Here is a 42,271-nt window from a genome sequence, read left to right as displayed (position 1 = left end):
CCGGGCTTGAACGTTGTGCCGAGGTCGTACTGCGCGATGCCGAACGGCTGGAAATCGGCATCGGCAAGGACGCGGTGGGCCCGTCGGTGAACAACTGGCGCGGTTTTCGCCAGACCACCGCAGGCCAGGGACATACCAGCGCGCCACTTGAATCCCGACGGGCCCGGTAAAGGAACTCAGAGGTGGACATGTCGTACCAGTGCCATGGGCCGCCGTCATGGGACCGCGCAAGGACGGGGTAATCGCCCGGCCGCTCGGCATCGATCAGCCAGCAGTACTCGTCAGCCCATTCGGTGGAGCCCCACGCAACCACCCCCTTGCCGCCCGGCGCGTAGATCGCATAGGGATCGACGGCGGAGACGTCTCCGAGTGTGCTGTCCTGATCAACCGACAGGGCGACCCGCCACTGTGTCAGGAAATCGAACGAGACGCCCTCGTCGCGCCCCAGAAAGTAGACGGAATCACTGAAGACGCCGCCGCCGAACGCCTCGTAGAGCTCCTTGTAGTCCGCCGGCAGCGGAACCCCCAGCTCGCCCTCGATCGCCGCCCAGTCGACGGAGATCCCGAGCGGCTCCCACCCGGTCAGTTCGATCACTCGCTGAACCCACATACAACGATCTTTTAGCACCGGTCTTCGTTCCGATGTCCCTCAACCCCTCGAGGCCCGCAAGTTCGCGAAAACTGAGGGCACTTCGACGAGAACTCAAGGGTCTGTCGCCCTGATGTCAGGGGGTGAGCCCGTGGGTTCGCGGGGAAGTCGCGGGGCCGGGCTCGGTGAATGCCTGCCGGCTGTGCACGAGCAGCTCACGCAGCCCCGGGCTGTGCGTGCTCTTCCAGATCAGGGCGAGCAATGCGGGTGTATCGACATCATCGATGGTGCAGGCGGTGAGCCGGTCACGGTAGTGCACGGCCATGGAGTCGCTGAGGATGGCGACGGCGAGCCCGCGGGCGGCGAGGTCGGCAATGGCATCCGCGGCGCTGGCCTGCAGAGTGATGGCGGGTTGGAGGCTCTGTGCGGCGCAGGCCTGGTCGAATACCGTGCGCAGGCCGGTGCCGGGCGGCATGCACACGATCGGGTGGGCGATCAGGTCGCGCAAGGTGACCCGCCGCTGTTTCGCCAAGGAGTGCCCGGCCGGGACCGCCGCGACGAGCCGCTCGCTGATGATGGTCAGCGCGTCCAGCCCCTCGGGGGTGGCGGTTGCGGCCCCGATGAGTGCCAGGTCGACGGCGCCGGTGCGCACCCCCTCGACGAGCCGGTCGGAGCTGTCCTCCAGCAGCGAGATCTCCACACCTGGATGCGCCTGGTGGAACGCGGCGAGGGCGTCGAACAGCGGGGTGAGGGTGCAGCCGATGACCATCCCGACGGTGAGCCGACCCCGGATCAGATCGGTCACCTCGCCCACCGCCTGGCCGACTGCCCCAGCAGCGGCGAGCGCGGCGCGGGCGTGTCCGAGTGCCGCCTTTCCCGCGACGGTGAGGGTGACGGTGCGGGCCGACCGGTCGAACAACTCGGCACCGAGTTCCCGTTCCAGCTGACGGATCTGGGCGCTGACGCCGGACTGGCTGATGCGCACCCGCTCGGCCGCCCGGGTGAAGTTCTGCTCCTCGGCGACCGCGACGAAGTATTCCAGCTGCCTCAGTTCCATGAATGTAGATTCTAGCTTCTATAAAACTCATCTGTTGGACTTCTGACTAGTGGGCGGCCACGCTGGAAAGCGCCGAAGCCCGACGTCAGGAGGAACCCGTGCCGGAGTACGAAAAGGCCATGCGGCCCGAGGACATCACCCGCTTGTTCGTCGAACGATCCAACGCCGGTGACGCGGCCGGGGTCGCCGCACTCTACGAAGAGGGTGCGGTGATGGCCTACCCGCCCGGCGACCAGACAGTGGGCCGGGAGGCGATTCGCGCGCTGTGGGAGAAGGTGCTGGCCAACCGCCCCCGTTTCGAGCCGGAACAACCGCTGCCGACGCTGATCAGCGACGACATCGCCCTCACCTCGACCCCGCCGAAGGACGGGGCCGGTGCCCGGGCGCAGGTCGTCCGGCGCCAGCCTGATAGAAGCTGGCTGCGCCTGCTCGACCAGCCCGAGTTCGTCCCACCCACCCACTGACCTCCTTGCCTTCGTGAGTTCGCGAAACTGGAGGCTGTTGGGCGTGGACCCGAGGGTCCGGTGCCTCAATGTCAAGGAGTTGATCCGTGGGTTCGTGGTGAAGTCGCGGGGTCGGTTTCCGGGGACCGTTCCAGGAGAGCGCGAGCGGAGTTCGCGTAGCGGATCGCGGTCTTCTCGTCGAGTCCGAAGACCTCGGCGAGATGCAGCGGATCGGGGCCCCGGACCAGTGCTTCTTCGAGCTGCCGGTCGACGCGGAGCCGCTCCAGCGTCGCATCCTGCCCGCGCATCGCGGCGCTGATCCAGTGGTTGCTGGCCCGGCCGGTCGTGTTGGCGGTCTGGTTGTTGATCAGCAGGTGGAGGTTCGCGGTGTTCGGCCACCGGTGGCGCCGGTGCTCCAGCCAGTCCAGCAGCAGTTTCAGGGTGAGGTCGTCGAGCGGGCGGGCGCGTCCGGCGATGGTCAGCCGGCGGTTGCCGAGGTCGACGTCGTCGAGCATGAGGGTGGCGATCTGGGCGACCCGGGCGGCGTGGACCGCCGCGAGGGCGAGGATGAGCCGCGTCGCCGGGGTGGTGGCCGCCGCGACGGAGCGGTCGACCTGCTCGTTCTCCGCCTGGGTCATCTTCCTGTCACTGAAGGCGATCGCCACCGACCCAGGACTGTGGAGCCGACTTCACGAGCCGAGTGGTGAGTTCCTGCTGCTTACCGAGAAGGACTTCAAGAGCCCGGACGGCTCCAGCAGGCTGCAGACGCTGCTCGCCCATTCCGACCGGACGGTCAGCGGTCTCGCCGACCAGGTGCGGTCCATGGCCTTCCAGCCACTGGATCTGCTGCCCCCGCTCGCCCAAGCCGTCCCCAGGCAACGGACCGCCGGGATGACCAGGCCAGCGGCATCGTCCGGCGCCACGACTGCCCCTTCAGGCGCGAGCGGATTGCCCGGGTGGATGGATGGACACATCGCTGCACAGACCGTGTCCTCACCGGCCGTGGCACCCTCGGTCATCTCACCGGACGGCTTCCACACCCGGACCTGGCTGGACATCGCCACAGCCGTGGTCTGGCCGCTCCTGTTGGCCGTTACCGTCTGGATGGTCGTCGCGGGGTTCTCGGTGCCGCCGATCGGGCCGGGCGTGCCGGTGATTGCCGCCCTTGTGCTCACGGCGTTCACTCGCCGTCGGCGGGTGGAGCTGGCACAGTCGCGGGCCGCTCTAGCCAAACTGACGAAGGAGTTGGCCCAGCTCGACGACCCGGTCAAGGCAGCCGAGAAGCTGCGGAAGGACCGGGCGAAGCTCGACGCGGCGGAGACGAAACGGACCGCTGCCTACCCGCAGGAACAGGACAAGCTCACTGCCCAGTACCACGCCGAGCTGAAAGAGGCTGAGAAGAGCAAGGCGCGGAAGCGGCACGATATCGACAAGAAGATCGGCGGACTCTCCGAGGAACTGCGGAAGTCCCTGAGTAAAGCGCTTGCCGACAAGCAGGCAACGTATGTCCGTGATCAGCTCAGCCGACGGCCGATCGCCCAGAACCCACCGCACGGCATCGGGCCGACACTCGCCGGTCGTCTTGCGGCGGTGGGCATCCGGACGGCGGCCGACTTCAGGGGCTATCGGTCCGTGCAGAGCACCTCGTACAACAGCACTGGCGCCGTCCTCGTGCTGCACAAGGGCCGTCACGTGGCCGTGCACGGCATCGGCGAGGCCAAGGCAGCCGCCTTGGATACATGGCGCCGATCCCTTGTCGCCTCGGTCGAGAAACGGCAGCCGACCGTCCTGACCGCGTCGGAGCGGCAGTCGGTCGAAAGAAGCATCACCCTCCGGCGGGCCCAGCTCACCGACCAACGCAAGGCTGTGGAAGCGGAGACCGACGCCCTGCGTGAGAAGGCGCGCAAGAAGCTCGAACAGGGACAGGAGCAGCTCACCCGTGAGAACAAGCTCGCAGGAGACCAGGCCCGGCGGCAGCGGCAGGAGTTCAGCCGGCGGACCGTCGAACTGCAGCAGAACAGCGCGCGGCACGGGACACTGAGTGCCTCCGTCGCAGCCGCCAGGCTCCGGCAGCGCCGGTTGTCCTACGCCCGCTCTGTGTGCTTCCTCTACGTCGGCCGGTGAGTACGCGTCTCGACCGGGCGCCACCTCCGGGAACGCTGGGTCTCGGGCCGCGGGCCGGGCGTTCGGCCGGTTGGCAGGGCACGGCCCGCTGACGCATGGCTCGTATCAGGCCGATCGTGCTCACAGTCGGCGGCAGCCGGTGTAGCGCTGCGCAAGAGGTCGCTGCGCCTGTCCTCCCGTTTTTCGCTGTGACGCTCATTGACGCTCTGCGCGCGTGACGACTCGCGAAGGGATCTGGAGAACCGCCTCTGAGCTGCGGTTTTCCGCGCTCTCGCCCTGGGGACATGTTCCCGATGACGCATCACGTGGAGTGCGTGGCGATTCTGGAGCCTGCTGACAAGGGCTCCTGACCTGCGGTTTGGCAGTAGCGCCGGTGGGTCTCGATCTGTTTCGCGATATCCAGCAGGTCGAGCTCTTCGGACCCTTCTCACCTGCGGCTTTGTGCTGGAGTGACGGGTAGGAGCGGCTGCGCGATGCCTGACCGTCGGGGCTCTTGACGCTCATATGACGCTCGACTCCCGTCGGCGAGGCCGACTGGAACAGTGTGGTGCGATGCCCCGTGACCGCCTTGTCGGGGAGCCGCTGACAGGGCTCTGCGGCGATCACGGTTGGTGATCTCTGTTGCCAGCCATCAGCAAAGTCAAGCTAGACGAATCTTGTCTAAGTAGACTTAGACATGTTGCAGTCGATCTAGCTGGTGGAGAGTGCCGGTGCACGAGAGCATGCTTGCCAAGCCCGAGGACGTGGTCGACCGTGATCGTGAGTGGGGGCTGCTCACCGAATTCGTCACGGACCCGGATCCAGCGATGCGCCTGGGGATTGTCTCGGGGCGCAGGCGGCACGGGAAGTCGTATCTCCTGCAGGCGCTCTCCGAGAAGGTCGGGGGTCTGTACGTCACCGCGGTGCGGGAAGAAGGGCGGCTGCCGGCGATCCAGCGGTTCAGCGACGCCATCGCGGCCCACGCCGGTCTGCAACCCGGCACGCTGCGGTTGACCGACTGGCGTGATGTCCTGTCCAACGCCCTTGACGTCACCGCGCGATCACAGACCCCGCTGCTGGTGATCGACGAGTTGCCGTACCTCCTCCAGCACTCTCCCGAGATCCCCGGCCTGCTCCAGCAGCTCTACGACGAGCGCCAGCGGGGCACCGGGGCCGGACCCGGAGTGCGGGTGATCCTGTGTGGGTCCGCGATGAGCGTCATGCACGAACTGCTGTCGGGGACGAAACCGTTGCGCGGCCGTGCGGTGATCGATCTGCGGCTGGGGGCTTTCGACTACCGGGCCAGCCGTGTGTTCTGGCAGATCGAGGACCCGCTGACCGCCCTGCAGGTGCACGCCGTCCTCGGTGGCGCTCCCGGTTACCGGCCGGTGGCGGCCCGCCCGCACCCGAGCGACGGCTTCGCCTCCTGGCTGACGCGGACGCTGCTGGACCCGGGGCGGGCGGTGTACTCGCGCACGGAGACGGAGTACCTGCTGCGCGAGGATCCGCGGATCACCCAGCACACTCTCTACTACGACATCCTCACCGCGATCGCCCGGGGCGCCACCACCCCCACCAAGATCGGCGCGGCCCTGGAACGCCAGCGCAACGCCGTCACCCACCCGCTCGACGTCCTGGAGTCCACCGGCTACATCCAGCGCGAGCAGGACATCCTGCGCCCCCGCCACCCCGTCATCACCCTGACCGACCCCGTCATCCGCTTCAATCAGCTGATCACCCTGCCGCAGGCGGCCACCGTCGAGCAGGGCTTCGCCGAAGAGGCATGGCAGGCCGCCTCGCCGACCTTCAACTCCAAGATCCTCGGCCCCCACTTCGAGGACCTCGCCCGCGCCTTCACCCGCCGCTACGCCCACACCCTGCTTCCCGGCGGCCTGCCCGGCCCGGTCGGCACCACCGAGGTGGCCGACCCGGCGGCCCGCACCAGGCACGAGGTGGACGTTATCGCCCTGGCCCTGGGTGAGCGCCCGCAGGCCCCCCGCGCCCGGATCGCCCTCCTCGGCGAGGCGAAGGCCACTGCCGCCCGCCGCGGCACCGGCGACCTGCAGCGTCTGGAGCACATCCGCACCCTGCTCACCGGCCAGGGCTACGACACCACGGGCACCACCCTGGCCCTGTTCTCCCTGCACGGGTTCTATCCGGACCTGATCGAGGCCGCGGCCGGCCGCGACGATCTGCTCCTGGTCGACCTGGCGGCTCTTTACGGGATCGAGTGGCCACCGAGTTCCTCGGCGTGACGGTGCAGGTCGGAAGAGGTCGAGCCGGGCTGAGGGCAACCCGGCACCCTGGTGCGCGAGGTCGTGGACGACGCCCGGGACCGCTTGGTCGACAACGTCGTCGGACACCTCCTCAACGGTGTCACCGAACCCGCCCTCGAGTACTGGGCCGACAGCGGCGAGAACATCGGCAAGGGCATCGCCGACGGTGTTCGCGCCAAGGCCAAGGAGAAGGATCCCCAGGCTGCCGAACAAGGCAATCCCGCCCGGCGCACCATGCAGCACAAGGCATGAGACCCGTGTTGATCCCGCCGGGGCGACGCGCGGTCGGGGCGTGAGCCGGGCGGGGGCCGGGCGGGGGCCACCTCGCCCGGGGCCGGAGAGAACTCTCGCCATGGCCCGGGCAAGGTGACTCCCTGGGTACGTCGGCTTCACCGCCGACCGGGCACGATCTCGGCGAGTGGGTCCTCAAGGGAGCGTACGGCCGTGGCGGCCCGTTCGCCGACCCGGTGGGGCAACCCCCCGCTGACGCAGACCCTCAGGCGGTCAGCGGGGGGGAGTAGGGAGTAGTCGTACCCGCGGCGTTCTGCCCCCAGGGCGCCGTTACGAGCTGCTGGACGTTTCCTGAAGGGCCGGCAGAGCCGCAGTGCTTGCCGGAGAAACCGACGACCACGGTCGACGTGTGACGGCAAGCTGCCGTGGACCCGCGTCCCGCCTGTGTCAAGGTGCCGGCCCATGCCTGATCGAGTCGGGGCCCGCGCCGGGTTCGATCAGGCGGTCCATCCGAGGCGACGCCACCGGTCGGGCGGGCACGGGCAGCCGGGCGAACACGAGAGAGTACCCGCGGGTTGAGGAAGCAGATCCCCGTTGTGGCGCTGACTCGGCAGCAGGAGCGCCGGTCTGCGCATCGTGGCACCAGCACCGGCGTGCACCGCTTCCACGAGCTGCTCGGTCATGGGCTACGCCCGTCAAGACCGGCGCAGGCCCTCGTCCCACGCCCGTCACCGGCCGGTCTGTCGGTAGATACGGCCGAAAGCATGAATGCCCAGCGGTGGCCGGCACCTGCCGACGGTAGCCGTGGCGCAGTCGGCGGCACCCCGGGAAGCCCGACGGCCCGCGCGGCTGTGGGTCACTCCGAGCGCCGGACCTGGGCTTCGGGGCTGCTCCTACCATCAAGAGACCGGCCGAGGCGGCTTACCTCATGTTCGAACGCGCAGAAACCTATGTCGGCTGGAGTAGACATTGGGTGGCGGTGTGGTTATGGTTTCTCTCGTAGCCGAGATCAACAAGGCCCGGCAGAGACGAACTGCCGGGCAGCAGTACCCGCAGGTGCAGGACGGTGCGGTGGTGGAGTTCCGAAGCCAGAGCGGTTGCAGGACGGGCGACGGGACTGACGGTCGCACCGGGTGGCCCGCAGTGATCAGGGGCCGCCGGGAGCAGGACCCAGCAGCGAAGTCAGTGAGCAGCACCTCGGTGAAGGCGTCGGCTGCGGGCGCGCGCACCGGGCAGTTCGGCAGTGGGGTTCCCAGCCGGAGCAGACGCAGGACGGGCGACGGGGCCGGCTGTCGAAGAGTGGCGCTGTCACAGGCCACCAGCAGTTCGCAGTATCAGCAGTGCAGTTCGCAATACCAGCAGTGCAAGCAGTACGCAGTACCAGCAGTAGGTAAGTGAGTGATCCCAGAGGGAAGAAACGGAGGAGCCAGGCGCCATCAGGATCGCCCGGGCGGAGGTCTGAGCCCGGGTACCGCAGGACATCGATAGTGAGGTGGTCTCCGGTCGAGCAACCGCGATCCCCGCATCCCCGACGGTGTCTCGGTCGGGTCTGCGGACACAGAAGGCCGGCGCAGTACTGGGGCTGGCAGATGGTGTAGCAGTTCCTTCGGGGCCCCGGCGCCAATGGCGCCGGGGCCCCTCGAGGCGTTCCGCGGGGGAAGGCCCCGGCGGCAGACGACTCGTACGGCCGTCTCGACGACGACGGCTGTCCCGCCTGCACCATGGGCCGGGCCGCCCACATGCTGGGCACCACCCCGGGCTTCTTGCGCGCCATCGGCGAAGCACGCCTGATCACCCCGCTGCGCTCCAAGGGCGGCCACTGCCGCTACTCCCGCTACCAGCTGCGCATCGCGGCCCGCGCCCGGGAACTCGTCGACCACGGCACCCCTATCGAGGCCGCCTGCCGCATCGTCATCCTCGAAGACCGACTCGAAGAAGCCCGGCGCGCCAACGCCGAACACCGCCGCGCCGCCGGATCACCCAACCCCCGGCTGCGGCATGAGACGAGCGTGCCCGCCGGTATCGGGGGACACCGCCCGCACGGTCCCGGTCTGCGGCGTGATCGTTCCAGTAGTGACGCGGTGTGCGGCCGTGTAGCGTCTGCGTCAGCTGTCGTGGTTCGGAGTTCCCCTTTGCCCACGCTTCGGTGTGGGCTTTTTGCTGTGCTGTGCCGCAGGAACCAGGGCGATCACCTCTGCCTTCCACAAGGAGTGGGAGGCGTTCATCGACTGGAAGGCATGATTATGGCTACGGGAACCGTGAAGTGGTTCAACGCGGAGAAGGGCTTCGGCTTCATCGCCCAGGACGGGGGCGGCCCGGATGTCTTCGCGCACTACTCCGCGATCAACTCCTCGGGCTTTCGTGAGCTCCAGGAGGGCCAGGCCGTGACGTTCGACGTCACCCAGGGCCAAAAGGGCCCGCAGGCCGAGAACATCAATCCGGCCTGACCTCGCGGCCTTGCCCGAGGGACCGGGCACTTCGCGGCCGGTGACTGCCGCGGCCCGTGCGGGCCGTGTTTTCAGCCGGACAAGGGGACCCGCTCTCGTGCCGGGCGCCGACAGGACCTGTCGTGCACAGGATCGGGGCCGCGCAGCCATGGCTGCGCGGCCCCGATCCGTTGAGGTGCATCCGGGGCGACGCGACCTCGGCCGGAAAATTCCTGAACTCGGTCGCTCCGAGCGTTGTCCCGGATTCGGCCGCCTCACCGTCGAGTTGCCGTTGAGCCGAGGGCCACGACGCTACGTCCAGGTCGCCGGCGCGCAGTTCGTCGGCGACCAGGGGTGCTCGCAAGGTGCAGCAGCACCGAGCCGGATGAGTACGGATACGGGGCCGGGTCTGCGCGCCACGTGCCGGCTCGGATGCCGCGTGCCCTGCGCGGCTGCCTGGAGGAGCGGACGTTCAGACGCTGGTCCAGGCGCTGAGGAAGGCTTTCCGTCCAGCCGGATCGTCCGACCTGCGGTCTGCATGCAGGACGCGCCAGGCGGTGAGTTCGAGATCCCGGAGCCATAGTTCTCCGAGGAGCTGTGTCTTGAAGTCGGGAAGACGGTCGGATTCGGCGAGGGCTTGACCGATCACCTCCCCGGCCGCGACGCGCTGGGGTGGGGTCACCTCATGGACGGCCGAGAGGATCTGTCGGGCCGGGGCGGTTCCTTCTCCTGCCAGGGAACGCAGCACCTGAGCCTTGATGTTGACGGGGAGCAGGTACGGGGTGCCCGACGACCTCCACAGGTCCGACCGGAAGCGTTCTCCTGCCTTGGTGGGGGCAGGCAGCGCGGCCAGCAGACTGAGGAGACGACCGGTGGCCGCATAGCCATCGGAGTGGGCAGCTGCGACGACTGCAATGCCGGCGACGCCCTCCACATCGAGATGGCCGGCTTCGAGGTGCGAAGCCAGACCCAATTGATGTTCCAGCTGGTGTGCCAGGGGAGCGGATACATGGGGGCGGACCTCAGGAAGCATCGGCGATTCTTGCGCGTAGGCGAGCGGAGATGCCCGTTCTGGAACCCTGATCGTTCCCATGACCAGCCGATCTGCTCGGCTTCGGCAGGCCCTGTCGGCGGTAGCGTCAACGGGGCTGGGGTTCACCCTCGCGAACCAGCCCACGCCCGGCGACGTGGCCCTGGGGTTCTGGACCGACCTCCCGTCATGCTGTCGGAGTGAGGTCTGTTTAGCATGACCGCATGGCTGCCAGTCACGCCCAGGTGCCCGAGAGAGGACGAGAAGCCGTGTCCCGCGACGCCGCTGAAGTCGAATACGGTCACGTCGCCTCAGCGCGTGGAGAGCGCCGTGAGGACGGGTTACCCGGCGGATCACAAGGCGACCATGCAGGGGAGAAGGCTCACTCGGTTGCTGCTCTGGTGGAGCGGGCGGCCGACCTGGCCGAACCGATCAAGCCGAGGTTGCGTGGCTGGCTCCATGCCGGAATGGTCCCCGCCGCACTGATCGCAGGCGCCGTACTCATCTGCCTGGCCCGTACTCCGCAGGCAGTCCTGGCCTGCGCCGTGTATTCGGTCACCGCCTGGCTGCTGTTCGCAACGAGCGCCCTCTACCACCGCGGTACCTGGGGACCGCTGGGCGAGGCTCTTCTACGACGTCTCGACCACGCCAACATCTTCTTGATCATCGCCGGCACCTGCACGCCCCTGGCCGTGCTCCTCCTCCCGCCGGAACAGCGGTCCATGCTGCTGTGGATCGTGTGGGCGGGCGCGTTGGCCGGCATCGCGTTCCGGGTCCTGTGGGTCGGAGCTCCGCGCTGGCTGTACACCCCGTGTTACCTGGCCTTGGGGTGGGCGCCGGTGCGCTACCTGCCCGACTTCCTGCACACCGGCGGAGCGGCCGTACTCGCCCTGATCGTGGCGGGCGGTCTCCTCTACAGCGCGGGCGCGGTCGTCTACGCCCTCCAGCGACCCGATCCCTCGCCCCGCTGGTTCGGCTTCCACGAGGTGTTCCACGCCCTGACCGTGGCAGCCTTCACCGCGCACTATGTCGCCATCTCCCTCACCGCCTACTGACCCCGCGACAGCGTTCCGGCCGTGCCGCTCATCGCCCACGTTGCCGCGCGCCGGACCGCGACGGGCCGGGCGGTCGCCGAGGCATCGCCCCGCGCGTGAAAGCCGTCCGCCGTCTGGCCTACAAGTGGGCTGCTCTCCAGGGTGTGACGCTCCGTAGACAGGTAAGGAGGGAGGAGCGAGAGAAAGACGAGACAGCGGTCTTCAGCTGACCTGCGACGGAGGAGGCCCCCCGTGTTCGAGGCGGAAGACATCAGGGAATGGCGAGGCCACGACGTGGTCGACCATGAGCGGCACAAGATCGGCGTCCTGGAAGCGGTCTACGTCGACACGGCCACGGACCAGCCCGCGTTCGCGACGGTCACGGTAGGCCTGCCGACCCGGCACCGGCTGGTGTTCGTCCCCCTGGCCGACGCGACGGTCGGTCCGGATTATCTGAAGGTCGCCTACGACAAGAAGCAGGTCAAAGAAGCGCCCTCGATCGGAACGGACGGCGAACTGCTCGCGGAGGACGAGAAGACGGTCTTCGCGCACTACGAGCTCGCCTACCGGACGGGTGCGGGCGGCGAACGTCGCCTCGCCCGCCGCTGATGCCCCACCGGCTTCCCCTCCCATGAGGTGACACGCATGGTGCTCTTCCTCCTGCTGGTCATCGGTGTGGTGGTCCTGGTCGCCGACTTCGTCCTCCTCAGCCTGCGCCTGGGCCGCCGCCGCAGGCGCCTGCCCCGGTGACGCGGTCACCCGGGCAGAGCACCCCGCTTTGCCTGCCCAAGGGCCGGCCGAAGCGGGCTGCTGGAGCAGTCCTTGAGTCATCGCCGAGTGGTCCGCCCGGTCCGTGATGGTGAGGAGGCGTCGGTGAGGTCGGCGCCGGCTCCTTGCTGCTCGCTGACGCTCAGGACTCCGTCCCGGGTGGGCGAGGGGCCGGCACCGAGTCCGGTGCGGCAGATGTCATTGCACCACAAAGCCCCTGAACGGATGCGCCTGGCGGCCAAGAACGGATGCGCCTGGCGGCCAACCGCTCGTCGAACGGTCCGGTGCCGCCGTCGCGTGGAATGCCCGGGCCTCGCAGTCACCCGGCCCCCGGAGTTCGTGTCCCACTGCACCGGCGGCGACCCGTGGTGACTGCTGCGGCCTTCCGATGCTGCCAGCCCATGCTGGGCACCCCCGCTGGCTGCCTGCTGGATCTGGTCGATGAGGCGGTGCTGCGTGACGCCGTCGGCGAACATGGTCGCCTTGCCTTCCCGATCACCTGAAGAGAAGAGTCGAAATTTCTGACGCCGTTCGGAAAATCGGTGTGTCGGATGCGGGAGACGCGGCCGACCGGGTGTCGACACCGTCCGCGAAGTCGCTCCGCTCCGGCGCCAAATGGTGTTGTGATTCAGCCATTTGATGGCTTGACGTGCGCCGTATCGCACAAAGGCCCTACGAAATGTTTCGACGTTGATGGCGACGCATGCGATAGGTATTGACGTCGTTCACCGGTTCCCTATCATTCAGGCTGCTCGACACTTCGACCTGTGTTCGATATCTCGAACGCGCGAGGTCGCTCCATCGCACAGCAAGGCATCTCCGGGTCACGCCCCCCTCGAACGCCGAGCCGCAAGGAGCCTGCCGCATGCGCATGTCATGGCCTCATCAATCTTTCTCCCGTCGTCGCGCGCTGGCGACCGCCACCGGCCTCGCCGCCGGCGCGGTCCTCCCGCCGACGGGAGCCTCCTCCCGCGCCGCAGCCGCTCCCGCCCAGGGGCCGGCCCGCGTCACCGCCGGGGAGTACGCGAACCCGGTGATCTGGCAGGACTTCGCGGACATCGACGTCATCCGCGTCGGAAACACCTACTACACCTCGGCCTCGACCATGCACTACTCGCCGGGCGCGCCCGTCCTGCGCTCGTACGACCTGGTGCACTGGGAGATCGCTGGCCACTCGGTGCCGGTCCTGGACTTCGGCGCCAAGTACGACCTGAACGGGGCCCGGGGCTATGTCAGAGGGATCTGGGCGTCGTCGCTGGCCTACCGTCCGAGCGACAGGACGTTCTACTGGCTGGGTCAGATCGACTTCGCCAGGACGTACATCTACACCGCACCGGCCGTCGAGGGGCCGTGGAACCGGCTGACGACGATCAGCGCGCCCTACTACGACGCGGGGCTGCTGGTCGACGGCGACGACACCCTGTACGTGGCGTACGGCAACACCACGATCAGCGTGGCCCAGCTCTCCCCCGACGGCCGCACCCAGGTCCGCACGCAGCAGGTGTTCACGACCCCGTCGAGCGTCGGCACCCTCGAGGGCTCCCGCTTCTACAAGATCAACGGGCAGTACTACATCTTCCTGACCCGCCCCGCGAACGGGCAGTACATCCTGAAGTCGTCGGGCGGCCCCTTCGGTCCGTACGCGATGCGGCAAGTGCTCCTCGACCTGCGCGGGCCGATCCCCGGCGGAGGCGTCCCGCACCAGGGCGGCCTGGTCCAGACGCAGAACGGCGCCTGGTACTACCTGGCATTCGTCGACGCCTACCCCGGCGGCCGGGTGCCCGCGCTGGCACCGGTCACATGGACCTGGGACGGGTGGCCCGTCGTCCAACTGGTGAACGGCGCATGGGGCACCTCCTATCCCAGCCCGGCCGTGCCGCCACCGCCCCGCCAGGTCACCCCCATGACCGGCGTCGACATCTTCGACGGCACGACCCTCAAACCGAGATGGGAGTGGAACCACAACCCGGACAACACCAAGTGGTCGGTCGACAACGGTCTGACCCTGCGCACCGCGACGGTCACCGACGACCTGTACTGGGCCCGCAACACCCTCACGCATCGCATCCAGGGCCCCACCTCCACCGCCACGGTCCTGCTCGACCACTCCGCGATGCGGGACGGCGACCGGGCCGGACTCGCGCTGCTGCGTGACTCCTCCGCGTGGATCGGTGTCAAGCGCGAGGGCGGCGCCACACGGGTGGTGATGGTCGGCGGGCTGACCATGGACAGCGGCTGGAACACCACCGGCACCGGCTACGAGCTCGCGAGCTCGGCCGCCTCGGGCAGCCGCATCTGGCTGCGCGCGAGCGCGGACATCCGCCCCGGCGCGGCACGTCCGGGGACTTTCTCCTACAGCACCGACGGCATCACGTTCACCCGACTCGGACCCGACTTCTCGATGGGCAACGACTGGCGGTTCTTCATGGGACACCGGTTCGCCCTCTTCAACCATGCCACCCGGGCGCTCGGCGGCTCGGTCCGCGTCACGCGGTTCGAGCTGTCCACGCCCTGAACCGAGCCGATGTCGGCCAACCGCCCACCGCACCCGGCCGTACGAGGAGAAGCATGAACCCGCTCCAACGCTTCGGCCGTCACCGAGCCTCGGCCCCGGGCCTCCCGGCCGCGACAGTCCTGACGACGCCCGGGACCGCGACGGGCCCACCCGACGCCGTCCGAGCCTCCACCCCGGGCGCCCATGCGGCCCGAAGGTGCCGGGCGCCACCGGTCTTTCAGAAGGTCGCGAAGGACCGGGAAGTCACAAGCGGTCTGCCGTGGTGTTCACAGTCCGCTGCACACCGCACTCCACCGACAGTCCGGACAACCTCTGACGAGGCCAACCGGAACCGCCTACTCAAGGTTGGGGAAGTCCCTATGCACAGAGGAAGTTTCAGCCGCAGGCATCTGTCTGCGGTGCTCGCCGCCGCGGTTGCGGCCCTGGCCGTGCTGGCGGCGATGCTCGTCGCCACCCCGGCTCAGGCGGCTGCCAGTGGCGCCTTGCGCGGTGTTGGTTCGGGCCGGTGTCTCGATGTGCCGGGCGCCAGCCAGACCAACGGCACGTACCTGCAGATCTACGACTGCTGGGACGGGACCAACCAGCAGTGGACGTTGACGGACGGCAACCAGCTGACCGTGTACGGCAACAAGTGCCTGGATGTTCCGGGCCACGCCACCGCGGCCGGTACCCGGGTGCAGATCTGGACCTGTTCCGGCGGTGCGAACCAGCAGTGGCGGGTGAACTCCGACGGCACGGTCGTCGGCGTGGAGTCCGGGCTGTGCCTGGAGGTTACGGGCGCCGGTACGGCCAACGGCACGGCGGTACAGATCTGGCCGTGCAACGGCGGCGGCAACCAGAAGTGGGCCGGCCTGCCCGGGACGCCGCCGACGGACGGCACGTGTTCTCTTCCGTCGACGTACCGGTGGACGTCGACGGGTGTGCTGGCGCAGCCGGCGAACGGGTGGGCCGCGGTGAAGGACTTCACCACCGTGACGCACAACGGCAAGCACCTGGTCTACGCGTCGAACGTGTCGGGATCGTCGTACGGCTCGATGATGTTCAGTCCCTTCACGAACTGGTCGGACATGGCGTCGGCCGGCCAGACCGGGATGAGCCAGGCCGCGGTGGCGCCCACGCTGTTCTACTTCGCGCCCAAGAACATCTGGGTGCTGGCGTACCAGTGGGGTGCGTGGCCCTTCATCTACCGCACGTCGAGCGACCCCACCAACCCCAACGGCTGGTCCTCTCCGCAGCCGCTGTTCACCGGGAGCATCTCCGGCTCCGACACCGGCCCGATCGACCAGACCCTGATCGCAGACGGCCAGAACATGTACCTGTTCTTCGCCGGTGACAACGGCAAGATCTACCGGGCGAGCATGCCGATCGGGAACTTCCCGGGCAACTTCGGCTCGTCGTACACGACGATCATGAGCGACACGAAGGCCAACCTGTTCGAGGGCGTACAGGTCTACAAGGTTCAGGGCCAGAACCAGTACCTCATGATCGTCGAAGCTATGGGCGCGAACGGGCGCTACTTCCGCTCCTTCACGGCCTCCAGCCTGAGCGGCTCGTGGACCCCGCAGGCCGCCAGCGAGAGCAACCCCTTCGCGGGCAGGGCCAACAGCGGCGCCACCTGGACCAACGACATCAGCCACGGTGACTTGGTCCGCAACAACCCCGACCAGACCATGACCATCGACCCCTGCAACCTGCAGTTCCTCTACCAGGGCAAGTCCCCCGCCGCGGGCGGCGACTACAACCAGCTGCCGTGGCGGCCGGGTGTCCTCACCCTGCAGCGCTGACCTTTCCGATTCACGACGACCCTGATGTGGTGCGGTCTGCCGACGTGTGGGCGAGCGGTTCACGGCGTGGGCGATTCCGCCTGCTGAACTGGCGGAGTCCCTCTCGGACCCGGTGTGCCGAGAGGAGATGCGTACCTACCACAGCGTCGGCGGCCCGGCCTCGTCCATCGGCGCGGCCCTCTCGTTCGCCATCGACCAGCCCGCCGAGGTGGACGCCGGCGAGATCACCGTCCGCCCCACGACCGGCCACGTCTGAGCCGGTCACCTGCCCCGTCCCCACCGCTCATGGGGGGACGGGGCGGCGTCGTCCACCACGTGGCTCTACGGACCGGAGACCGGCCGTTCCTCGTCGTCGGGTCCGTCCGGCGTCGCCGGCCCGCACGACAGCCAGGGTCCGGAACCGCTCGTGCGAGGCATCCCGCCCCTTCGGAGTGAGCCGAGGCGGACCCTGCCGGTGCGCTGGTCGTCGTGGCCTCCTCTGCTCTGAGCCGCAGGGGCGGGCTGTCGGCCGTGACGCTCGTTTGACGCTCTGGGCGCCCGCACCCGGCACAACGAGCCTGGAAACCTGCTTCGAACTGGGCTTTTCCTCAGTTCGCTCAGGTCGACACCTTTCCGATGACCCATCATGTGGAGTGCGTGGCGATTTTGGAGCCCGCGGAAAAGAGCCGCTGACCTGCGGTTCAGCAGGAGCGCCGGTGGGCCTCGACCTGTTTCGCGGTATCCAGCAGGTCGAGCCCTTCGGGCCCGCCTCACCTGCGGGTTCGCGCTGGAGTGACTGGCGGGAGCGGCTGCGGGCTTCTTCGTGTCCACGCTGATCACCGGCTGGTCGCAGTTCCGGTGACGGCGGGCTTGCTCGTTGAGACAGCGGAACCGGGCGTCCCGGTCGGGGTGCTGCTTGCCCTCCAGGGTCTTGGCGTTGCTCTGCAGGCTGAAGCCCTCCTCGCGCAGCAGGTCGCCCACCGTGTCCGCGCAGATCCTGTGGCCTTGGCGGGTCAGTTCCTCGGCGAGCTTGCGGGTGGATTCGGTGGTCCGGCGCAGCGGTGACATGGGGTCCCCGCGGACGTCGGGCTCGACCAGGGCGAGGAGCGCCGCCCGAAGTGCCGGGTTGAGGTCGACGACGCGTTTGCGGCCGCCGCCGGCTCTGCGGACACGTCCTGACGGAGTCTCACCGGAGTCGGGTTCCCGCATCCCGAGCGACACAGTGGCCTCACAGACATCGGCGGCACGGGCCACCGCCCTGATTCCGCCGTGGCCGAGCGACCGGGCCTCCGCCCTTATCCGCAGCCGTCGCTGCCGCTCGTCCAGGTGCGGCAGGATCGCCTCGAACTTGGCCGCCGGCACGTCCCGTTGCCCTTCCAGCCCGCTCATACCAGAGCAACGGCCCGTCGAGGGGGAAGCCGCGGGTCAAAGATCTGCACGTCCTTACGGCACTGGAGGAATCACCCCCAGCTGCCCGCCGAAGCAGCGCGGAGTCCCGGCGTCGCTCCCGATCACCTGCCCTTGTTGACGATCACGCAATTCCCCAGGGCCGGTTGACGGGCTTTGCGGGGCTTTGGGTCAGCGCGTCCCTCTTGCGGTGAGCGGAAAACCGTTCGACGGCCCGGACCGGAGGCGTCATGATCCGCACTTGTGACGACTCCGAAGCAGCTCCTGGTCCAAGCCGCCGCCCGCAACAACGCCGAGTGGTGCGCAGCGATGAGCCGATCGCACGGCTTGGCGGGCGAGTTCGGGGCACAGGCTTGGGCCGCTCCGTCTCGCACGCCGCTCTACTACCCCGACGCGGTGACGCTGGTGCCGGGCGCCGACCGGACCGCGCTGGCGGCCCGGATCGACACCACCGCACCCGGCGCCTCCGTCAAGGACAGTTTCGCCGACCTCGACCTGACAGAGGTCGGTTTCCAGGTGCTGTTCGAGGCGCAGTGGATCCACCGCCCGGCGAGTGCGCCCGCCCCCGTGTCGGATCTCGTCTGGGCCGTGGCGGGCGACCCGGATGCGCTGCGCGCCTGGGCGCTCGCCTGGGACGGCGGGGACGGCGACGCGGACCTCTTCCGGCCCGAACTGCTCGACGACCCCGCCACCTTCGTGCTCGCCGGACAGTCCACCGACGGCCGAGTGGTCGCCGGCGCGGTGGCCAGCCGCAGCCACCACGTGGTCGGAATCTCCAATGTCTTCGCGCTGGACGGCGGCCCTGACGCGGCCTGGCCGGTCGTCCTGGACGCCGTGAACAGGCTGTTCCCCACCCTGCCGGTGGTCGGCTACGAGCAGGGCGACGACCTGACGGCAGCCATCCGGCGTGGCTTCGAGCCGGTCGGTCCGCTGCGGATCTGGCTGCACGGCCAGTAACGAGTGCTGCCCCGCAGAAGTTCGTGAAGGGTTGTTGATCGGGCGGCTTGAGCGGGGTGCCGTCATAGGTCCGGTGCCGAACTCGGTCGCGCCCGTGAGGCGTAGCCGGGGGTTTATCGTGGCTGCTCCACATGATGCGGGGGGAATGTGTTCAGATCCGGAACGATCTTTCTGGCGGTGTTCGGGCTGGTCTGGTGGATGGTGGGGACCTCAGTGGTCACCGCCACCCCGGCCGCCGTGGCAGCCGTCCTCGGACTGGCCGCCACGGCGGGTGTGCTGGTGCTGGGTCGCAGGGTCGTCTCCCAGGGGCCACCGCCTCCCCCAATGGATGCCGGAGTCATGCGGCGCTTCGGGTGGATCAACATCGCCCAGTGGGCCGCGATCGCGGCGACTGTCGTGGTGTGCGTCGCCTGTGGCGTGCCCTCGTGGATTCCGGTGCTGGTGGTGATCATCGTCGGGGTGCACTTCCTGCCGCTGGCCACGCTGTTCCAGCAGTCGGAATACCGCGTGACAGCGGCCGTACTCATCGCCGCCGGTGTCGCCGCCGGCGTCGTCGGCACGGCAGGCGGACCGCCGACCGCGGTACGTGCCACAGCTTGTATCCCCGCCGCGCTGGCTCTGTGGGGCAGTGCGGTGTGGCTGCTGGGCCGCCGGACCGGCACTCGATAACGGCGAGGCCGTTCATCCTGCTTCGCAGGTTCGTGCCGGGGTGTTGATCAGGTGGTCTTGAGCGGGGTGCCGTCGTAGGCCCAGCGGTAGGCCGTGGCGGTTTCGTTGTGCGCGATGACGTAGACGTCCGTCTTGTCGATCAGGCGTCGCGGCTGGAGAGGTCGCCGTGCCGCAGCACCCGGCGGACCAGGGCGGAGAAGAACAGTTCGACCCGGTTGAGCCAGGAGGCGTGCGGTGGGGTCCAGTGCGCAGGCCGACGCGGGTGCGCCTCGAACCATGCCTTGGTGTGCTTGGCGGTGTGGGAGGAGCCGTTGTCCAGCACCACGTGGGTCTCCTTACCGGGGTCGATGACGGCGTCGAGCCGGTCGAGGAGGGCGGTGAAGGCGAGCGCGCTGTTCCGCACGATCGGCTCGGTCGGCACCTCGCCGGTGCGCACGTCCATGCCGCCACGATCGAGGCGGTGCCGTGCCGGCGGTACTCGAGCCCCTCGCGGGCATCCCGGCCGGGTGCAGCGGGCCGGCCGGGGTGTTTGCGGGAGCGGGCGGCGATCGCGGTCTTCTCATCGATGGACAGCACCACCCCCTCCCCGGGCGGATGGCGGTACGGGCCGCACACGTCTGCGGCCCGCTCCCAGAAGTCGGGGGCCTCCCGGCGGGTGGACCGGCCGTGCACCCGGTGCGGTTTGAGGTCCAAGTCGGCCAGGATCCGGCCGACTTGGGAGGCGGGGATCTTCGCGGACACGGTGTCCGCCACCTGCTCAGCCATGGTGCGGTGCGACCAGGTCGACTCCGGGCGGGGGCGGGGCTGCGGTGGCAGCAGCCATGATCGCGACGCGCACCTCGGACCCGTATGCCTTTGGCCGCCCCGAACGCTTTGCGTCCGCCAGGTCATCCAGCCCGGTCTTCGCGAACCGGACCCGCCCTTTGCGAACCGTGTTCGCCGAGATCCGCAGTTCCCGCGCGAGGGCACCGTCGACCGGCCCGTCCGCCGACGGCTGGTTCACCATCCGCTCTGCCCACGAGCCCACTTGTGTCTCACCGAGGGACGGGACCGCAACGGAGCCTACGGCGGCGCGGTGGCCGTCCAACTCCCCTGTGACGAGGCTTCCGTACCGCGTACCTCCCTCGAACCGGCCGGCCGGGAGACGCCCGGTGTCGACCTGTCGCCGGAACGTCACCCGTAGAAGCCGTCGGTGTGCCAAGCAGGGCACCCCGGTCGGCGGGCTCAGGAAGTTCGGGCACGTCCGCTCACCATAGGCGATTCATAGATGCTTCCCGGATGCTGTTCCCGTACCGACCGATCGGAACCGTGTTGACGAGGGAGGCTGTGATGAGCGAGGGGACGCCCCATGAGGGGGACGGCCGCGACAGCGACGAGCTGCCGGCGGAACTGGAGGAGGAGATCACGTCCTGGTTGGAACAAGGGGGGATGAACCTGATGACGGTCCTCAACGGCCAGAGCGTGTCCGACGAGACGACCGCCCGGAACACGATCTGGGACCTCGTGCAGCAGGACGGCTTCGGCGGAACCGAGACCGTCGGCCGGTCCTCGGGACTGCTCGGCCGGAGGGACGTCGACTCCGACGTCCGTTGGAGCAATCTGGTGGCCACCTACATCGACTCCCTGAGCTGTTCGCTGCTCCCGCACACCGGCGAGGAGGGCACCACGATGGCGTTCGGCCTCGACGAGGGGCACGCGGGAGGGTGCGGCTGACCGCGTCCCGTCAGCGGACGACCGGCCGTCGCCCGCCGTCCGGCGTGCCGGGGGAAGCCGGTTCCCCCCGGTGCTGCTCGCGGGCGAAGAGGCGCACCAGCGGCGTGAGGCGGTAGCGCGGCGGGACCTGGCAGGACACCTCCAGCAGGCGGGCACCGGCCAGGCTCTCCAGAGCCTCCTCGGCGTCCTTCCGCGGGCAACCGAGGACGTTCGCCGCCTCGGGTGCGCCGAAGACGTCGGGGCAGCCGGACGCCAGGACCCCCAGGGCCGTCCGCACCGGTGCGGACACCCGCCGGTGACCGCAGGACAGCGCCGCCCGGACGTCGAGGTCGCCCGCCCGAAGTTCGTCGAGCCTGCGTTCCTCCGGTTCGAGCCGGGCCGCCGCCGCCGCGAGCCGTTGGCGCGGGTGCGCGGCCAGCCGGGCCGCCACGATCCGCAGGGCGAGGGGCAGCCGGTCGCACAGTTCGACGATGCGGGCGGCCGCGTCGGGCTCGTCCCTGGTCCGTTCGGCCCCCGCGATCGTGCTCAGCATCCGGCGGCCCTCCCCGGCGCTCATCGGGCCGAGGGTGACCGGACGCGCCCCGGGCAGTGTGGTGAAGGAGGCCCGGCCGGTGATCAGCGTGCGGCAGCCGCCCGTGCCGGGCAGCAGTGGGCGGACCTGGCGGTCGTCGGCGGCGTTGTCCAGGAGCACCAGCATCCGGCGGTCGGCGAGCAGACTGCGGTAGAGCTGGCCGCGCTCCTCCACGGAAGCCGGAAGGCTGTGCTCCGCGACGCCCATGGCCCGCAGGAACCAGCCGAGCACCTCGGCGGGGGAGCGGGGGCGTTCGGACTGTCCGGACAGGTCGGCGTGGAGCTGCCCGTCCGGGAAGCTTTGCCGTGCCCGGTGCGCGGCGTGCACGGCCAGGGCCGATTTGCCGGTACCCGCGGCGCCCGTCACCACGGCGGGGGAGGACCCTGCTCGGCGCAGGGCGGCCGCGATGCCGTCCAGCTCCCGGCGGCGGCCGGAGAAGTCCGCGACATCGGCGGGCAGCATCGCGGGCACGACACCGCTCCAGGCGCCACGGTCGCGCACCCGCGCCACCGCAGGGCGGGGCCCGCCGTCCGGCAGGGCGAGCGTCGTGCCGGCGGTCCCCGCCCCCTTGCGCGCGGCGGGCCTCGCGAGGGTGCCCGTCAGCACGGACTGCCGGATGTCACGCAGGGCCCGGCCCGGGTCCACCCCCAGTTCGTCACGGAGCATCCGCCGTCCGCGCTCGTACACCGCGAGGGCCTCCGCCTGCCGGCCGCACCGGTGCAGAGCGGTCATGAGCTGGCCGAGCAGCCGCTCGCGCAGGGGGTTCTCCATCACGAGCCGCATCAGCTGCGGGATTGCCGTGTCGTGGCTTCCCAGGGCCAGTTCGGCTTCGATCCGGTCTTCCCGCGCGGACAGGAGGGCCTCGTCCAGCAAGGGCCGTTGGCGTTCCCTGAGGTGGACGGTGACGTTGGAGAGAACCGGCCCGCGCCGTAGCGCGAGCGCCTGCCCGAGGTGGCCGGCGGCCGCGGTGTAGCGGCCCGCCGTCAGGTCCGCGCGACCGCGGTCCACCAGGCTCTCGAAAGCCGTCCAGTCGAAGAAGGCGCCCCGTGTGTCCAGTCGGTAGGCGTGGGCGTACCGCTCCAGGTGGACGCCGGTACCCAGGCACTTCCTGAGCTGGGAGATGTAGGTGTAGAGCTGGGCCGTCGCCGTGGCGGGCGGTTCGCACCCCCACAACAGGGCCTTGAGCCGGTCGTCGGAGAGCGGCCGGCCCCCGGCGAGCAGCATCGCCGCGAGGACCGTGCGCTGCTTCGCTCCGCCGAGGGGGACCGTCCGTCCGCCGGTCTCGGCCTCGACCGACCCGAGTACGCGGAACACGGACGGGTCGAAGCCGTTCACCTCCGCCGGTCTCCGTCCTCGCGGTCCGGTGGCCGGGCGCGGCTGCGGGGCGGACGGTGCGGCGGGCGGCCGGACGCGGCTCGCTCCCGCGGGTCCGAGTCGGGTGGTGCGGTCGCGCATGGTGTCGCTGTGCCCCGGCATGTTCGGTCTCCCGTAGGTGCTTCAGGCCCTGCGGTGGGCCACGAAGTCGCAGAGCGCGCCGAGGATCCTGCGCGCCGGGGTCCGAGGCAGGACCCCGAGGGCGGTACGGGCCAGTGCCAGGCGCTCGTCCCTCATGGCCGCGGCCGTGGCGAGTGCGGCGGAGTCCCGCAGGAGTTCCAGCGCCCGACGGTGCGGGCGTGTCCCGGCGGCCGGTCCGGCGGCGATCAGGGCACGCAGCTCTCCGTCGCCCGGGTCGTCGTCGGCCAGGGCGAGGAGCACGGGGAGGCTGAGGACCCCGGCTTCCACGTCCATGCCCGGTTCCTTGCCCGACGCGGACGCGGGCGAACCGATGTCGAGGAGGTCGTCGGACATCTGGAAGGCGAGGCCCAGTTGCTCGCCGTACTCGGTGAGGACGTCGACGTACGCCCCGGGCGCGCCTGCCTGAAGAGCGCCGAGCTGCAGCGACAGGACGATCAGGGACGCGGACTTGCCGGCCGTCACCTGGAAGTAGTGGTCCAGGGGTGCGGTCCCCGGCTGGGGCCCGAGCAGCTCCAGTGACTGGCCGCGCACCAGCCGGCCGGCGGTCGTCGCGTTCAACCGCACCGCCCGCGGTCCGAGTTCGCAGGCCAGCCGGGCGGCCTGGGCGAGGAGCCAGTCCCCGGCGAACACCGCGCGGCGGTTTCCCCAGCGGACGTTGGCGCTGTCCGCCCCGTGCCGGGTGCCCGCCTCGTCGATGACGTCGTCGTGGTAGAGGGAGGAGACGTGGACGAGTTCGGCCAGGACGGCCGCGTCGATGACACCCTCGCTCTCCGGATCCCCGAACTCCGCGCCCAGCAGGACCAGAAGGGGCCGCAGCCGTTTTCCGCCGGTGGCGACGAGATGCCCGACGAGTGGGGCGATACGGGGGTCGGCGGTGCGGGCGGTGTGCTCCTGGAGGCGCTGTTCGACGGTCCGCAGGCGCTCGGCCAGCCGGTCCCGCAGTGCCGGGTCGTCGGCCGCGAGTCCGGACACGAGGGAACCGCGCTCCGGGGCGCTCAACACGTTCATCCGGGCTCCTGAGGGTATGAGGCACGGGGTTCCCCGGCCGGACACCGCGGACGGCCGGACGCGGGGGCTCGCCGCAATGGCCGGCTCCTGACGTCCGGCTGCCCGCCGACGCCGCGGCAGGGCCCGGACGGTACATGCGGCGGCCGGGGAGTGGAGTGCGTCCGCGACGGGTCGCGCTGCGGACGCCAGGACTGTCGCACCGGGTCGCGCTGCGGACATCAGGACTGTCACACCGGACCCGGAGCGCGGGCAACGGCCCTGGCAGGTTCTTGCCGCGTTGGCGGCTCGCCGTCGTCGGCGGCGGAACACGGCGGCCAGACTGCGGGGAGAACCGGCGACCCCCATGCGTTGGCCCCGGTATCCCCCAGCTCAGGAAGCACGAAGGAGCACCATGTTCGGACGGATAGGGCGGTCCGCCGTCAACCGGCCCTGGCTGACGATCATCGCCTGGATCATCGCGACCGTCGCCGCTGTCGCGCTCGCGCCGCAGTTGAAGAGCACCAACGACCAGGCGGACTTCCTGCCGTCCCACTACGAGTCGGTACGCGTCACGGAGCTGCAGCAGCGCGCGTTCCCGATGGCGGAGCAGCCCTCCGCCATCGCGGTGTTCCAGCGCGCGGACGGGGGCAGGCTCGCGCCGGCCGACCTGGCGGAGGTGACCCGGATCGCCGGGGCCCTGCAGGCGGAGGGCTACGCCAAGGTGAAGTCGGTCCTCGCGAGCCCCGAGGCGGTCTCGCCCAACGGCAGGGTGGCGCTGGCGAGCGTCTTCGCCACGACGAAGAACCACTACGACCAGACGCTCTTCGAGTCGGTGAAGCAGCTCCGGGCGGACGCCAAGCCGCTGCTGGCGAAGACCGGCCTGAGCATGGGGGTGACCGGGCCGACCGCCAGCGGGCTGGACAACCTCGAGTCCTCCGGCGACACCGACGCGATGATCATGCTGGCGACCCTGGTGCTGATCGTGGTGCTGCTGCTGGTGATCTTCCGCAGTCCGCTCATCGCGCTGCTGCCGGTCCTGCTGATCCTTCTGGTGTTCGTCGTGGCCACCGGACTGATCGCGACCGCCGCCGAACTCGGCGGGCTCAAGGCCGACAACTCGGTCTCCGCCATCCTCATCGTGGTGCTGTTCGGCGTCGGCACCGACTACATCCTGTTCCTGCTCTTCCGGTACCGCGAGCAGCTGCGGGCGGGGCAGGCGCCCAAGCAGGCCATGACCGACGCGGTGGCCCGGGTCGGCGAGACCATCGCCTCCGCGGCCGGCGCGGTCATCGTCGCCTTCCTCGCCCTGGTGCTCTCCACCATGGGCATGCTGCGTGCCATGGGCCCGTCGCTGGCCATCGCCGTGGCCGTCACCCTGCTGGCCTCCCTCACCCTCGTACCCGCCGTCTTCTCGCTGCTGGGCACCAAGGCGTTCTGGCCCTCCAAGGCGTGGAAGAAGCAGCCCAAGAGCGTCCTCGCCGGCCGGCTCGGCACCCTCGTCTCGCGGCGGCCCCGCCTCCTCGCGGGCCTTTCCGGCGGCCTGCTGGCCGTCATGAGCGTGGCCGCGTTCGGCTTCAGCGCCGAGTTCGACAGTGAGAGCTCGCTGCCGCGGAACCTGGAGTCCGTACAGGCGTCCGAGGACCTCAGGCGCGGCTTCTCCGCCGGGCAGACCGACCCCTCCCTGGTGCTCGTCGCCTCCAAGGACGGCTCCCGGCTCGACCCGGCCGGCCTGGAGACGTTCCGCGAAAAGCTCTCCGGGGTCGGGGGCGTCGGTGACGTCTCGCCGGCCATGCTCGGCACCGCCGGGGACACGGCGCAGTTCAGCGTCGTCCTGGACTTCCGCCCCGCCGAGGAGGCGGCCATCGACCTGGTCTCCGGAGACCTGCGCGACACCGCGCACCGGGTGGCGCCCGAGGGCACCGAGGCGCTCGTCGGCGGCACCAGCGCGGTCCTCGCGGACATCCGCACCGCCGTCGAACACGACTACTCGCTGGTGTTCCCGATCGCCGGCATCGCCATCATGGTGATTCTCGGACTCCTGCTGCGCAGCGCCGTCGCACCCTGGTACCTGATCGTGGCCGTGGGCCTCGGGTTCGGTGCCACCCTCGGCTCGGCCGTCCTGGTCTTCCAGCAGATCAAGGGCGAGAACGGGCTGATGTTCGCGCTGCCCGTGTTCGTCTACCTCTTCGTGGTGGCGATCGGTACCGACTACAACATCCTCATGGTGGCCCGCCTCCGCGAGGAGATCGCCCGGGGCAGGACCCAGCAGGAGGCCGTCCGGCTCGCCGTGACCCACTCGGCGCCCACCATCGGGGCCGCCGCCGTCATCCTGGCCGGCACCTTCGGCGTCCTGATGCTGGCCGCCAACAGCATGCTCCAGCAGATGGGCTTCGCGGTGTCGTTCGGCATCCTGATCACCGCCTTCGTGATGGCGCTCGTGCTGGTACCGGCGGTCACCTCGCTGCTCGGCGAACGGGCCTGGTGGCCGGGCAGCGACGGTCGGAGGCCGGCGGAAGGCGACGACGTCGCGCCGGCGCCGGCACCCGAGCCGGCCACGACGTGACCTGCTCACGTTGACCGCGTTCGTCATCGTCCTGACCGCTGTGGGCACCATCGCCCTCGGTCTGGTGGTACTCGGTTTCGGGGCGCGCAGACTGCTCGGTCTGCGGATCGGCGTGCTGCGCTCCCTGCTCACCGGATGCACCGGGCTGCTCACCACCGGACTGGTGAGTTCCGCGATGGGGCCCGCCGCGGCGGGCACCGTGCTGGTGACCGTCCAGGTGGGCTGCGCCCTGCTGGCCGCCATGACCTTCCTGGCTCTGTCCGAGGCGGTGGTGCCCAGCGGGTCGGTCGGCGGCATCGTCCGCTGGCCCCGCTCCGTGAAGCGCCGGGTGGCACGCACCCAGCGCTTCACGGAGCTCAGCAGGATCGCCCTCCGGCACGGGCTGGGCCGCCTCCCGCGGCTGTCCGGCCTGACCGGCCCGGCGACGAGCGCCACCCGGACGGAGCACGCCCGCGCCCTGCGGATGGCCCTGGAGGAGGCGGGCACCACCTTCGTCAAACTCGGCCAGGTGCTCTCCACCCGCTACGACCTGCTGCCCGCCGAGTTCATCGACGAACTGAGCCTGCTCCAGTGCGCGGCGGCCGCCGAGCCCTGGGACGACATCGAGCGGGTGCTCACCGAGGACCTCGGAGCCCCGCCGGGTGAGGTGTTCGCCGAGTTCGGCACCGTGCCGCTGGCGGCCGGCTCCGTCGCCCAGGTGCACCGGGCACGGCTGCGGGACGGCCGGGCGGTCGCCGTCAAGGTGCAGCGCCCCCGGGCCCGCCAGGTGGTGGAACGCGACCTGGACATCCTCCTGCGGATCGCCCGGAGGACCGGCGAACGCACCGCGTGGGGCCGCTCCGTCGGAGTCACCGGACTGGTCCGGGGCTTCGCAGCCTCCCTCCGGGAGGAACTCGACTTCCGCACCGAGGCCCGCACCACCCGGGAGGTCTTTGCCGCGCGGGAGGCCGATGCCGGACAGCACCCGTCGGAAGATCCGGCCCCACGCCCGGCAGTGAGGATCCCCGCCGTCCACGACGGTCCGACCACCGCCCGCGTGCTGGTGGTGGAGTGGCTGGACGGGGTGACGCTCGACAGGGCCGCCGAGTCCGCCGACGCCCGCGGATTCGACCGGACGGCGCTCGCCGGAGCGTTGCTGGACTGCGTCCTCGCGCAGATCATGACCGACGGCGTCTTCCACGCCGATCCGCACCCGGGCAACATCATGCTGCTGGACGACGGACGACTGGGACTGCTGGACTTCGGATGCGCCGGCCGTATCGACAGGGTGCTGCGTTCGGCACTGCGCGACCTGCTGGTCGCGATCCACCGCAACGACCAGCAGGCCCTCTGCGACGCGCTGCTGGAACTGGTGGAGCACCGGCCGGAACCGGCCGACGAGAACCGGCTGGCCCGTGACCTGGGCCGGTTCATGGCCCGGCACCTGGTTCCGGGGACCCGGCCGGACCGGGACATGTTCGCCGCGCTGTTCGCGCTGGTGACCAGGTACGGGCTCGTCGTGCCCGGCGAGATCGCCGCCGTGTTCCGCTCCCTGTCGACACTGGAAGTGTCCCTCGGCCGGCTGGTCCCCGACTACGACATCATCGCCGAGGCCCGCCGGTTCGCGACCTCCCAGGTCCGGCGGAAGCTGGCCCCGGGGAGCCTTGGACGGGCCGCCGCGGGCGAGATGCTCACGCTGCTGCCGGTCCTGCGCCGGCTGCCGCGCCGGGTGGACCGCATCACGGAGGCCCTGGAGCAGGGACGGCTGAGCGTGAACGTCCGGGTGCTGGCCGACGAACGTGACCGCGACTTCGTCCGTGGCATCGTCCACGACGTGCTGTTGGCCTTCAGCGGCGGCGCGGCCGGGGTGGTCGGGGTGATGCTGCTGCAGACGTCCGGGGGACCGGAGATCACCCCGTCGGTCGGACTGTTCGAGGTGCTCGGGTGCAATCTGCTGCTCGTCGCCTCGGTACTGACGCTGCGGGTGCTGTTCTCGCTCTCCCGCGGCCGCCGCTGACCTCGGCCACCCGGGCTCGCCGCATGCCCGCGGCCCGGCTCCGCCGGGACGCCACCGGTCCCGCCCCGAGCCCCGCGGGTCGGGCTCCGGCCCGGTACGGCGGACCGCCGGGCAGGGAACGGAGGCGGCCAGGAAACGCAGTCCGCAGCGGGTGCGCCCCGCCCGGCGGGCGCCCGGGACCGGGTCGGCTGCGGAAGATGCCGGCCTCTCGGCCCGCACCGGGCGCTCCCGGATGCCGTAGCCGCCGAACTCCCTTGCGGTGTGCGTGGAGTCGCGGTGCGTGCGGGTCGGCCGTGTGCGCCTACCCGCTGCCCGCGCGGGTTTGCCGTCCACGCCGCGTGCCCGGCCGGGAAATCCCGGTCGGGCGTTTCACGTGGAGTCGTTGTGCGTGTGGGTTGGCCGTGTGCGTGGAGTCGCCGTGTGCGCCCACCCGCCGCTCGCGCGGGCTTGCCGTCCACGCCCCGTGCCCGGCCGGGAAACCGCGGCCGGGCAATCCCGGTCGGGCGTTCCACGGGGAGTCGCCGTCCACGCACGATGCCCGGCCGGGCAATCCCGGCCGGGCAATCCCGGCCGGGCAATCCCGGCCGGGCATGGGGGCGGGTGTCCTCAGCGGGCGGTCGCCGTGCTGTAGGCGCGGCCCGACATCGGGATGACCACGGCGAGGATGGTACCGATCAGGAGCAGCGACATCGCGATGGGGTGCTCGGCCGGCAGTCCCGTGCCGAGGCCCACGGTGGGGTTGCCGAAGAGCTGCCTGCAGGCGGTGACCACCATGCTGACCGGGTTCCACTCGGCGACGACCCTCAGCCAGGTCGGCAGCCCGTCCGGCGGGACGAACGCGTTGGACAGGAACACCAGCGGCATCATCGCCATGAACGCCAGGGCGTTGACCGATTCGGTGCTGCGCAGCGCCAGACCGAGCAGCGCGCCGAGCCACGACATGGCGAAGCCGAGCAGGAGCAGCAGCCCGAACGCCGCGAGGGCCTTGGGCAGTCCGTTGTGGATGCGCCAGCCGATGAGATAGCCGACCCCGGCCATCAGGATGCAGGACCAGGCGGCGAGCGCCATGTCCGCGGTGGTACGGCCGATCAGTACCGCGGAGCGGGAGATCGGCAGTGAGCGGAAGCGGTCCACCAGGCCGTTGCTCAGGTCCCCGACGACGCCCAGGGCCGTCTGGGAGATGTTGGCCATCATCACCTGGATGAAGATGCCCGCCATGATGTATTCCTGGTAGCTGCCGCCCTCCACCGTCATGGCACTGCCGAAGAGCATGCCGAAGATCAGCACGAAGGCGATCGGCATGATGGTGACGCTGATCAGCTGCTCGGGTATGCGGTAGATGTGCCGGAAGTGACGGCCCACCAACGCCCGTACGTCACTCAGTGTCTCGGTCACGCCGAATCCTTCTCCCTGGCCGTCCGGCCGGTCAGCGTCATGAAAACATCGTCGAGCGAAGGGCGCCGAACGGCGAACTCCGCTATGTCGATGCCGAGTTCCTCCACCGCCGCGGCTGCGGCGGCGACACCGCCCATCCCGTCGGGCAGCGGCACCGACACGGTGCGGCCGTCCTCGGAGACGGACGGGGTGGTCGCGAGCCGGGCGCCGATCGCGGCCACCACCCGGGAGGTGTCCTCGGCGGCGAGCGCGGCGACCTCGAGGCGCTCGTTGCCGACCTTCTGCTTCAGCTGGTCGGCGGTGCCGTCGGCGATCACCTTGCCGGAGTCGATGACCACGATGCGGTCGGCGAGCTGGTCGGCCTCTTCCAGATACTGGGTGGTCAGCAGGACGGTGACGCCCTTGGCCACCTGCTCCCGGATCATCCCCCACAGCACGAGCCGGCTGCTGGGGTCGAGTCCGGTGGTCGGCTCGTCGAGAAAGAGGACCGGCGGGTCGACCATCAGACTGGCCGCCAGGTCCAGCCGCCTGCGCATGCCGCCGGAGTACGTCCGTACCACCCGGTCGGCGGCGTCGGAGAGTTCGAACCGCTCCAGCAACTCGTCCGCCTTCCGGCGCGACGGGCCCTTGCCCAGGTGCAGCAGGGTGCCGATGAGCCGCAGGTTCTCGCGGCCGGTGAGCCGTTCGTCGAGGGCCGCGTACTGGCCGGTGAGGCCGATCCGGCGGCGTACCTCCTTGGGCTGGGCGAGGGCGTCGAATCCGGCGACCGTCGCCCGGCCCTCCTCGGGCCGGAGCAGGGTGGCCAGGATGCGGACGGTGGTGGTCTTGCCCGCACCGTTGGGGCCGAGGAGTCCGAGGACCGTCCCCTCGGGCACGGAGAGGGACACCCCGCTCAGCGCCTCGTGCCCCTTGTAACTCTTGCGGAGACCCTCGGCCTCGATGGCGTTCGTCACGAGTTCACCTCGATCGTTGAAGGGGCCCTTCGGGTCCGTCCGTCCGACTGCGGGACATCGGTCCCGGGGGCGGGCGAACGGCGGGGGCGGCGGCGCAGGTGGAGGCCGGCGAGCGCCAGCGAAGCGCCCCAGACGAAGAACACGGGATACCAGTAGAAGTTCCAGGGACCGAAGGAGGCGGCCACTTCCGCGCTCGGCTCGACCCTGCCCACGGCGACGAAGAACCGCAGGTAGCCGTAGCCGAGTCCCCACAGGGCGAGCCCGGTGCCGCCGATCAGGGCCGCCCCGACGCGGAGCCACCGGGGAAAGAAGTCCCCCCAGGGCCGGAAGAGGGCGGTGGTCGCGAGGGCGGCGAGAGCGGCGGCCACTCCCATGCCCCAGAAGGCGATCATGCGCTGCCAGGCCACGTCCGGCACCGACTCGGGGGTGTCGGGGTAGGCGACCATGATCCCCAGCCCCCACCACAGGTGCGGCAGGGCGTAGGCGAGCCCGGCGATCAGCGCGCAGTACCCGACGGCCCGCTCCCATCGGGAAACCGGGACCACGGACGCCGGCGTGGCATCCTCTCGTGCCTTCGACATCGTCTTCCTCTTCCTTCTCATCGGGACCTGCGGGCGCGGCGGACGGCCCTCAGCTCCACTGGGCGAGCCCTTCACGGTCCGCCTCGAAGCGGACGGGCATGCTCTCCAGGCCGCTGAGGAAGTTGGAGAACACCGGCTCCACCGGGCCGTTGGGCTCGATGCGGTCCGCCACGGCCCGCAGTCCGTCGAGCATGGCGTTGATCTCGACCCGGCCGAGGAACGCACCGAGGCAGAAGTGCGGCCCGTAGCCGAACGACACGTGCTTGTTGGGGGTGCGGGCCAGGTCGAACGTCTCGGGGGCGTCGAAGACGTCCTCGTCCCGGTTGGCGGAGGTGTTCCACAGGGTGACGATGTCGCCGGCGGCGATCCGCTGCCCCGCGACCTCGACGTCCCGCAGCGCCCGGCGGCCGAAGTGCATGCCCGGGGTCGTCCAGCGCAGCACCTCCTCCACGGCGCTCTCCACCGTCACCTCGCCCTGCTTCAGCGCGTTCCACTGCTCCGGGTGACGCATCAGTGCCTGCACCCCGCCGATCATCGACAGCCGGCTGGTCTCGTCGCCGCCGATGATCAGGCTGTAGCAGTTCAGGACGATCTCGTCCTCGTCGAGCGGCTTCCCGTCGATCCGGCCGGTGGCCAGCACGCTGATGACGTCGTCGACCGGGTTCCTCCTGCGCTCCTCGGCGAGCTCACCGAAGTACAGAAGGATCTCGTTGCGGGCGAGCCAGGAGTCCTCGGCACTGGTGTCGGCCGTACTGGAGCTGAGTGCCTGCTTGTTGAGGCCGAGCAGGAAGGCGCGGTCCGCCTCGGGGACGCCCAGCAGGTCGCAGATGGTGGCGATCGGGATGTGCTCGGCGACGTCCCGAGCGAAGTCCGCCTCGCCCCGCTCCACCGCGGTCCCGAGGAGCATGCGGGTGCGCTGCACGACCTGCTCCGAGATGTGCCGCAGGGCGCGCGGCGAGAACGACTTGAGCATCAGCTTGCGGATCGCCGCGTGCCGGGGGCCGTCGGTGACCGCGAGCATCTTGCCCGCCGCGGAGTCACTGCCGTGCAACAGCGTGACCAGCAGGTTCCCTCGCTCGGAGGTGAAGTTGTCGTCGTCCTTGTACACCTTCATGATGTCGTCGTACTTGGACAGGACCCAGAATTCGGGTCCCGCCGCGGTCGCCGGATGACGGTGCACCGGGCGCTCGGCGCGGAACCGGCGCCACATGGCGTGGACGTCGGTCGTCTGATAGGTCCGGGGATCGGTCAGGTCGAAGCTGTCGAGCTCACGGTCCTCGACGTCGGCTCCGCCCAGTGCCGCGGTGGCGCTGGTCATAGGGGCTTGCTCCAAGTGGGTGCGCTGTGGCGGGTCGTCGGCACGGTGGTGCTCCGGCGGTTCACCGGAGCTCGCGCAACTGCGCGGCGAGCGCCCGGCCGATCTCGCCGATGGGCCCCGGCCGGGTCAGCTCGTTGTGCCCGCAGTCGACGACCTGGATGTCGACCCGCCCCTCCACGAAGGGCCGCCACGCCGCGGCCATCGCCTGCGGGGAGGCATGGTCCCGGCCTGCGACGGTCAGCATGACATCGCCACGGACGATGCCCAGTAGACCAGGGCCGTACGGGTGGATGATGCTCCTCGACATGTTGGTGCCAACACGGGCGAGCGCGCTGATATGGCGCTTTTCCAGGCCGGCGAGCGCACTGTCCCCGGCCCGCAGGACCTCCATCACCCGTTCGTACACCAGCGGCTCGGCCGGGTCGCGGTCCCCTGCCCGGCCGCTGAGGTCCAACAGCGTCGCCAGCACGTCCTGTTCGTCGTACGCGAGACCCGCGTGCTCCTCGGAGGGGATGTCCGGGTCGGTGTCCAGCACGGCCAGCAGCCCGACCTGCTCGCCCGCCTCCTGGAGCCGGGTGGCGATCATGTGCGCGAGGATTCCACCGAGGGACCAGCCCACCAGGTGGTAGGGACCGGACGGCTGGACGCCGCGGATCCGGTCGAGGTAGTCGTCGGCCATCTCCTGGATGGAGGAGGGCAGTTCCTCGTCGCGGGCGAGCCCTCGCGCCTGGAGCGCGTAGATCGGGTGGTCGGCCGGGATGTGCCGCAGCAGGCCCGAGTAGCCCCACCCGATACCGGCCCCGGGGTGCAGGCAGAACACGCCCGGTTTCGAGCCGCCGGGCCGCAGGGGCAGCAGCACGTCGAACGGGTCGTGGTCGGAGCCGGCGGTGAGCTCGGCGGCCAGTGCGGCCACGGTCGGGTTCTCCAGCAGGCTGCGCACCGAGAGCCGCACGCCGAACGCGGCCCGCGCCCGGCTGATCACCCGGGTCGCGAGCAGCGAGTGCCCGCCGAGATCGAAGAAGTTGTCGTCGACGCCGACCCTGGGCAGCGAGAGCACCTCGGCGAACAGACCGCAGAGCACCTCCTCCTCGGGGGTACGGGGCGCCCCGCTGCCCAGCGCCCCGGTGAACTCGGGGTCGGGCAGCGCCCTGCGGTCCAGCTTTCCGTTCGGCATCAGCGGAACCTCGTCCAGCCGTACGAACGCGGCGGGCACCATGTACTCGGGGAGCGTGCCGGCCAGACCGGCCCGCAGCGCGTCCGGTTCCAGGCAGCCGGCCGGCCCGGCCGGGTCCGCCGGGACGACGTAGGCCACGATCATCCGGTCGCCCCCGGCGTTCTCCCGCACCACCGACACCGCACGGCCGACACCGGGCAGCGCGGCGAGCGCCGACTCGACCTCGCCGAGTTCGACGCGGAAGCCGCGGATCTTCACCTGGTCGTCGGCGCGGCCGAGGTACTCCAGAGTGCCGTCGCCGGTCCACCGCGCCAGGTCCCCGGTGCGGTACATCCGCTCGCCGGGCCCGCCGTACGGGCAGGCGGTGAACCGTTCGGCCGTCAGTGCCGCACGGCCCAGGTAGCCGCGGGCCAGACCGTCCCCGGCCACGTAGAGCTCACCCGGTACGCCGACGGGCACGGGGCGCAGCGTGTCACCCAGTACGTAGACCCTGGTGCCGCGGACCGGCCGGCCGATGGGCGGAGTGCCGCCCCCCGCGGTCAGGGGCTCGCTGAGGGTGGCCGCGACGGTGGCCTCGGTCGGCCCGTAGGCGTTGACCATGCGGCGGCCCGGCGCCCAGCGGTCCACGAGTTCGGCGCCGGTGGCGTCGCCGCCGACGACCAGGGAGCGGAAGTCGGCCAGCCCTTCCACGGGCACGGTGGCGAGCGCCGCCGGCGGCACCAGGGCATGGGTCACCCGCTGCTCGCGCAGCACCTCGGCGAGGGCCTCGTCACCGAGCGGGCCGGGCGGGGGCACGACGAGCGCGGCCCCGGCCGGCAGCGCCGAGCACAGTTCCAGCACCGAGGCGTCGAAGCTCGGCGAGGCGAACTGGAGCACCCGGGCCGTGCCGTCCACGGCGAACCCTTCCGCCACCGCGGCGGAGAAGGCCGCCAGCCCGGTGTGCTGTACCACCACACCCTTGGGCCTGCCGGTGGAACCGGAGGTGTGGATGACGTACGCGGGATGACCGGGCAGCAGCGCGGCGGTGCGGTCGGAGTCGGCCAGGTCGTGGGCTGGCAGCGCGGCGAGCTCCCCGGTGACGGCCGGGTCGTCCAGCCGCAGCACCGGGAGCCCGGTCGGCGGCGTGCCCTGCGGCAGGGTGACACCGAAGGCGGTGACGGCGAGTACCGGCGCCGCGTCGTCGAGCATGAACGCGATGCGCTCGGCCGGATAGGACGGGTCCACCGGCAGGTAGGCGGCCCCGGACTTGAGCACCGCGAGCTGCGCCACCACGATGTCCACCGACCGGGGCAGCAGCAGGGCGACGATCCTCTCCGGCCCGGCCCCGCGCGCGGCCAGCAGCCGGGCGAGCCGGTTGGCCCGCTCGTTCAGCTCGGCGTAACGGAGCAGGACCCCCGGCGCGACGACGGCGTCGGCGTCCGGGGTGCTGCGGACCTGCTCCTCGAACAGTTCGGGGAAGGTCCGGGCCCGCGGCCCGTCGCCGTCGCGGCTCCATTCGTCGACGAGCCGCCGGTGCTCCTGGGGGGAGACGACGTCCAACCGGCCGACGGCCCGCTCCGGGTCCTCGACCACGGCCCGCAGCAGCGCCTCCAGACGGCCTCCCACCAGCCGCACGGTCTCGTCGGAGAACAGGTCGGGCCGGTAGCTCAGCCGCAGGTGGAGCCGGGGGCCGGGGACGGCCGCGAGACTCATCGGGTAGTGGTTGGCGTCCTCCCCCACCAGCCCGGTGACCCGCAGCTCGTCCGGGTCACCCGGGTCCTCGGCCGCCAGCGCGGACGGGTCGACGGGGTAGTTCTCCGTCACGGTGAGCGTGTCGAACAGCTCGCCGACACCCTCCTTCCAGCCGCCGAGGGACTGCACTTCGGTGAGGCTCAGCTGCTGGTGGCTCATGAGGCCGGACTGCTGCTTCTGCAGCCGGGCCAGGAGCCCGGCCAGCGATTCGGTGGGGTCGAGGGTGACCCGGACCGGCAGGGTGTTGATGAACAGCCCGATCATGTGCTCCACACCGGGCAGCTCCGGCGGGCGCCCGGAGACCGTACCGCCGAAGACGACGTCGTCCCGGCCGGTGAGGCGGCCCAGCAGCAGCCCCCACACGCCCTGCAGGACGGTGTTCAGCGTCAGACCGCTCCCGCGGGTCCGCGCCGCCAGCGCGGAGGTGAACTCCTCGGACAGGTCCAGCGTGTGATGGCGCGGCCGGACCGGCCGGCGGGGCGGGTCCGCGGGAGCCAGCAGGGTGGGCTCGCAGACGTCCCCGAGTACCTCGCGCCAGGCCTGCTCGCTCTGCGCCCGGTCCTGCTTGGCCACCCACGCCAGATAGTCGCGGTACGGCGTGACGTGCGGCATCCCGGACGGGTCGCCGTGCTGCCTGTACAGCGTGAAGAGCTCGCTGACCAGCAGCGGTGTGGACCAGCCGTCCAGCAGGATGTGGTGGTTGCTCACCACGAGCCGGTGCTCGCGCTCGCCGAGGCGCACCAGGGTGAAGCGCACCAGCGGCGGCCGGTTCAGGTCGAAGCGGCGCGCGCGGTCCTCGGCCAGGGCCCGTTCCAGCGCGGCGGGCCGCTCGTCCTGTGGCAGTCCGCCGAGGTCGACCTCCCGGTAGGGCGGCCGGACCCGGCTGCGGATCACCTGCACCGGGCGCTCCAGGCCCTCGTGCCGGAAGCCGGCGCGCAGACTGGTGTGCCGGGCGACGAGCGCGGCGACGGCGGCCGTCATCCGCTCGGTGTCCACGATGCCGGTCAGCTCCAGCACCAGCTGCACCGTGTAGACGTCCATCTCCTGCTCGTCGAGCAGGGCGTGGAACAGCAGCCCCTCCTGCAGCGGTGACAGCGGGAGTACGTCCTCGATCGCCGGCTTGGTCATCGGTTCCTCCAGTTGGTGCCGGCATCGGCGGCGTCGTGTCCGTTGTTCTGCTGGTTCCGCTGTTCTGCTGGTTCCGCTTGCGTCCCTCGGTCCTGGTGACCGTCGGACGCGTCAGAACCGTCGAAGTCGTCCTCGAAGTCGTCCTCGAAGTCGCCCTCGAGGTCGTCACCGAGCCCGTCGATGTCGTGCTGGCTCAGTGACACCAGCGGCAGGTCGGAAGGCGTCCAGCCGCCGGCCTCGGGAGCGGCCGCGTGCTCGGCGAGCATGCGCAGCATGCGGAACCACCCTTCGGCCAGCCCGGCCACGTCCTCCTCGCCGAGCAGGTCCCCGGCCCAGGTCCAGGTGGCCACGAGCCGCGGACCCTCGGGGCCGTCCTGGGTGAAGGCGTTGACCTCCAGCGGGTGCGCGAGCGGCATGGCGTCGTCGGAACCGCCGCCGAGCCCGCCGGACTCGGGGGCCGGGCCCCAGTCAGCGGCCTCGGCCGCTTCGCCGCCCCCGCCGAGCCGGCCCAGGTAGTTGAACCCGATCTGCGGCGGGGCGAGTTCGGCCAGGACGGTCCGGGTGTTCGGGTTGAGGTGGCGCAGCAGCCCGTACCCGAGCCCGTGGTCGGGCACCGCCCGCAACTGCTCCTTGACCTGCTTGAGCACCCTGCCCGCACCCGAGCCGGTGGCGGTGAGCTGCTCCCAGTCCTGGTGGCCGGTCTCCAGCCGCACCGGGTGGATCCCGGTGAACCAGCCGACCGTGCGCGACAGGTCGCAGACGGCGTCGCCGCCCGGTCCGGTCCTGCCGTGGCCTTCGAGGTCCACCAGTACGCCCTGGGTGTGGCGGCCCCGGCTCTCCTGCCACTCGGCGACGGCCAGCGCGAATCCGGTCAGCAGCACGTCGTTCACCCCGGCGTGGAACGCGGAGACGACGGAGGTCAGCAGCGGTTCGGTGTGCTCGCGGGCGAGGGACAGGGTGAGGGTGCGCGCGGTCGCCTGGGTGTCACGCGCCGGATCGAGCGGACGTTCGCCGAGCAGCGGTTCGCCGTCGGCCAGCATCGTCGTCCAGCGGCTCAGGTCGCCGACGCGTGCGGGCTTGCGGGCCTCCTCGTTCAGCAGGCGGGCCCAGGTACGGAAGGACGTGGGCACCGGTTCGAGCACCGGCTTCCCGCCGCCGGCCAGGGCGTGGTACGCCGCGGCCAGGTCGGGGGTGATGACCCGCCAGGAGACGCCGTCGACCACGAGGTGGTGGGCGATCAGCAGCAGCCGCCCCGGGTGGTCCGGCCCGGCGTCGAACCAGACCGCCTGGACCATGACGCCGTCCTCGGGCGAGAGCCGGTCCCACGCCGCGGTGGCGTGCTCCTCCAGGGCGCCGGCGAGCGTCTCGGCCCTGACCGGGCCGGACGGCAGCGCCACCCGGTGCAGCAGGTCGGCCGCGTCGGCCGTGCCACGGTCCGGGACCTCCAGCGACCAGCCGTCGGCGCCGCGCGTCAGCCGCGCCCGCAGCATGTCGTGGTGGTCCAGCAGCGTCTGCAGCGCGGCCGTCAGATGCCCGGCCGACGCACCCGCGGGGACCTGGAGCAGCGTCGACTGGTTGAAGCGGTCGACGGGGCCGCCGCGTTCCTCCAGCCAGCGGACGATCGGCGTCGCCCCCACGGTCCCGATCCCGGCGTCCGGGCCCTCGTCGGCCGTGCGGTCGACGACGGCGGCGACGGTGGCCAGCGCCTCGACCGTCTTGTGCTCGAAGATGTCGCGCGGGGTCAGGAGCAGCCCGGCCCTGCGGGCGCGGGCGACGAGCTGGATGGAGACGATGGAGTCGCCGCCCAGGTCGAAGAAGCCGTCGTCCACGCCGACGGCGGGCAGCCCGAGGACTTCCGCGAACAGGCCGCAGAGCAGCTCCTCGCGCTCGGTCCGCGCCGCGCGGCCTCCCGCCGCCGCGGCGAAGTCGGGGGCGGGCAGCGCCTTGCGGTCGAGCTTGCCGTTGGCGGTCAGCGGCAGGACGTCGAGCGTGACGAACGCCGACGGCACCATGTACTCGGGGAGCTGCGTACGCAGGTGCTTGCGCAGGTCCTCCGCCTCCGGGGCCCCGCTCTCCGCCTGCGGGACGACGTACCCGACGAGCTTGCGCCCGCCCGGCCGGTCCTCCCGTACGACGACGGCGACCTGGCCGACCTGCGGGTGCGAGGCGAGGCAGGCCTCGATCTCGCCGAGCTCGATGCGGAAGCCGCGGATCTTGACCTGGTGGTCGGCGCGGCCGAGGTACTCCAGCTCACCGTCCTTGGTACGGCGTGCCAGGTCGCCGGTGCGGTACATGCGGGTGCCGGGCGGGCCGTACGGGTCGGCGACGAAGCGCTCGGCGGTCAGGGCGTGCCGGCCGAGATAGCCGTCGGCCAGGCCCGCGCCGGCCACGTACATCTCACCGACGACACCGGCGGGGACCGGAGCGAGGCGCGCGTCGAGGACGTGCACCCGCAGATCCGGGATCGGCCGGCCGATGAGGCTGGCCGTCGCCGAGGCGGCGCCACCGGCATCCAGTGCGCGGTGGGTGACGTGGACGGTGGTCTCGGTGATGCCGTACATGTTGACCAGGCGGGGGGCGGTGTCGGGGTGGCGGTCGTACCACTCCTGAAGGCGCCGGAGGTCGAGGGCCTCGCCGCCGAAGATGACGTAGCGCAGCGCGAGTCGTGTGCCGAGGTCGGGGCGTTCGCTCTCGGTGCGCATCAGCTGGTAGAAGGCGGACGGGGTCTGGTTGAGGACGGTGACCTTCTGGTCGGCGAGCAGGGCCAGGAAGTCCTCCGGGGAGCGGGAGACCTCGAAGGGCACGACGACGAGGCGGCCGCCGTGCAGCAGGGGGCCCCAGATCTCCCAGACGGAGAAGTCGAAGGCGTAGCTGTGAAACAGCGTCCACACGTCGTCCGGTCCGAAGCCGAACCAGTGGTCGGTCGCGGTGAAGAGGCGGGCGACGTTGCGGTGGGGGACGACGACGCCCTTGGGGCGGCCGGTGGAGCCGGAGGTGTAGATGACGTAGGCGGCGGAGCCGGCGGACAGCGGGCCGCCGCGTTCGGTGTCCGACAGGTCGCCGTCGGGCAGGGCGTGCAGGCCGGAGTGTGTGTGGGGGTCGTCCAGGAGGAGGGTGGTCGCGTCGCCGTGGTCGATGCCGGAGAGGTCCACGCCGGTGGTGGTGACGATCAGGGCGGGGGAGGAGTCGGTGACCATGTGGGCGAGGCGGTCGGCGGGGTAGTCGGGGTCCATGGGGACGTAGGCGGCGCCGGATTTGATGACGGCGAGCAGGGCGGTGACGAGTTCGATGGATCGGGGCAGGGCGAGGCCGACGTATCGGCCGGGTCCGGCGCCGTCCGCGATCAGTCGGCGTGCCAGCCGGTTCGCGGTGGTGTTCAGTTCGCGGTAGGAGAGTGTCCGGTCGCCGCACACCAGGGCGATGGCGTCGGGGGTGCCGGCGGCGCGGTCCTCGAACAGTTCCGCCAGTGACGGTCCGTCCGTACCGGCCTCGTCCACCACCGCACCCGCACCGGCGAGAGCGGCATCCCACTCGGCCGCGTCCAGGACGTGCACGTCGCCGAGCGCACGGTCGGGCTCCTCGGTCCACGTGGACAGCAGCCGCACGAAGCGCTCGGCCAGGCTGCCGGCCGTGGACGGGTCGAAGAGGTCGACGGCGAACTCCAGAGCACCCGTGATCCCCGCGGCCGAACCCTCGGGGGTCCGCTGCTCGGTGAGGCTCAGCGCCAGGTCGTACTTGGCGACGCTGTGTTCGACCGGGTGACCGCCGAAGGTCAGCCCGGGCAGTTCCAGGCCGTCCGCGGCGGGGGCCTGGTTGTGGAAGGTCAGGTTGACCTGGAACAACGGGTGCCGGGCCGCCGAGCGCTCCGGGTTCATCACCTCCACGAGCCGCTCGAACGGAACGTCCTGGTGGGCGTAGGCGGCGAGGTCGGTGTCCCGGACCCGTGCCAGCAGTTCCCGGAAGGTCGGGTTGCCGGAGGTGTCGGTGCGCAGCACCAGGGTGTTGACGAAGAAGCCCACGAGGTCGTCGAGGGCGCTGTCGGTGCGTCCGGCGACCGGCGTGCCGATCGGGACGTCCGTGCCGGCCCCCATCTTGGTCAGCAGGGCGGCGGTGGCCGCCTGGAGGACCATGAACACGCTGGTACCGGTACGGCGTGCCAGCGTCGTGATCCGGGTGTGCAGCTCGGCGTCGAGTTCCAGCGGGACCAGGCCGCCGCGGTGGGAGGAACGCTGGGGCCGCGGCCGGTCGGCCGGCAGCGTCAGCTCCTCGGGGAGATCCGCGAGAGCGGTGCGCCAGTGTTCCAGCTGGGCCGACACCTTGCTGTCCGGGTCGTCCTCGCTGCCCAGCACGTCCCGCTGCCACAGCGTGTAGTCCGCGTACTGCACCCGCAGGGGCTCCCAGTCGGGGGTCCGCGCCAGGCGGCGCGCCGCGTAGGCGGTGGACAGGTCCCTGGCCAGCGGCGCCAGCGAGGCGCCGTCGGCGGCGATGTGGTGCACCAGCAGGTGGAGCACATGCCGGTCGGGAGCGAGAGCGAAGAGGTCCGCCTTCAACGGCACATCGGCCGTCAGGTCGAAGGCGTGGCCGGCCGCGGCGCTCAGCGCGCCGGGGAGCTCGGCCTCGGTGACCTCGGTGACCGGCAGTTCGAGGCCGAGGGCGGAGACGTCCAGCACCAGCTGGCGCGGGCGTCCGTCGGTGTCGGGGAAGACGGTCCGCAGGCTCTCGTGCCGGTCGACCACGTCACGCAGCGCGGCGGCGAGAGCAGCCCGGTCCAGATCGCCGGTCAGACTCAGCGCCAGCGGAATGTTGTACGCGGAGCCGGGCCCGTCGAAATGACCGAGGAACCACAGTCTGCGCTGGGCGAAGGAGAGCGGAACCTCCGCGGGGCGTTCGGCCGCGCGCACCGGGGGACGTACCCCGGACGCCGAGCCGAGCTGCCGGACGAGCGCGGCCACGGTCGGGTGCTCGAAGACGCTGCGCACCGGGAGCTCCACGCCGAGCTCGTCCCGGACACGGCTCGCGAGCCGGGTGGCCAGCAGGGAGTGGCCTCCGAGGTCGAAGAAGCCGTCGTCGACGCCGACGGTCTCCACCCCGAGCACCTCGGCGAACAGGTCGCAGAGCAGCGCTTCCTGGACGGTCCGGGGAGCCCGGCCCGCACCGGTGGCGGTGAGGTCGGGTGCGGGGAGTGCGGTGCGGTCGAGTTTGCCGTTGACGGTCAGGGGGAGGGCGTCGAGGGTGACGATCGCGGCCGGGATCATGTGCTCCGGCAGGGTGGTGCGGAGGGTGTCGCGGAGCGCTGTGGGGCCGGTGGGGGTGTTGGTGACGACGTAGGCGACCAGGCGGCGGTCGCCGGGGCGGTCTTCGCGGATGGTGACGGCGGC

At 70.9% G+C, this 42,271-nt stretch carries 28 protein-coding genes and 3 pseudogenes; 16 read left to right on the top strand and 15 right to left on the bottom strand.

The genetic code is table 11. The features are described 5' to 3' along the window. Together ACFP2V_RS01145 and ACFP2V_RS01140 are read right to left on the bottom strand one after the other, a co-directional pair. Positions 1–595, bottom strand: a 595-nt coding sequence (locus ACFP2V_RS01145) for an SMI1/KNR4 family protein (RefSeq protein ID WP_381204382.1), incomplete at its 3' end; no start/stop codon positions are given. A gap of 130 nt (positions 596–725) precedes the next feature. Continuing rightward, entirely contained in the window at positions 726–1,646 is a 921-nt protein-coding gene (locus tag ACFP2V_RS01140; RefSeq protein WP_381204381.1) for a LysR family transcriptional regulator, read from the bottom strand. A gap of 98 nt (positions 1,647–1,744) precedes the next feature. On the opposite strand from ACFP2V_RS01140, the gene ACFP2V_RS01135 reads away from it, so the two are divergent. Beyond that, on the top strand, positions 1,745–2,110 hold the full coding sequence (locus tag ACFP2V_RS01135) for a YybH family protein (RefSeq protein ID WP_381204380.1): 366 nt from the start codon (positions 1,745–1,747) through the stop codon (positions 2,108–2,110). Between the two features lie 71 nt (positions 2,111–2,181). Here the strand turns inward: ACFP2V_RS01135 and ACFP2V_RS01130 are convergent, their stop codons facing one another. Next, a complete protein-coding gene (locus tag ACFP2V_RS01130; RefSeq protein ID WP_381204379.1) occupies positions 2,182–2,727 on the bottom strand; it encodes a hypothetical protein in 546 nt (181 codons plus the stop codon). Here ACFP2V_RS01130 and ACFP2V_RS01125 point away from each other — a divergent pair. From ACFP2V_RS01125 to ACFP2V_RS01105, 5 genes and pseudogenes are all read left to right on the top strand, one after another. After that, positions 2,678–4,213 carry a hypothetical protein gene (locus ACFP2V_RS01125; protein ID WP_381204378.1) on the top strand — a complete coding sequence of 512 codons (1,536 nt, stop codon included), beginning with the start codon at positions 2,678–2,680 and terminating at the stop codon, positions 4,211–4,213. The genes ACFP2V_RS01130 and ACFP2V_RS01125 overlap by 50 nt on opposite strands. 722 nt (positions 4,214–4,935) lie before the next feature. Beyond that, a complete protein-coding gene (locus ACFP2V_RS01120; protein WP_381204421.1) occupies positions 4,936–6,447 on the top strand; it encodes an AAA family ATPase in 1,512 nt (503 codons plus the stop codon). A 33-nt stretch (positions 6,448–6,480) separates the two neighbouring features. Further along, positions 6,481–6,720 (top strand): annotated as a pseudogene (locus tag ACFP2V_RS01115) (catalase); the annotation flags it as partial. A gap of 1,700 nt (positions 6,721–8,420) precedes the next feature. Then, positions 8,421–8,687: pseudogene (locus ACFP2V_RS01110) on the top strand (MerR family transcriptional regulator); the annotation flags it as partial. 255 nt (positions 8,688–8,942) lie between these two features. After that, positions 8,943–9,146: a cold-shock protein gene (locus tag ACFP2V_RS01105; protein ID WP_019072426.1), complete on the top strand. Its 204-nt coding sequence runs from the start codon at positions 8,943–8,945 to the stop codon at positions 9,144–9,146. 451 nt (positions 9,147–9,597) lie between these two features. On the opposite strand, the gene ACFP2V_RS01100 is transcribed toward ACFP2V_RS01105, so the two are convergent. Next, positions 9,598–10,218: a hypothetical protein gene (locus ACFP2V_RS01100; protein ID WP_381204377.1), complete on the bottom strand. Its 621-nt coding sequence runs from the start codon at positions 10,216–10,218 to the stop codon at positions 9,598–9,600. 161 nt (positions 10,219–10,379) lie between these two features. On the opposite strand from ACFP2V_RS01100, the gene trhA reads away from it, so the two are divergent. The 5 genes from trhA (at position 10,380) to ACFP2V_RS01075 (ending at position 16,512) form a co-directional block, all read left to right on the top strand. Continuing rightward, positions 10,380–11,210 (top strand): PAQR family membrane homeostasis protein TrhA, encoded by an 831-nt coding sequence (trhA, locus tag ACFP2V_RS01095; protein ID WP_381204376.1) that lies wholly within the window; start codon positions 10,380–10,382, stop codon positions 11,208–11,210. A 231-nt stretch (positions 11,211–11,441) separates the two neighbouring features. Then, entirely contained in the window at positions 11,442–11,798 is a 357-nt protein-coding gene (locus tag ACFP2V_RS01090) for a PRC-barrel domain-containing protein (RefSeq protein ID WP_381204375.1), read from the top strand. Between the two features lie 1,024 nt (positions 11,799–12,822). Beyond that, positions 12,823–14,472, top strand: coding sequence for a glycoside hydrolase family 43 protein (locus tag ACFP2V_RS01085; protein WP_381204374.1), 1,650 nt, complete (start codon positions 12,823–12,825; stop codon positions 14,470–14,472). 359 nt (positions 14,473–14,831) lie between these two features. Further along, positions 14,832–16,256 carry a non-reducing end alpha-L-arabinofuranosidase family hydrolase gene (locus ACFP2V_RS01080; RefSeq protein ID WP_381204373.1) on the top strand — a complete coding sequence of 475 codons (1,425 nt, stop codon included), beginning with the start codon at positions 14,832–14,834 and terminating at the stop codon, positions 16,254–16,256. Positions 16,257–16,383: 127 nt separating this feature from the next. Next, positions 16,384–16,512, top strand: a complete 129-nt coding sequence (locus tag ACFP2V_RS01075; protein ID WP_381204372.1) for a hypothetical protein — start codon at positions 16,384–16,386, stop codon at positions 16,510–16,512. 539 nt (positions 16,513–17,051) lie between these two features. Here ACFP2V_RS01075 and ACFP2V_RS01070 read toward each other — a convergent pair. Further along, a pseudogene (locus ACFP2V_RS01070) lies at positions 17,052–17,624 on the bottom strand (ISAzo13-like element transposase-related protein); the annotation flags it as partial. A 261-nt stretch (positions 17,625–17,885) separates the two neighbouring features. Between ACFP2V_RS01070 and ACFP2V_RS01065 the strand changes: the two are divergent. Both ACFP2V_RS01065 and ACFP2V_RS01060 read left to right on the top strand, forming a co-directional pair. Continuing rightward, the gene (locus ACFP2V_RS01065) at positions 17,886–18,599 is read left to right on the top strand and encodes a hypothetical protein (RefSeq protein WP_381204371.1); all 714 of its coding nucleotides are present in this window, start codon (positions 17,886–17,888) and stop codon (positions 18,597–18,599) included. A 198-nt stretch (positions 18,600–18,797) separates the two neighbouring features. Then, positions 18,798–19,268 (top strand): DUF7010 family protein, encoded by a 471-nt coding sequence (locus ACFP2V_RS01060; protein ID WP_381204370.1) that lies wholly within the window; start codon positions 18,798–18,800, stop codon positions 19,266–19,268. A 139-nt stretch (positions 19,269–19,407) separates the two neighbouring features. Here ACFP2V_RS01060 and ACFP2V_RS01055 read toward each other — a convergent pair whose 3' ends face one another. Together ACFP2V_RS01055 and ACFP2V_RS01050 are read right to left on the bottom strand one after the other, a co-directional pair. Continuing rightward, positions 19,408–19,710, bottom strand: a complete 303-nt coding sequence (locus ACFP2V_RS01055; protein ID WP_381204369.1) for a transposase — start codon at positions 19,708–19,710, stop codon at positions 19,408–19,410. A gap of 315 nt (positions 19,711–20,025) precedes the next feature. After that, on the bottom strand, positions 20,026–20,295 hold the full coding sequence (locus ACFP2V_RS01050) for a hypothetical protein (RefSeq protein ID WP_381204368.1): 270 nt from the start codon (positions 20,293–20,295) through the stop codon (positions 20,026–20,028). A 302-nt stretch (positions 20,296–20,597) separates the two neighbouring features. Here ACFP2V_RS01050 and ACFP2V_RS01045 point away from each other — a divergent pair, with 302 nt between their 5' ends. Further along, positions 20,598–20,981, top strand: coding sequence for a DUF6269 family protein (locus ACFP2V_RS01045; RefSeq protein ID WP_381204367.1), 384 nt, complete (start codon positions 20,598–20,600; stop codon positions 20,979–20,981). Between the two features lie 10 nt (positions 20,982–20,991). On the opposite strand, the gene ACFP2V_RS01040 is transcribed toward ACFP2V_RS01045, so the two are convergent. Beyond that, complete coding sequence (locus tag ACFP2V_RS01040) at positions 20,992–22,887, bottom strand: AfsR/SARP family transcriptional regulator (RefSeq protein WP_381204366.1); 1,896 nt, start codon at positions 22,885–22,887, stop codon at positions 20,992–20,994. 162 nt (positions 22,888–23,049) lie between these two features. Next, the gene (locus tag ACFP2V_RS01035; protein WP_381204365.1) at positions 23,050–24,075 is read right to left on the bottom strand and encodes a polyprenyl synthetase family protein; all 1,026 of its coding nucleotides are present in this window, start codon (positions 24,073–24,075) and stop codon (positions 23,050–23,052) included. Between the two features lie 391 nt (positions 24,076–24,466). Between ACFP2V_RS01035 and ACFP2V_RS01030 the strand changes: the two genes are divergently transcribed. Next, complete coding sequence (locus tag ACFP2V_RS01030) at positions 24,467–26,617, top strand: MMPL family transporter (RefSeq protein WP_381204364.1); 2,151 nt, start codon at positions 24,467–24,469, stop codon at positions 26,615–26,617. A 10-nt stretch (positions 26,618–26,627) separates the two neighbouring features. Continuing rightward, positions 26,628–28,613: an ABC1 kinase family protein gene (locus ACFP2V_RS01025; RefSeq protein WP_381204363.1), complete on the top strand. Its 1,986-nt coding sequence runs from the start codon at positions 26,628–26,630 to the stop codon at positions 28,611–28,613. A 606-nt stretch (positions 28,614–29,219) separates the two neighbouring features. Here the strand turns inward: ACFP2V_RS01025 and ACFP2V_RS01020 are convergent. The 6 genes from ACFP2V_RS01020 to ACFP2V_RS00995 form a co-directional block, all read right to left on the bottom strand. Next, entirely contained in the window at positions 29,220–30,008 is a 789-nt protein-coding gene (locus ACFP2V_RS01020) for an ABC transporter permease (protein WP_381204362.1), read from the bottom strand. After that, positions 30,005–30,961, bottom strand: a complete 957-nt coding sequence (locus ACFP2V_RS01015; RefSeq protein ID WP_381204361.1) for an ATP-binding cassette domain-containing protein — start codon at positions 30,959–30,961, stop codon at positions 30,005–30,007. Before ACFP2V_RS01015 ends, ACFP2V_RS01020 begins: the two co-directional genes overlap by 4 nt. Continuing rightward, positions 30,958–31,542, bottom strand: a complete 585-nt coding sequence (locus tag ACFP2V_RS01010) for a DUF3995 domain-containing protein (protein ID WP_381204360.1) — start codon at positions 31,540–31,542, stop codon at positions 30,958–30,960. The genes ACFP2V_RS01015 and ACFP2V_RS01010 overlap by 4 nt, the downstream gene beginning before the upstream one ends. A 49-nt stretch (positions 31,543–31,591) precedes the next feature. Then, entirely contained in the window at positions 31,592–32,860 is a 1,269-nt protein-coding gene (locus tag ACFP2V_RS01005) for a cytochrome P450 (protein ID WP_381204359.1), read from the bottom strand. Positions 32,861–32,921: 61 nt separating this feature from the next. Beyond that, positions 32,922–36,893 (bottom strand): amino acid adenylation domain-containing protein, encoded by a 3,972-nt coding sequence (locus tag ACFP2V_RS01000; protein ID WP_381204358.1) that lies wholly within the window; start codon positions 36,891–36,893, stop codon positions 32,922–32,924. Continuing rightward, positions 36,890–42,271, bottom strand: a 5,382-nt coding sequence (locus ACFP2V_RS00995; RefSeq protein WP_381204357.1) for an amino acid adenylation domain-containing protein, incomplete at its 5' end; no start/stop codon positions are given. The genes ACFP2V_RS01000 and ACFP2V_RS00995, both read right to left, overlap by 4 nt.

Origin of the sequence: Streptomyces incanus, assembly GCF_042656345.1 — a bacterium.
In the GTDB taxonomy this organism is placed as follows: domain Bacteria; phylum Actinomycetota; class Actinomycetes; order Streptomycetales; family Streptomycetaceae; genus Streptomyces; species Streptomyces incanus.
This window is presented reverse-complemented; position numbering and strand designations above follow the sequence as displayed.

Coding starts and splice junctions, on each gene's coding strand:
- ACFP2V_RS01140 (WP_381204381.1), bottom strand. CDS start 1,646: ATGGAACTGAGGCAGCTGGAATACTTCGTCGCGGTCGCCGAGGAGCAG.
- ACFP2V_RS01130 (WP_381204379.1), bottom strand. CDS start 2,727: ATGACCCAGGCGGAGAACGAGCAGGTCGACCGCTCCGTCGCGGCGGCC.
- ACFP2V_RS01120 (WP_381204421.1), top strand. CDS start 4,936: ATGCTTGCCAAGCCCGAGGACGTGGTCGACCGTGATCGTGAGTGGGGG.
- ACFP2V_RS01105 (WP_019072426.1), top strand. CDS start 8,943: ATGGCTACGGGAACCGTGAAGTGGTTCAACGCGGAGAAGGGCTTCGGC.
- ACFP2V_RS01100 (WP_381204377.1), bottom strand. CDS start 10,218: ATGGGAACGATCAGGGTTCCAGAACGGGCATCTCCGCTCGCCTACGCG.
- trhA (WP_381204376.1), top strand. CDS start 10,380: ATGGCTGCCAGTCACGCCCAGGTGCCCGAGAGAGGACGAGAAGCCGTG.
- ACFP2V_RS01085 (WP_381204374.1), top strand. CDS start 12,823: ATGCGCATGTCATGGCCTCATCAATCTTTCTCCCGTCGTCGCGCGCTG.
- ACFP2V_RS01080 (WP_381204373.1), top strand. CDS start 14,832: ATGCACAGAGGAAGTTTCAGCCGCAGGCATCTGTCTGCGGTGCTCGCC.
- ACFP2V_RS01075 (WP_381204372.1), top strand. CDS start 16,384: ATGCGTACCTACCACAGCGTCGGCGGCCCGGCCTCGTCCATCGGCGCG.
- ACFP2V_RS01060 (WP_381204370.1), top strand. CDS start 18,798: ATGGTGGGGACCTCAGTGGTCACCGCCACCCCGGCCGCCGTGGCAGCC.
- ACFP2V_RS01055 (WP_381204369.1), bottom strand. CDS start 19,710: ATGGACGTGCGCACCGGCGAGGTGCCGACCGAGCCGATCGTGCGGAAC.
- ACFP2V_RS01045 (WP_381204367.1), top strand. CDS start 20,598: ATGAGCGAGGGGACGCCCCATGAGGGGGACGGCCGCGACAGCGACGAG.
- ACFP2V_RS01035 (WP_381204365.1), bottom strand. CDS start 24,075: ATGAACGTGTTGAGCGCCCCGGAGCGCGGTTCCCTCGTGTCCGGACTC.
- ACFP2V_RS01030 (WP_381204364.1), top strand. CDS start 24,467: ATGTTCGGACGGATAGGGCGGTCCGCCGTCAACCGGCCCTGGCTGACG.
- ACFP2V_RS01010 (WP_381204360.1), bottom strand. CDS start 31,542: ATGTCGAAGGCACGAGAGGATGCCACGCCGGCGTCCGTGGTCCCGGTT.
- ACFP2V_RS01005 (WP_381204359.1), bottom strand. CDS start 32,860: ATGACCAGCGCCACCGCGGCACTGGGCGGAGCCGACGTCGAGGACCGT.
- ACFP2V_RS01000 (WP_381204358.1), bottom strand. CDS start 36,893: ATGACCAAGCCGGCGATCGAGGACGTACTCCCGCTGTCACCGCTGCAG.